We start from the raw sequence: 56,255 nt of genomic DNA, 5'->3' as shown, positions 1-56,255 counted from the left end.
CCCGCGCACGCGTCCGACGACAGCCGGCCCACGGCCCGTCGTCCGATCCCGGGCGGTCAGCGACCGTGCGCAGACCCTGACCGGCCACCCCCTTGACCCCTTCCCCTCCACCGGTGTACCGCACGGCGGCCCGACGCCGGGCCCCGCCCTCGTTCCCGTGGCCGAACACCCGGCCGTCGGGGGCCGGGCATGACTGGCGCGTGCCCGGCGGGGCATGGATCCCCGTGAACGTGTTCGACCAAGGGGGAACCGACATCGGCGCGCGGGCGGGGGCCATGGAGAGGCAGGCACGGGGAGGCGGTCAGACGGCGAGGGGAGCCGTCTCCGTGAGAACGGCGGGGGACGGCCCGCAGGAGCCCGCGGAGCGGGAGCCGGAGCCGCAACTGCACCGCAGACTCGGACGGGCGGACCTGCGGGCCGTCCCGGAGGCCCGCAGGGCCCTGCGGGAACTGCTCGGGCGGTGGGGCAGGCCCCCGGGACGCTCGGACCTCCCCGACATCGCGGAACTGCTCACCAGCGAACTGGTCACCAACGCGATCGTCCACACCGACCACGACGCGGTCCTCACGGCCACCGTCGGGCCCCGCGGACTGCGCGTGGAAGTGCGGGACTTCGTGGCCCGCAGACCCCGGGTGCGCGTACCGGTGCCCGACGAGGGCACCGGCGGGCGCGGCCTGCTCCTGGTGCAGTCCCTCGCGGACGACTGGGGGGTACGGCCGCACGAGGTGGGCAAGTCGGTCTGGTTCGAGCTCCAGGCCCGCGCGGCGTGAACGCCGAAGGGGGCGCGGCCCGCCGGCCGCGCCCCCTTCCGGTGCCGTCGCGTCAGCCGAACTGCTGCTCCAGGTCCTTGAGCTTGCGCTCCAGGGAGTCCAGGCGCGGCAGTGCCTGTGTGTCGTCCTCCGCGGTCAGGTCGACGGTCACCGGGTCAGTCCCCTGGCGCACCGGCTGAAGGGAGGGACGCGAGCGGACGGGCAGGGGATCCGGCGCTATGGCAGGCTCCGCGGAGGCCTGCGCGGAGGCGCGCTCCACCTGCACCTCGACCTGCCGGCCGCCACCGCGGCCGAAGTGCCCGCGGTGCCCGCGGCTGATCGCCTTCAGCTGCGCACGCTCCATGCGCTGCTGGTCGCGCCGCCGCTGACGGGCCTCGTCCTTCTTGCGCTTGTCGTCACGCACCTCGTCCACCGCCTCGTCCAGGCTGCGCACACCCTCCAGCAGCATCAGCGACCAGGCGCGGTAGGTCTCACGGGGAGCGCGCAGCCAGCGCACGATGCGGATCTGCGGCAGGGGACGCGGCACCAGACCCTGCTCGCGCAGGGCGGCGCGGCGGGTCTGCTTCAGCGCGCGGTCGAAGAGCACCGCCGCGGACAGGGACATGCCGGCGAAGAAGTGCGGAGCGCCCGCGTGGCCGACGCCCCTGGGCGCGTGCACCCAGTTGAACCAGGCGGCGGCGAAAGCGAACGTCCAGACCAGTATCCGGGAGCCGAGCGCGGCGTCACCGTGGCTGGCCTCGCGCACCGCGAGCACGGAGCAGAACATCGCCGCGCCGTCCAGGCCGAACGGGACGAGGTACTGCCAGCCGCCCGTCAGGCCGAGGTTCTGCTCGCCGAAGCCGACCAGGCCGTGGAAGGAGAGCGCGGCGGCGACGGCCGCGCAGCAGAACAGCAGGACGTAGGAAACAGTGCCGTAGATCGCTTCCTTGCGCCTGCGGCGTTCCTCGCTGCGCTCCCAGGAGTCGTCCGCGCTCGTGTCCTTGACCGAGGAGCGCTTGCCGCGCGCGAGCACCGCCACCGCCGCCAGCATGCCCAGCAGGAGCACGGCGCCGGGAAGCAGCCAGTTCAGCGATATGTCGGTCAGTCTCATTCGGGGGTCCCTTGCAGTGGGATAGGGCGTAACGCCCGCCATAGTGGCCCAATCCCGTCAGCCCTCAGGGGGTTTCGGGGCAAGAGGCCGCCAAGGAGGTGCAAGGGGATGCCCAGGGCGGCGTTCTGCTCGAACTGCCGCTTGAGGGGCGGGAGTTGAGTTCGAACAAGACTACCCGTACGAGTGGTTCCCGGGAAAGTTCCCGCCACGCGTGAGGAGAGTGTGAACCACCTGGAGGCGTGTGGGGGGCCTGCTGTTGTGATGATCTTACGGGACGAGGGGTGCGGTGCTGTCCGACGGTGCGTCAGCCCGCCGCGGCCAGCAGCTTGGTGACCCGGTCCGCTTCACAGGTGCGGGGGCAGGTGGCGCAGGTGTCCTCGGGGCGCAGGGTGTAGAACATGCAGCAGCTGGCCCGCTCCCGGGTGCGCAGGGGCTCGCCGCCCGGCCCGGTCAGCTCCCGGAAGGCCGGTGTGCCCACGTACGGCTTGACCGCACCCGGCAGCAGCAGTTCCAGCTCGCGCACGGCCCGCCGCTCCTCGATCTCGCCGAGCTGCTGCGCGATGTACCAGACGCCTTCGACGATCTCGTCCGTCGCCATGCCCCACAGGGCCCGGCCGCGGCGCCGCATGCGGGGTCCGAAGCCGGCGAGGAGCGGTTCCATGTGCGCGGCCACCGCCGACCGCACCTCCGCCCGCAGCGCCTCCTCGTCGGGCACGACGCGGGCGCCCGGCAGGAGGGCCGCCTCGTCACCGGGCAGGCAGGCGAAGCCGGCCGGGCGGACGGCCAGGTGCCCGAGGGGGTACCCGGCAGCGGTGCGGTCGTACGAGACGTGCGTCACGGGGTAGTACGGGACCCTGCGCTGCAGGAACCAGGGGACGGTGAACAGCAGGCAGGCGGGCCAGGCGTAGCGGTGCAGGCCGAAGCTCGCGACGACGTCGGGGCGGGCGGGCTGCCCGTAGTCCCGCTGGATCTGCTCCTCGTCCCAGGCCAGGAACGCGTCGAGCGCGGGGCCGGCCGCCGCGAGGTCGGCGGCGGCGGCCCAGCCGGCGTCCCGAGGGGTCTCGTCCCCGGCTGCCAGTTCCGTGACGGCGAGCCCCGGGAGGACCTCGGCCAGGCGGGCGTAGGCGCCGGAGACCGCCGAGCGCGGCGCGGGCATGTGATCACCGATCCGTCCGGTCGAACAGGCTTCTGAAGGTAAGCCTTACCTTACCGAAGATCGCCGGAAAGGGAACCGCGGATGTGCACGGACGGCCGGTGCGTTTATGGTGCTTGACGGACGAGTAACAACCCCGCCGTAATGACCCCAAGTACCGACACGTCACCGACACGTCCGGAGGAGGACCTTGTGAAGCAGGGCACGCAGGGCTCCGCCGGGACCGGGACGCCCCGCACGCGCCCGGCCGCAGCGGCCGGCGAGACCCGCGTGCCGCGGCAGGCCGGGGCCGTGCGCGGTGAGCACACGCACAGCGAGCCGCCCGCGCCGGGCGCCGCGCGGTCGCGACCGGTCGTGCAGCGGGCCTCGGTGCGCGGGCAGATCCTCGACGCACTGCGCGCCGCGCTCGTGGCGGGGGACCTGCGGCCCGGCGAGGTGTACTCGGCGCCCGTGCTGGGGGAGCGGTTCGGGGTTTCCGCCACACCGGTGCGCGAGGCCATGCAGCAGCTGGCCCTGGAAGGCGCCGTCGAGGTCGTGCCCAACCGGGGGTTCCGGGTGGTCGAGCGCGGGGCGCGCGAGCTGGCGGAGCTGGCCGAGGTGCGGGCGCTGATCGAGGTGCCGGTGCTGCTGCGGCTGGCGCGCACCGTGCCCGCGGAGCGCTGGGCGCAGCTGCGTCCCCTCGCCGAGGCGACGGTGCGGGCGGCGTCCTCCGGCTGCCGGGCGACCTACGCGGAGTCCGACCGGGGGTTCCACCGGGCGGTGCTCTCCCTCGCGGGCAACAGCCAGCTCGTCCAGGTCGCGGAGGACCTGCATCGCAGGGCGCAGTGGCCGCTGGTCGGGGGTGGGCCGGGACTGCGCGGGCGGGCCGACCTGGTGGCGGACGCGCACGAGCACACGGCGCTGCTGGACGCGCTCATCGCGCGGGACCTGGAGGTCGTGCGGGCGCTGGCTGGCGAGCACTTCGCGGGCGCCGCCGGCGCGGGCTGAACCGACGGGCGCCCACGGGCCCCTGCGGCTTCTTCGGCGGGCCGCGCACCGCCCCGGCCCCCGGGGGCGTGCGGACACCCCCCGGCACGTCCCCTTCCCGCGTGCGGAGGGTGCGGGGGACGTGCGGGGAGAGCGCCTCAGGCCGTCGCCGCCGGAGGCAACGGCGTCAGGTGGCGGGCCAGCCAGGTCGGGACGCCGCCGAGCAGGCGGAACAGGCGGCGGGCCTCCTCCCGCAGGCGGGACGCCTCCGGCTCGGTCTCCGTGTCGGCCAGGGACACCAGCGCGGGCGCCGTGCCCACCAGGTAGCCCAGTTCCTCCCGGATCCGCAGCGACTCCGCGAATCCGTGCCGCGCCTCCGCCAACTCGCCCTCACGCAGGGCGAGTCCGGCCATGTGCCGCCAGGTGAACGACAGCAGCAGCGGGTCGGACTGGGCCGTCGCCCCGGCGTGGGCGCGGCGGTAGGCGGCGCGTGCGGCCTGGGGCGAGCTGGTCAGGTTCTCGGCGACCAGTCCGCGGCGGAAGTCGAGCAGGGCGCGCTGCGGAGCCCCCGGAGGGACCAGTGCCGCCGCCCGGCCGAGCGCGGCCCGGGCCTCGTCGGCCCGGTCGCGCACCGCGAGCACCGTCGCCGCGTAGGCCAAGTACCCGCGTTCACAAGCGGCCGCGCCCCGCTCGTCGTCGCTGTGGGCCAGCGCCTCCGCCGTGCGCAGCGCGTCCTCGGCCTCCTCCCAGCCCTGCTCGGTGTACAGGCACCGTTCGACCAGCAGCGCCGCGCGTTGCAGCGCGGCCGCCGGGGTGGCCGGCAGCAGCAGTGCGGCCGCGTCGGCCCAGCACCCGCGCGAGCGCAACCGCCATACCGCGGTCTGGAGGGGATCGTCACCGGCGGTCGTTCCGTTACCAGACATGGCGGTATGCGCCACGTTGCCCTCCCCGAGCACGCCATCGAGCTGTTGAGTGGTGGCGGCATCTCAGCACGAATCGGCGGGCCGGGCCAAGAGGGCGGGTGAAGGATTTCACAAAGTCGTGGGACGCGGCGGCGTCCCGGGGGCGGGGCCGCGAACGCCCGTGGCTCAGCTCATCCGCAGGGCCAGGAAGAAGTCGAGCTTGTCCTCCAGCCGGGAAAGATCACGGCCCGTCAACTGCTCGATCCGGCCGACGCGGTAGCGCAGCGTGTTGACGTGCAGGTGCAGACGGGTGGCGCAACGGGTCCAGGAGCCGTCGCAGTCGAGGAAGGCCTCCAGGGTGGGGATCAGCTCGGCCCGGTGACGGCGGTCGTAGTCGCGCAGGGGGTCCAGGAGGCGGGCCGTGAAGGCGCGGCGGACGTCATCGGGGACGAACGGGAGCAGCAGGACGTGCGAGGCGAGTTCCTGGTGGCCGGCCGCGCAGACCCGGCCCGGCCGGGCGGCGGCCACCCGGCGGGCGTGCCGGGCCTCCTCCAGGGCGCCGCGCAGGCCCTCCGCCGAGTGGACGGCCGCGCTGACCCCGAGGGTGAGCCGGCCGTCGCCGTCGAGCCCGGCCGCGAGCGGCTCGCGGACCGACGCCAGGAGCGCGTCGGCGAGGACGCCGGTCTCCGACCCGTCGTGCTCCGCCGTGACGGCGGGGAGCGGGACCAGGGCGATGGCCTCCTCGCCCGAGTGGGCGACCGCGATGCGGTCGGAGGGGTCCGGCCCGGTGGACGCCGGGTCGACGAGGATCTCCTCCAGCAGGGCCTGTGCCACCGGGCCCGCCTCGCTCTCCTCGCCGTCCCAGTCGACCCGGGCCACGACCACCTGCCAGTGCGGGGCGGCGCCCAGGCCGGGCAGCAGCACCGGGGCGGCCACGCGCAGCCGGGCGGCGATCTCACCGGGGGCGGCGCCCGCCTGGACCAGCTCCAGTACCTCCTGGGCGAGGCGGCGGCGGACGGTACGGGCCGCGTCGCGGCGGTCCCGCTCGACGGCGATGAGCTGGGTGACGCCGTGCAGCAGGTCCAGGCGCTCCTCGGCCCAGTCGCCGGCATCCGCCTCCACGGCCAGCAGCCAGTCGGACAGCGCGCTCTCGCGGACGTCCCGGGCGGGCTGCGATGGACGGCCGGTGGAGCGGACGGGGAACAGGGAGAAGGTGGTGGCGCCGAGGACGACCCGGTGGGGCCCGCGGCGGCCGGTGCGGGTGGCGGTGAGGTGCTCGCCCGCGAGCCGGGCGCACACCTCGGCCGGCAGGGCGGCCCCGGCGGTCTTGGAGCCGGCGACCAGGCGGCCGGTGGGGGACAGGACCCAGGCCCGCAGGTCGAGGTCGGAGCCCAGCAGGTCCAGGACCACGTCGGGGCCGCCGCCCGCCGGGCCGGACGTCATCATCCGGCGGTGGCGGTCGACCACCGCCGCCAGGTCTCCGGCACGCTCGCCGGAGACCTGCCGCACGACGTGCTCGGTGATCGTCGCGAAGGCCACCGACTCGTGCACGGCCAGGAGCGGGAGGCGGTGCCGGGCGCACGCGGCGACCAGGTCCTCCGGGACGTCACCGAGCTCGGCCTCGCCCGCGGCGAGGGCCGTCACACCGGCCTGCACCAGGATCCGGACGAACGGCTCCGAGTCACCGGCGTCCCGGCGCCAGGCCAGGCCCGTGAGCACCAGTTCGCCGCCCGAGAGGTAGCGGCTGGGGTCGCGCAGGTCGGTGGTCATCACGCCCCGCACGGTCCGGTCCAGCTCGTCCTCGCCGCCGAGCAGCTTGAGGCCCAGCGCGTCCGTCTCCAGCAGTGCGCGCAGCCGCATTCTCGTCGCCGCCGTTCTTTGTCTCGAAAACTGTGGTGGATCTCGTCAGGCATCCTCGGGGAACGCCTGTTCGGCGGGTGGGTGAGCAGGGCTCGCCGCCTGGGAACCGTGTCCCGGTTGTGTCCCAGGTCACGCGGCTGTGTCGCGCGTTTCCACAGGAGAACGAGGAGGTTTCGGATGGCCTCCGTTCATACGAATCTACAAGATGCCCGCCGTGGCCAGCCAACTCCTTCATGGTTTCCGTGACTGACCCCGTCGGAGCACGGCCCTGTGTACTGAGGCCACTACGCGTAAACAGCACATGAACGAGCCGGGACCGCCGCACACGGATTGGCTCAATCTGAACGCCCCACGAGAAGACGAAGAAGAGAGCCGGTCATGGACTTCCTTCGCCCCGCCAGCTGGGAGGAGGCGCTCGCCGCGAAGGCCGAGCATCCCACCGCTGTGCCGATTGCGGGTGGCACCGACGTGATGGTCGAGATCAACTTCGACCACCGCCGGCCCGAGTACCTCCTCGACCTGAACCGCGTCGGCGACCTCTCCGAGTGGGAGGTCGGCGAGGAGAGCGTGCGGCTGGGTGCCTCCGTGCCCTACACGAAGATCATGGAGAATCTGCGCGCCGAGCTGCCGGGCCTCGCCCTCGCCTCGCACACCGTCGCCTCCCCGCAGATCCGCAACCGCGGCGGCGTCGGCGGCAACCTCGGCACCGCCTCCCCGGCGGGCGACGCCCACCCCGCCCTGCTGGCCGCGGGCGCCGAGGTGGAGGTCGCGTCGGTGCGCGGCACCCGCCTCATCCCGATCGACGCGTTCTACAAGGGCGTGAAGCGCAACGCGCTGGAGCCGGACGAGCTGATCCGCGCGGTGCACGTGAAGAAGGCGGACGGGCCGCAGCAGTTCTCCAAGGTCGGCACCCGCAACGCCATGGTCATCGCCGTGTGCGCCTTCGGGCTCGCGCTGCACCCGGCGACCCGGACCGTGCGCACCGGCATCGGCTCCGCCGCGCCGACCCCCGTGCGGGCCAAGGCCGCCGAGGAGTTCCTGAACGCCGCGCTGGAGGAGGGCGGCTTCTGGGACAACGGCAAGATCATCACCCCGTCGGTCGCCAAGCAGTTCGCGGACCTGTGCTCCGCCGCCTGCAACCCGATCGACGACGTCCGGGGCACCGCGAGCTACCGCCGCCACGCGGTCGGCGTCATGGCCCGCCGCACGCTGACCTGGACCTGGGAGTCCTACCGCGGCGACCGCCGCCTCACCGAGGGAGCTGCGTGATGCGTGTCAACTTCACGGTCAACGGCCGTCCGCAGGAGGCCGACGACGTGTGGGAGGGCGAGTCCCTGCTGTACGTCCTGAGGGAGCGGCTCGGTCTGCCGGGCTCGAAGAACGCCTGCGAGCAGGGCGAGTGCGGTTCGTGCACGGTCCGCCTGGACGGCGTCCCGGTGTGCTCGTGCCTGGTCGCCGCCGGGCAGGCCGAGGGCCGCGAGGTCGTCACCGTCGAGGGCCTGGCCGACCACGCCAGGCGGCGCGCCGAGGGCGGCTGCGCCTCCGGAGCCTGCGGTACGTCGCTCCAGGACGCCCAGGGGTGGCAGGCCAAGGGCACCGACTCGCAGACCGGCGAGGGCACCGGACTCTCCCCGATCCAGCAGGCGTTCATCGACGCCGGCGCCGTCCAGTGCGGCTTCTGCACCCCCGGGCTGCTGGTCGCCGCCGACGAGATGCTGGAGCGCAACCCCAACCCGACCGACGCGGACATCCGCGAGGCGCTGTCGGGCAACCTGTGCCGCTGCACCGGCTACGAGAAGATCATGGACGCGGTCCGCCTCGCGGCCGCCCGGCAGTCGGAGGCGGTCTGATCGTGTCATCCCCCAGCGGAACCCCCACGAAGATCACCCAGGGCACCCCGACCAAGGGCGGCATCGGCGAGTCCACGCTGCGCCCGGACGGCATCCTCAAGGTCACCGGCGAATTCGCGTACTCGTCCGACATGTGGCACGAGGACATGCTCTGGGGCCAGATCCTGCGCTCCACCGTGGCCCACGCCGAGATCGTCTCGATCGACACCGCCGAGGCCCTGGCCACCCCCGGTGTGTACGCCGTGCTGACGTACGACGACCTGCCGACCGACGTGAGGAACTACGGCCTGGAGATCCAGGACACCCCGGTCCTCGCCCACGGCAAGGTCCGCCACCACGGCGAGCCGGTCGCCCTCGTCGCCGCCGACCACCCGGAGACCGCCCGCCGGGCCGCCGCGAAGATCAAGGTGGAGTACCGGGAGCTGCCCGTCGTCACCGACGAGGCCTCGGCCACCGCTCCGGACGCGATCCTCGTCCACGAGGACCGCGACGACCACCACGCCGGTCACGTCCCGCACCCGAACATCGTGCACCGCCAGCCGATCGTGCGCGGGAACGTGGAGGAGGCCCGCGGCCGGGCCGACGTGATCGTCGAGGGCGAGTACACCTTCGGCATGCAGGACCAGGCCTTCCTCGGCCCCGAGTCCGGCCTCGCCGTGCCGGAGGAGGACGGCGGCGTCCACCTCTACATCGCCACCCAGTGGCTGCACAGCGACCTGCGCCAGATGGCGCCCGTGCTCGGCCTGCCCGAGGACAAGGTACGCATGACGCTGTCCGGCGTCGGCGGCGCCTTCGGCGGCCGCGAGGACCTGTCGATGCAGATCCACGCCTGCCTGCTCGCCCTGCGCACCGGCAAGCCCGTCAAGATCGTCTACAACCGCTTCGAGTCCTTCTTCGGGCACGTCCACCGCCATCCCGCCAAGCTGTACTACGAGCACGGGGCCACCAAGGACGGCAAGCTCACCCACATGAAGTGCCGGATCGTCCTGGACGGCGGCGCCTACGCCTCCGCCTCCCCGGCGGTCGTCGGCAACGCCTCCTCCCTGTCCGTCGGCCCCTACGTCATCGACGACGTGGACATCGAGGCCATCGCCCTCTACACCAACAACCCGCCCTGCGGCGCCATGCGCGGCTTCGGCGCGGTCCAGGCGTGCTTCGCCTACGAGGCGCAGATGGACAAGCTCGCGGCGAAGCTCGGCATGGACCCGGTGGAGTTCCGCCGGCTCAACGCCATGGAGCAGGGCACGCTGATGCCCACCGGCCAGCCGGTCGACTCCCCGGCCCCCGTCGCCGAACTGCTGCGCCGCGTCAAGGCGATGCCGATGCCGCCGGAGCGCCAGTGGGAGTCCAGCGAGGGCGCCGACGTACGGCAGCTGCCGGGCGGCCTGTCCAACACCACGCACGGCGAGGGCGTCGTGCGCGGGGTCGGCTACGCCGTCGGCATCAAGAACGTCGGCTTCTCCGAAGGGTTCGACGACTACTCCACCGCCAAGGTCCGCATGGAGGTGATCGCCGGGGAGCCCGTCGCCACCGTGCACACCGCCATGGCGGAGGTCGGCCAGGGCGGTGTCACCGTCCACGCGCAGATCGCCCGCACCGAGCTGGGCGTCACCCAGGTGACCATCCATCCGGCCGACACCCAGGTGGGCAGCGCCGGTTCGACGTCCGCCTCCCGGCAGACGTACGTGACCGGCGGCGCGGTGAAGAACTCCTGCGAACTCGTCCGCGAGAAGGTGCTGGAGATCGGCCGCCGCAGGTTCGGCTCCTACCACCCCGCCTGGGCGACGGCCGAACTGGTCCTGGAGGGCGGCAAGGTCGTCACCGACGGCGGCGAGGTCCTCGCCGACCTGGTGGACGTCCTGGAGGGCGAGACCGTCGAGGTCGAGGCGGAGTGGCGGCACCGGCCGACCGAGCCGTTCGACCTGCGCACCGGGCAGGGCAACGGGCACGTGCAGTACTCGTTCGCCGCCCACCGCGCCGTCGTCGAGGTCGACACCGAACTCGGCCTGGTGAAGGTCGTCGAGCTGGCCTGCGCCCAGGACGTCGGCAAGGCGCTCAACCCGCTGTCGGTGATCGGCCAGATCCAGGGCGGCACCACACAGGGCCTGGGTGTGGCGGTGATGGAGGAGATCGTCGTCGACCCGAAGACGGCGAAGGTCAAGAACCCCTCCTTCACCGACTACCTGATCCCGACGATCCTCGACACGCCGACCATCCCGGTCGACGTGCTCGAACTCGCCGACGACCACGCCCCGTACGGGCTGCGGGGCATCGGCGAGGCGCCCACCCTGTCGTCGACCCCGGCCGTGCTCGCGGCGATCCGCGCGGCGACCGGGGTGGAGCTGAACAGGACGCCGGTCCGCCCCGAGCACCTGACCGGCACCGCGTGAGAGCTCTCCGGGCGGCGCACCGGAACGTCACACTTCCGCGCCGCCCGGAGGACCGGGCACCACACCGCTCGCGGTCCCCGGAAACCGACTGATCGTTCGTCTCGGGCCGTCCCCCGGGTCGTGCGGCCGAAGCACCTTCCCAAATCCCGCACGTCGTCCCGACGAGCCGCGGGTGCCCCTTTGAACCTTGGGAGTAGGCCCACATGACCCAGCAGTCAGTAGAGCCGAGGACCACAGCCGACGACGCGGGCGAAGGCACCCGCGTCCCGGCCGGGCGGTCCTGGCTCGACCGGTACTTCCACATATCCCACAGAGGGTCCACGGTCGCCCGCGAAGTGCGCGGCGGCATCACGACCTTCATGGCGATGGCGTACATCCTCCTGCTCAACCCCGTGATCCTGTCCGGCAAGGACGCGGCCGGGGGCACCCTCGGGCAGCAGGCGCTGATCACCGCGACCGCGTTCGCGGCGGCCCTCACCACCCTGCTGATGGGCTTCGTCGGCAAGGTGCCGCTCGCCCTCGCCGCCGGCCTGTCCGTCTCCGGGGTCCTCGCCTCGCAGGTCGCGCCCGAGATGACCTGGCCGCAGGCGATGGGCATGTGCGTGATGTACGGCGTCGTCATCATGCTGCTGGTCGTCACCGGCCTGCGCGAGATGATCATGAACGCGATCCCGCTCGCGCTCAAGCACGGCATCACCATGGGCATCGGCCTGTTCATCGCCCTCATCGGCTTCTACAAGTCCGGCTTCGTGCACCAGGGCGAGGCCACCCCCGTCACGCTCGGCCCGGCGGGCGAACTCGCCGGCTGGCCGGTCCTGCTCTTCGCCGGCACCCTGCTGCTGATCTTCATGCTCCAGGCCCGGCACATCCCGGGCGCCATCCTCATCGGCATCGTCGGCGGCACGGTCGTCGCGGCGGTGCTGAACGCCGCGGGCGTCATCGACCCCAAGCAGTGGGCGGCCGGCGCCCCCGAACTGCACGGCAGCGCCGTGTCCATGCCCGACTTCTCGCTCTTCGGCGAGGTGGAGTTCGGCGGCTGGGGCCAGGTCGGCGCGATGACCGTCGGCATGATCGTCTTCACCCTGGTGCTCGCCGGGTTCTTCGACGCCATGGCGACCATCATCGGCGTCGGCACGGAGGCCAGGCTCGCCGACGACAAGGGCCGCATGCCGGGCCTGTCCAAGGCCCTGTTCATCGACGGCGCCGGCGGTGCGATCGGCGGCGTGTCGGGCGGCTCCGGCCAGACGGTGTTCATCGAGTCGGCGACGGGGGTCGGCGAGGGCGCGCGCACGGGTCTCGCCTCCGTGGTCACCGGGCTCTTCTTCGCGGCCTGCCTGTTCTTCACCCCGCTCACCGCGATCGTGCCGCAGGAGGTCGCCTCCGCCGCCCTGGTCGTCATCGGCGCGATGATGCTGATGAACGCCCGCCACGTGGACTGGGCCGACCGGGCCACCGCCGTCCCGGTGTTCCTGACGGTCGTGCTGATGCCGTTCACCTACACCATCACCACCGGTGTCGCCGCGGGCGTCATCTCCTACGCCGCCATCAAGACCGCCCAGGGCAAGTGGCGCGAGATCGGCGCCTTCATGTGGATCCTCACGGCGGTGTTCCTCGTCTACTTCGCCCTCAACCCGATCGAGAGCTGGCTGGGCGCCCACTGACGCCCACCGCACCGCCCCGACGCAGCAGCACCAAGGAGACCGAGACAGATGCTGGACATCGCCGAAGAACTGAACCGGTGGGTCGAGCAGGGCCGTGACTTCGCCGTGGCGACCGTGGTGGCCGTCGGCGGCAGCGCGCCCCGGCAGCCCGGTGCCGCGCTCGCGGTGGACGCCGACGGCACGGCCATCGGCTCGGTCTCCGGGGGCTGCGTGGAGGGCGCGGTCTACGAGCTGTGCGAACAGGCGCTGCGGGACGGCGAGACCGTCCTGGAGCGGTTCGGCTACAGCGACGACGACGCCTTCGCCGTGGGCCTGACCTGCGGCGGCGTCATCGACGTCCTGGTCACCCCGGTGCGGGCCGCCGATCCGGTCCGGCCGGTGGTCGCGGCCGCGCTCACCGCCGCCGCCGCAGGGGAGGCGGCGGCGGTGGCGCGGATCGTCTCCGGTCCGCGCGCACTGACGGGCCGGGCCCTGCTCGTCCGCCCCGACGGTTCCACCGACGGCGGTTTCGGTGCCCATCCGGAGCTGGACCGCACCGTCGCCGCCGAGGCGGCCGCCTTCCTGGACGCCGGCCGCACCGGCACCCTGGAGATCGGCGAGCAGGGCTCGCGCTGCGGGGCACCGCTCACGGTCCTGGTCGAGTCCTCGGTCCCCGCGCCGCGCATGATCGTGTTCGGTGCGATCGACTTCGCCTCCGCCCTGGTCCGCGTCGGCACGTTCCTCGGCTACCACGTCACGGTGTGCGACGCGCGGCCCGTCTTCGCCACCCGGGCCCGGTTCCCCGAGGCCGACGAGATCGTCGTCGACTGGCCCCACCGCTATCTGGAGGGCACGGAGGTCGACGCCCGCACGGTGCTGTGCGTCCTGACCCACGACGCCAAGTTCGACGTGCCCCTGCTGAAGCTGGCACTGCGCCTGCCGGTGGCGTACGTCGGCGCCATGGGCTCCCGGCGCACCCACCTGGAACGCAATGCCCGCCTGCGTGAGGTCGGCGTCACCGACCTCGAGCTGAGCCGCCTGCACTCACCGATCGGGCTGGACCTCGGCGCCCGTACGCCCGAGGAGACGGCACTGTCGATCGCCGCGGAGATCGTCGCCGGGCGGCGCGGCGGCAGCGGCGTCCCGCTGACCGGGGCGCACACGCCGATCCACCGCACCCCGCAGTCGGGGACGGCGGGCCGCATCGGCTCGGTGGCCTGACACCCCGGCGCCGGCCCGTCCTCGCGTCGTCAGGGCAGCCGGAGCAGGTGGTTCACGGTCCGCCCGAAGACCTGACGCGCGGAACGCCGCAGTACGCCGTCGAGGAGCGACGGCACGAACCGGACGCGGATCTCCTCGCGCCACACCACCCGCGTGCGCCCGCCGGGCCCCGGCCGCACCTCCAGCTCGGCCCAACCGAGCACCACCCGGCCCCGCTTGACCAGCCGGCACCTGCCGGGGCCGCCGTCCACGGGAGGTTCCCACACCGTGACCTCCATCGGGTCGTCGAAGCCCAGCGGCCCGACGCCCGAGCGGGCCACGACACGCGTGCCAAGGCGCGTCGGTCCCGGCGGTACCGCCCGGACCACGGTCAGCGGCACGGTCGCACCGTGCCGCTCCCAGCGTGTGATCCGCCGCCACGCCTCATCGAGGGGAAGCGGCACCGTGCGCTCGACCAGGAAGTTCGCCACACCCCGATCGTAGGGAACCGGCGCCGTCCACCGTCCCGGTCGCGTCCCCTTCACCCGGCCGGCTCAGACACCGGCCGCCCGGGTCCGGTCGCTCGTCACCGGTACACCTCCCCGGGCTCGGCCCTGCCCGGGGCCAGCAGGTGGGGGACCGTCACGAACACGTAGCCCCGCTCCTTCAGGGCGTCGACGATCCCCGGTACGGCCGGCACCGTGCCGTCGTAGATGTCGTGGAGCAGGATGATGCCGTCGCGGGACGACTGGGCGAGGACGCGCCGCGTGATCAGGGCCGGGTCGGTCGTCGTGTAGTCCTTCGCCGTCACGGTCCACAGCACCTCGGACAGGCCGAGTTCGCGGCTGATCCCGTGCACGGTGCCGTTCGTGCGGCCCTGCGGCGGACGCATCAGGGTCGGGCGCCGGCCGGTGAGGCGCTCTATCTCCTCGTTGGGGCGGCGCAGCTCCTCGCGTATCTCCTCGGGGCTCAACTCGGTCAGTATCTTGTGGTCCCAGGTGTGGCTGGCCACCTCGTGGCCCTCGTCGGCCATCCGCCGCACCAGCTCCGGGTACCTCTCGATGTGCCGCTCGCCCAGGAGGAAGAAGGTCGCCGGGACCTGCTTCTCCTTCAGGATGTCCAGCAGCCGGGCCGAGTGCTCGCTCGGTCCGGCGTCGAAGGTCAGGGCGATGCACGTGACCTCGCGGCAGTCCGCGACGCCCAGGCGGGCCGCCTCGGTGCCGGCGCCCCGGGCGCGGACGGTGCTGGGAGCGGTGGGGCCGGGCCCGGAGCAGCCGGTCAGGGCCACGGCGAGAGCCGCGGTCACCGTGAGCGTCCCGAACCGCCGCAACGCGGTCCCCGTTTTCTTCGTCTTCTTGGTCGGAGAAGGCATGCGCGGACTATACCTGCCGTGTATACATCGGATGTATAGCGCCTGTGCGCACCCGATGGCCGACTGCGCGGGCGTATCCCCGGGCCGCACGGCAGGCTGCTGGCATGACACCGGACACGGCAGCGGTACCGACGCGACCCCGTCTCCTCGTCCTGCGCGCCCTCGGCCTCGGCGACCTTCTCGCCGGCGTTCCCGCCCTGCGCGCCCTGCGGCGGGCCCACCCGGACCACGAACTGGTGCTGGCGGCGCCCGCCGGGCTGGCGCCGGTCGCGGAGGCGACGGGGGCCGTGGACCGGTTGCTGCCCGCCTCCGCGCCGGGGCGCGAGGTGCCGCGCTCGCTCGACTGGAGCGGCCCCCCACCGGACATCGCCGTCGACCTGCACGGCAACGGGCCGCTCAGCCACCGGCTGCTGGCCGACCTGCGCCCGGCCGAGCTGCTCGCCTTCGCCCACCCGGACACGCCGGAGATCGACGGACCGCCCTGGTACGCCGAGGAACACGAACGCGACCGCTGGTGCCGGCTGCTGCGCTGGTACGGGGTCGAGGCCGACCCGCGCGACCTGCGTCTGCCCCCACCGCACAGCGCCTCCCCGGCGCCCGGCGCGGCCGTCCTGCATCCCGGTGCCGGATCGCCGGCCCGCTGCTGGCCCGTCGAGCGCTACGCGGCCGTCGCGGCCGGGCTGCGCGCCCGGGGCCTGCGGGTGGTCGTCACCGGGGGCGCCGACGAGGGCGACCTCGTGGCACGGCTCGCCAAGCAGGCGGACCTCGCCGACACGGACGTGTTCGGCGGCGGCCTGCCCTTCGGCCGGCTGTCCGCCCTCGTCGCCGCCGCGTCCTGCGTGATCAGCGGCGACACCGGTATCGCCCACCTCGCCGTCGCCCACGGCACGCCGTCCGTCACCCTGTTCGGGCCGGTCGCGCCCAGCCGCTGGGGCCCGCCGCCCGACCCCCGCCACCGCGCCCTCTGGTACGGCCCGCAGGGCGACCCGCACGGCCGCCGTCCCGACCCCGCCCTGCTGCGCATCACACCCGACGACGTGCTGCGGGCCCACGGCGACCTGCCCGGAATCCCGACAGCGTGAAAGGGCACCCGGCCACGATGAACGTCCAGCACCCCCAGGCGTGCCGGGTCGGCGTCGTCATCGCGACGCGCAACCGCTCCGCGGCCCTCGCCGAGAGCCTCGGCCACCTCCTCGCCCTCCCGGAGCGGCCCCCCGTCCTCGTCGTGGACAACGCCTCCACCGACGACACACGCACGATGCTCGCCCGCGACTTCCCCGAGGTGCGCCTGCTGGCCCTGCCGCTCAACCACGGGGCCCTCGCCCGCACCCACGGCGCCCGGCTCCTGGACACCCCGTACGTCGCCTTCAGCGACGACGACTCCTGGTGGGCGCCCGGCGCGCTGAGCCGGGCGGCACAGCTGATGGACGCGCACCCGCGGCTCGGACTGATCGCCGCCCGCACGCTCGTGGGCCCCGCCGCACACCCCGACCCGCTCAACGAGGTCCTCGCGGGCTCGCCCCTCGGCCCGGCCGCCGACCTGCCGGGCACCCAGGTCCTGGGCTTCCTCGCCTGCGCCTCCGTGGTCCGCCGCACCGCCTACCTCGACGCGGGCGGCTTCCACCGGCTGCTGTTCTTCGGCGGCGAGGAGACCCTGCTCGCCTACGACCTGGCCGCCCGCGGCTGGGGCGTCACCCACTGCCCGGACATCGTCGCCCACCACCATCCGGCGACCGGGCCCCGCACCGGCCGCCCGGTCGTCCAGCGCCGCAACGAGGTCCTCACCGCCTGGCTGCGCCGCCCGGTGCCGTACGCGCTCGCCCGCACCCGCGCCCTCGCCGCCGAGGCCCGCCGCGACGAGCACGCCCGGCAGGCCCTGCGCGCCACGCTCGTCCGGCTGCCGGCCGCCCTGCGCGAACGCCGGCCCCTGCCCCCGCACGTCGAGCGGGCCGCGCGCCTGCTGGAGGAAGAGGCCGCATGAGCGACCCCCGCACGACCGTCGTCGTCATCACCCACAACCGGCGCCGCGAACTGCTGCGCACCCTGGACCACCTCGCCCGGCTGCCCGAACGTCCGGCGGTGATCGTCACCGACAACGGCTCCACCGACGGCACCGCCGAGGCCGTGGCCCGCCACCACCCGCAGGTACGGCTGCTGAGGCCGGGCCGCAACCTCGGCGCCGTCGGCCGCAACCTCGCCATCCGGCAGGTCGACACGCCGTACGTCGCCTTCTGCGACGACGACTCCTGGTGGGCCCCGGGCGCCCTGGCCGGCGCCGCGGACCTGCTCGACCGGCACCCGGGCCTCGGCACGGTCACGGCCCGTATCGTCGTCGAGCCGGACGGCGTCGACGACCCCATCGTCGAGGAGCTGCGCCATTCACCCGTCCCCGGGCCGCCGTGGCTGCCCGGACCGGCCCTCGGCTCGTTCCTGGCCGCCGCGACCGTGCTGCGCACCGACGCCTTCCGGGCCGCCGGCGGCTTCCACCCGCGGCTGTGGCTGGGCGGCGAGGAGGAGCTGCTCGCCGCGGACCTGGCGGCCGCGGGATGGTGGCTGACCTACGCCGACCATCTGACGGTGCACCACCACCCCTCGGTGGCACGGGACGCCACCCTGCGCCGCACCCACGGCATCCGCAACACCCTGTGGTTCACCTGGCTGCGCCGGCCGGCCGGTCCCGCCCTGCGCCGGACCGTGAACCTGGCCCGCACGGTCCCGCGGGACGTGGCCTCGCTGCGCGCCTTCGCCGAGGCCGCCGCCGCCCTGCCCTGGGTGCTGCGCGAACGCCGGGTCCTGCCCCATGAGGTCGAGTCCCGTCTGCGCCTGCTGGAGCCCGCCCAGCGCGCCTCCAAGGCCCGGCGTTACACCGGCTGAACCCGCACCGGCGGGGTGCGGGTCCCGGCGTCGCAGGGCGCGGGGCCGGTCAGCCGCCGCACCAGCGGCACATGAGCCGGAACGCGGCGAACAGCGTCAGCGGCCACAGCGCGGCGAAGGCCCAGATCACGCCCGGTTCGGAGGTGGCGATGCCGGCCACCATGAGGGTCACCGACACCACCAGCGACAGCAGGACGGTCCACCCGCGGGGGCGGTAGGAGCCGACACGGGCCAGGATCCGGGTGGGGTCCGGGCGGCGGTCCAGCCGCCCGGTGCGCATCCGGCGGTCCAGGCGGCGGTCGCGGCGCAGGACGCGTTCCATCTCGTCGAGGATGCGCTGCTCGTTCTCGGGAAGTCGGCCGATGGACACGCGCTCTCTCCTTCCGGACGGCCGGACCGCCGCCTCCCGGGAACGTGCCGCGGGAACGTGCGGGCGGGGGACGTGCGACGGGGGACGTGCGACGGGGGACGTGCGACGGGGGACGTACAGCGGGTGCCCCGGGAGTCCCGGGAGCTAACCGGGTACGGGCCGGGCCAGTGCCTCGACGAGCCGGTCCGCGCTGTCCGGGGCGGCGCCCTCCCGGAAGCCGTCACGGGCCTGCCGTGCGGCCACCCGGCCGCCGGTCAGGCACCAGTCCCACCACCGGTCCAACTGCCGTACGTCCAGCCGCTCGGCGGGCACCAGCGCGGGCCAGCCGCAGGCCCGGGCCTGCGCGGTGAGTTTGGCCCCGCCCTCCACCGGGTCCACGGCCAGCACCGGTGTGCCGACCCGCAGGGCGATGACCAGCCCGTGCAGCCGGTCGGTGACGACCAGGTCCAGGCGGGCCAGGACGGACTGCAGTTGGGCGGGCGTCGCGCTCAGGTGCCAGTCGTGGGTGTCCAGCCGGGTCTCCAGTTCCAGCCGGGCGCAGTCCTTGGCGGCCAGCCAGCGCGTCACCTCCTGGGCGACCTGGCCGTGCCGCCGCAACGCCCCGTACTCGTGCTGGCCGTGGGTGAGGATCACGCCGACCACCGGCCGCGCCGGCACCTGCGGGGCGCGGGCCGCCAGGTCCTCCACCGGCTCGCGGTCCGGCGCGTCCCGGGGCAGCACCCGGTGGAAGCCGGTCACCGCCGGGCTGTCCGGGTCGATGACCGAGGTGCCCACCGCGATGCGCACGCAGTGCGCGAACCGCCGGTGCAACCGCTCCACCTGCGGCCCGTGCAGCGGACCGCAGACGAACACCAGGTGCGTGTAGTCGGCGGTCCGCAACCGGTCGAGATGCAACGCCTCCGGCCGGAAACCCGGGCTCCAGGCGATGTCGTAGGGGATGCCCGTGCCCCGCAGGACGTCCTCCACCCGGCGCAGGGCGAGGACGTCCCCGGCGGTCGCCTCCCCGTCGGGGAAGCTGAACCACCCGGTCAGCAGCACTCTGCGCGGCCGCCCGCCGTGGTGTGTCTGCACACGCCCTGAGTGCCCCGCCCGGCACGAGAACATTCAGGGCAAAAGGACGCCCGCCGTACGCTGGACACATGGCCCCCCTGTCACGGCGGACGCCGGTCTCCCTCACGGTCCGGCCGTCGGCGCCCTCCCAGGCTCCCCTGGTCGGGGCGATGGGGTACGCCGAGGGCCGTTTCCCGCACGCCGCCGAACTGGCCCTGCCGACGGGCGGGGCGCAACTCCTGGTGAACCTCGACCGGGACGTCCTCACCCGCACGCCGCTGCACGGCGCCGGACGCACCGCCGAAGGCGCGGCCGTGCAGGGGCCGTGCACCGGGCCGGCCGTGATCGACCCGGCGCAGCAGCGCGCCGTCGTCTGGGTGGCGTTCCGCCCGGCGGGACTGAGCCCCCTCCTGCCCGTCCCCGTCTGCGAGGTGCGCGACGAACTGGCCGGGCTCGGCGCACTGTGGGGCGGCGACGGCGCGGTGCTGCGCGAGCGGCTGCTGGAGGCCGGGGCCGCCGGTGGCCCGCGCGCCGTGCTGCGCACGCTGGAGACGGCCCTGCTGGAGCGGGCCGGGAACCCTCCGGCGCCCGACCCGGCGATCCGCCGCGCCGCGTTCCTGCTCGACCGGGGCACGCCCGTGGCCGAGGTCGCCGACCGGCTCGGCTGGACCGCGAGGCGACTGACCCGCCGATGCGCCGGGCAGCTCGGCATCCCGCCCAAGCGGTACGCGCGCGTACGGCGCTTCCAGCGGTTGCTGCGGCGCGTCAACGCCGGGCAGGGGCCGCCGGACTGGGCCGCGCTCGCCGCGGACTGCGGCTACCACGACCAGGCCCACCTGATCCACGAGTTCCGCGCACTGGCCGGCATCACCCCGGGCGCCTACACACCGCGCTCGCCGGGGGAGGGCAACCACGTACCGCTCCCCGGGTGAGACGCCCGGGGCGCGGCCGTTTCCTACAATCCACGGCCCCCGCGCGCACGTCACGGTGAAGGCATGACGAACGCAGGCGGCAAGCCCGCCCTCACCAGGCTCTACGCCCGGCTCGTGGTCTCCGACGGGCCGCGGGCCGTCGACTTCTACCGCACCGCGCTCGGCGCCGAGGAGATCGAGCGGTACACCGGCCCCGGGGGCCGGATCGTGCACGCCATGCTGCGGCTCGGCGACGCGGTGATCGCCGTCAAGGACGCCGGCGACGGCGACCCGGCGCCGCCCGATCTCGGCGGCACTCCGGTGATCATGGCCCTCGACGTGTCCGACGCCGACGCCGTCGCCGACGCCATGCTGCGCGCCGGGGCGAGCGTCGTGCACCCCGTGGCCGACCAGCACTACGGGCAGCGCGGCGGACGCCTGGCCGACCCGTTCGGGCACCAGTGGATGATCTCCCAGCCGATCGAGGACCTCACGCCGGAACAGATCCAGCGGCGCACGGACGAGTTGTTCCCGGACTGAGGCGGCGCCGTCCCGGGCGGCGGTCAGGTGCGGCCCCGGCGGTCAGGTGCGGCCCGCGACCGGCTCCTCGGCCGGGGCCTGCGCCTCCGCCTTGCCGCCCGGATGGCGCAGGGCGCACAGGAAGGCGAGGCCCAGGGCGACGGCCATGCCGTAGAACACCCACTGGTTGGCCTCCGCGAAGTCCATGCGGATCGCGGACATCGCGTCCCGGGTCGCCTCGGCGCCGGGACCGGAGCCCGTGGGCGGCCGGGCGTCGCCGTTGCCGGTGACCGACTCGGTGACGTCACGCGCCGCGCTCTCGGCCGCCCCGGCGGGCACGCCCCGGGACTCGAGGGTGCCCGTCACGTTGTCGGTCGTGACGTGCGTCAGGATCGTGCCGTAGACCGCCATGCCCACGCTGGCCGCGAAGTTGCGCACCGTCTGGGTGATGCCGGTGACCTCGCCGTAGGAGGTGCCGATGGCCCGGTTCACCGCGTCCGTCGACGCCGGCGCCAGGATGAAGCCGACACCGGCCCCGGCGAGGGCCGCGTAGAGCCACTGGTCGTGCATGCTCAGGTCGGTGAGCTCGCCCGCCCACAGCGCGAACCCGACGGCACCCACCACCCCGCCCAGTTTCAGGGCCGGCCGGGCGCCGCGTGTGTCGAGGATCCGGCCGCCCCACTGGGAGGCGATCGCGAAGCCCACGAAGAAGTACAGCAGGAACAGCGCCGCCTGGTTCGGCGAGGCGCTCAGCGACACCTGCGCGTAGACGGAGGCGAAGAAGAACAGCGGGACGAACGCGAGCATGGCGAAGAACAGCACCAGCGCGTCCACGCTGAACGCCTTGTCGCGGAAGACCCGCAGGTCGATCAGCGGGTGCTCCACCCCGCGTTCGTAGCGGACGAACCCGGCCAGTACCGCAAGGCCCCCCACGATGCACACCCACGTCGCCCAGCCGTCCCAGCCCCAGGAGAACGCCTGCTGGAAGCCGAGGACGCTCAGGCCCATGCCGACCGCGATGAGGACGGCACCCGGCACGTCCAGCGTGCCGGACCGCCGCCGGTCGGGTACGTGCGCCAGGACCGTGAGCACCAGCGCCACGATCGCGACCGGGACGTTGACCCAGAACACCGCCCGCCACGTCCAGTTGGTCAGCCAGCCGCCCAGGAGCGGACCGATCGCCGTCAGCGCACCGGTGACACCGAAGAACAGGGCCAGGGCGCGGCCGCGCCGCTCGACCGGGAACACCGCCACCACCACGGCCAGGGCGGCGGGGAACAGCAGCGCCGCCCCCAGGCCCTGCGTCGCCCGGAAGGCGATCAGCCAGGCCTGCGCCGCGTCACCCTCGGGGACGCAGCCGCACAGCACCGACGAGACGACGAACACCAGCGTGCCGATGACGACGACCCGGCGCGGCCCGTACAGGTCCGCGAGCCGCCCCCCGAGCGCGAAGAACGCCGCGAGGGCCAGCAGGTAGGCGTTGACCACCCACTGCATCCCGGAGGACGACAGTCCCAGTTCGCGCACGATGTCCGGAGCCGCGATCGACACGATGGTCTGGTCGATGAAGGTCATGGCGACGGCGAACATCATCGCCGCCAGCGCCAGCGTCTGCTGCGGCGCGCTTCGGGAAGGGGACGCGCTCCCGCGCCCCGGGCGCACGTTGCTCACCCGCTCAGTCTGCGCCCGCCGGAAACGTGCCGCATCACGGGACAACTGCCGCCTCCGACGCCACGGCAATACCGCCGAACGGACCTTCCGGCAACCCCCCGGTCGTGTGAGGACGGCCTCCCCGGCCATGTGACCGTGGTCCGCCACGGATACCGCGTCGACCGTGCAGGATGCGGGCACCAAGAGGGCAGACGGACAGACGAGGAGAGGCAGACGATGGTTCCAGCGGAAGCTGAACCCCAGAGGATCGGCATCCCGGCCGAATCCGCTGCGGGCGAGACCAGGGTGGCGGCCACGCCGGCCACCGTGGGCAGACTCGTCGCGCTCGGGTACGACGTGGTGGTCGAGCCGGGAGCGGGAGCCCCGTCCCGCTTCTCCGACACCGCCTACGAGGAGGCGGGGGCGAGCCTCGGCGACCCGTGGCAGGCGGAGATCGTGCTCAAGGTCAACGGCCCCTCCCGCGAGGAGATCGTCCGGCTGCGCGACGGGGCGACCCTGGTCGCGCTGATCAGCCCCGCGCTCAACCCGGAGCTGGTCGACGAACTGGCCCGGCGGCCCGTCACCGTGCTCGCCATGGACGCCGTGCCGCGCATCTCGCGCGCCCAGTCCCTGGACGTCCTCAGCTCGATGGCCAACATCGCGGGCTACCGGGCCGTGGTCGAGGCGGCGCACGCCTTCGGCCGGTTCTTCACCGGCCAGGTGACCGCCGCCGGCAAGGTGCCGCCCGCCAAGGTCCTGGTGGCCGGCGCCGGAGTCGCCGGCCTCGCGGCGATCGGCGCCGCCCGCAGCCTGGGCGCGGTGGTCCGCGCCACCGACCCCCGGCCCGAGGTCGCCGAGCAGGTCCGCTCGCTGGGCGGGGAGTTCCTCGCCGTCTCGACCGAGCAGGAGGTGAGCGCCGACGGCTACGCCCGGGCCACCTCGGAGGACTACGACCGGCTCGCCGCGCAGCTGTACGCCGAGCAGGCCGCCGACGTCGACATCATCATCACCACCGCCCTCATCCCGGGCCGCCCGGCGCCGCGGCTGATCACCGCCGAGGACGTCGCGCGCATGAAGCCCGGCAGCGTCATCGTGGACATGGCCGCCGCCCAGGGCGGCAACGTCGAGGGCACGGTCGCCGGCAAGGCCGTCGTCACCGACAACGACGTGACGATCATCGGCTACACCGACCTGCCCGGCCGGCTCCCCGCCCAGGCCTCGCAGCTGTACGGCACCAACCTCGTCAACCTGATGAAGCTGCTCACGCCGGGCAAGGACGGCCGTCTGGTCCTCGACTTCGACGACGTGGTGCAGCGTTCGATGACCGTGGTCCGCGACGGCGAGAAGACCTGGCCGCCGCCCCCGGTGCAGGTGTCCGCCGCGCCGGCCCCGGCCGCCGCGAAGGACGCCGCGCCGCCCGCCCCCGAGGCGCCGGCGAAGCCCGCCCGGCCCGCGTGGGCCTCCTACGCCCTCGTCGCCACCGGCGCGCTAGCGCTGTTCCTCGTGACGGCCTTCTCCCCGAGTGAACTCCTCGGCCACTTCACGGTGTTCGTCCTGGCGATCGTCATCGGCTTCTACGTCATCGGCAACGTGCACCACGCGCTGCACACCCCGCTGATGTCGGTCACCAACGCCATCTCCGGGATCGTCGTGGTCGGCGCGCTGCTGCAGATCGGGCAGGGGGACACGGCCGTCACCGTGCTGTCGTTCGCCGCGATCCTGCTGGCGAGCATCAACATCTTCGGCGGATTCGCCGTCACCCGCCGCATGCTCGGCATGTTCTCGAAGGGCTGATCAGGGATGACCACAGACACGGCCGCACAGGCCGCCTACGTCGTCGCGGCGCTGCTGTTCATCCTCAGCCTCGCCGGGCTCTCCCAGCACCGGACCTCGCGTTCGGGAGTCGTCTGGGGCATCGCGGGCATGGCCGTCGCGCTCGCCGCGACCGTCGGTCTCGCCTCGCGCAGCATCACGGCCACCGGGCTGGTGCTGATCGTCGTCGCCACGGCGGTCGGCGCGGGCATCGGCCTGTGGCGGGCCCGGGTCGTCGAGATGACCGGCATGCCCGAGCTGATCGCCATCATGCACAGCCTCGTCGGCCTCGCCGCCACGTTCGTCGGCTGGAACGGCTACCTCGACGTCGACGCCGAGCTGTCCGGCTCGCTGCTGGGCATCCACCACGCCGAGGTGTTCATCGGGGTGTTCATCGGCGCCGTCACCTTCACCGGCTCCGTCGTCGCCTACCTGAAGCTCTCGGCGCGCATCGCCTCCCGTCCGCTCACCCTGCCGGGCAAGCACGTGCTGAACATCGGCGCTCTGGCCGCCTTCGTGGGGCTGACCATCGCGTTCGTGGCACGTCCGCACATGGGCCTGCTCATCGCGGTCACCGTGATCGCCCTGGCTCTCGGCGCGCACCTGGTCGCCTCCATCGGCGGCGGCGACATGCCGGTGGTGGTCTCCATGCTGAACAGCTACTCGGGCTGGGCGGCGGCCGCCTCGGGCTTCCTGCTCGCCAACAACCTGCTCATCGTCACCGGCGCGCTGGTCGGCTCCTCCGGTGCCTACCTGTCGTACATCATGTGCAAGGCGATGAACCGGTCCTTCATCTCCGTCATCGCCGGCGGCTTCGGCACCCCGGCCGCGGCGGCCGAGGAGGGCGAGCAGGGCGAGCACCGGGAGATCAGCGCCGAGGAGACCGCGGAACTCCTCGGCAACGCCACCTCGGTCATCATCACGCCGGGCTACGGCATGGCCGTCGCCCAGGCGCAGTACCCGGTGGCCGAACTGGCGCGCAAGCTGCGCGAGCGGGGCGTCGAGGTGCGCTTCGGCATCCACCCGGTCGCCGGCCGGCTGCCCGGGCACATGAACGTGCTGCTCGCCGAGGCCAACGTGCCCTACGACATCGTCCTGGAGATGGACGAGATCAACGACGACTTCGCCGCCACGTCGGTCGTCCTGGTCATCGGTGCCAACGACACGGTCAACCCGGCCGCCACCGACAACCCGTCCAGCCCCATCGCGGGCATGCCGGTGCTGCACGTGTGGGAGGCGTCGAACGTGGTCGTCTTCAAGCGGTCCATGGCCGCCGGCTACGCGGGCGTGCAGAACCCGCTGTTCTTCCGCGAGAACACCCAGATGCTCTTCGGCGACGCCAAGCAGCGGGTCGAGGACATCCTGCGCGGCCTGGACACCCTGGACGCCCCGGCGCGCCAGATGGCCGGGACGACCGGCTGACCACCCGCGTCCCCGGGGACGCGGACACACGACGCTGTTCGGCCCCGGCCGGTGTCCTCACCGGCCGGGGCCGACGCGTTCGAGCGGCGGGCCGCCGTGCCCACGTCGGGAACCCGGCCGAAGTCAGGGGGCGGAGCGGCGACCGGTGCGTTCGCGCCCCCGGGTGTGCCGTGCCGCGAGGGCGCGGGCCGTGCGGGCGGCCTGCGCCTCGACGCGGTCCCGGCTGTTCCAGGTCCCGGGCAGCATGTCCTGCTGCTGGAACAGGGCGAGACCGTGGGCCGCGGCGGCGACCTGGACGAGGAGCTCGAACGCCGAGTCCTGGTCGGGGGCGAGCCGGCCGGTGACGGGCATCAGATCCTCGTGGAGGCCGCTGCCCGCCCGGGCCAGTTCGGGATGGCGGCTCTTGTCGATGCCGGCCAGGAAGGTGATGTCGAACAGGGCCCGCTCCTCCGCCGCGAAGCGCACATAGGCGGTGGCGAACGCCGCCAGTTGTTCGACCGGGTCCGCGTGCGCGGCGAGGGCGATGCGGTAGCGGCGCCGCTGCTCCTGGTACCCCTGGAGGGCGAGTGAGGCCAGCAGGGCCTCCCGGTCGGCGAAGTGCTTGTAGGGGGCGGACACGCTCACGCCGGCGCGGCGGCAGGCCTCGGCCAGCGTGAATCCGTGCGGGCCGCGCTCGCCGACCAGGGCGAGAGCGGCCTGCTCCAGCGCGTTGCGGAGGTCGCCGTGATGGGTGCCGGTGGGACGCCGTTTGACTGCCATGCCCGGAAGGTTAACACTATTAACCACAAGGTGAATGTCATTCACCACGGTGCGGCCCGTCGGGCAGAGCCCTTCGGGGGAACCGCGCCCCGCGCGACCTCCGGAGGAAACCCATGCCCCGCTCATCCGCCGCACGCTGGACGGCCGACGACATCCCGGACCAGCAGGGCCGTATCGCAGTGATCACCGGTGCCAACACCGGCATCGGCTTCGAGGTGGCCAAGGCGCTCGCCCGCCGCGGCGCGTCCCTGGTCCTGGCCGTTCGCGACACCGACAGGGGAAAGCGCGCCGCGGACTCGCTCGCCGCGCTCGCCCCCGCGGCGGCCGTGCGCGTGCAGCACCTGGACCTCGGTTCCCTCGCCTCGGTCCGCGCCGCGGCCGCGGAGCTGCGCGCCACGAGCCCCCGCATCGATCTGCTGATCAACAACGCGGGCGTGATGTACACCCCGCAGCAGACGACGGCCGACGGCTTCGAGCTGCAGTTCGGCACCAACCACCTGGGGCACTTCGCCCTGACCGGGCTCCTGCTGGACCTGCTTCCCGCCTCGCCCGCCGCGCGTGTCGTGACCGTCAGCAGCGCCGGCCACCGCATGGGCGGACCGATCGACCTCGACGACCTCGCCCGGCGGGAGCGCCCCTACGATCGCACCGCCGCGTACGGACACTCCAAGCTGGCCAACCTGATGTTCACGTACGCACTGCAGCGGAAGCTGCCCGCGGGCGGGCCTCTCGCGGTCGCGGCCCATCCCGGAGGCGCCGACACCACCGGCTCGCGCACCGCGATGTCCCACTCCTCCGCCCTCACTCGCGCGGCCTTCTCGGTGATCCGGCCGCTGCTGCTGCAGTCACCGGAGATGGGCGCCCTGCCGGTCCTGCGCGCCGCGACCGACCCGAGCGTCAGGGGAGGCGAGTACTACGGTCCGCGCGGATTCCAGCAGAGCAAGGGCCACCCCGTACCGGTCCGCTCCAGCCCGCAGTCCTACGACGTGGCCCTGCAGCAGCGTCTGTGGGCGCTGTCCGAGGAGCTGACCGAGGTGAGGTTCGGAGTCTGACGGACGGGCCGCGAGGAGAAGAGCCGGCCCGGTGCGCGCGAGGGCCGGCCCGACGATGTCGGACCGGCCCTCGGTGGTGGTGGGGCGCTGCGGTCAGTCCGTGCCGGACTCCATCGCCGCGCGGTCCAGCCAGGCGTCCTCCTCGGAAACCTCGCCGCGGGAGGCGATGGCCTCGGCGCCGCCCTGCGGCAGCTCCGGCATGGTGCCGATCAGCCCGGTCGCGGCGGCCTGGGAGGCGCCGACGGTGGGGCTGCCGGTGCCGATCAGGCCGATCCCGGCGTACTGCTCCAGCTTGGCGCGCGAGTCGGCGATGTCCAGGTTGCGCATGGTGAGCTGGCCGATCCGGTCCACCGGGCCGAACGCGGAGTCCTCGGTGCGCTCCATGGACAGCTTGTCCGGGTGGTAGCTGAACGCGGGGCCGGTGGTGTCGAGGATCGAGTAGTCCTCGCCGCGCCGCAGTCGCAGGGTCACCTCACCGGTGACGGCGGCGCCGACCCAGCGCTGCAGCGACTCGCGGATCATCAGCGCCTGCGGGTCCAGCCAGCGGCCCTCGTACATCAGCCGGCCGAGGCGCCGGCCCTCGGTGTGGTACTGGGCGAGGGTGTCCTCGTTGTGGATGGCGTTGACCAGCCGCTCGTACGCGGCGTGCAGCAGGGCCATGCCGGGGGCCTCGTAGATGCCGCGGCTCTTGGCCTCGATGATCCGGTTCTCGATCTGGTCGGACATGCCGAGGCCGTGCCGGCCGCCGATGGCGTTGGCCTCCATGACCAGGTCGACGGCGGAGGCGAACTCCTTGCCGTTGATCGACACCGGGCGTCCCTGGTCGAAGCCGATCGTCACGTCCTCGGTGGCGATCTCGACCTCGGGGTCCCAGAACTTCACGCCCATGATGGGCTCGACCGTCTCGATGCCGGTGTCCAGGTGCTCCAGGGTCTTGGCCTCGTGGGTGGCACCCCAGATGTTGGCGTCGGTGGAGTACGCCTTCTCCGTGCTGTCGCGATAGGGCAGGCCGTGGGCGAGCAGCCACTCCGACATCTCCTTGCGGCCGCCCAGTTCGGTCACGAACGCCGCGTCCAGCCAGGGCTTGTAGATCCTGAGGTGCGGGTTGGCGAGCAGGCCGTAGCGGTAGAACCGCTCGATGTCGTTGCCCTTGAAGGTCGAGCCGTCGCCCCAGATCTGGACGTCGTCCTCCAGCATCGCCCGCACCAGGAGCGTGCCGGTGACGGCCCGGCCCAGCGGGGTGGTGTTGAAGTAGGCCCGCCCGCCCGAGCGGATGTGGAACGCGCCGCAGGTCAGCGCGGCCAGGCCCTCCTCGACCAGCGCGGCCCGGCAGTCGACCAGACGTGCGATCTCGGCCCCGTAGGTCCGGGCGCGGCCGGGCACCGAGGCGATGTCGGGCTCGTCGTACTGGCCGATGTCGGCGGTGTAGGTGCACGGGACGGCGCCCTTGTCGCGCATCCACGCGACCGCGACGGAGGTGTCGAGACCGCCCGAGAAGGCGATGCCGACGCGCTCGCCGGCGGGCAGGGAGGTGAGGACCTTGGACATAGAAAGAGTATGTATCACTTTGCATAGTCATGCAAGCCGGGCGTGTGGAACCCGTCCTCCGCGCCGGTTGCGCTCAGGAGATGCCCGCTCCGGAACCGCCGAGCGCGCCCAGGATCCGCTCGGCCGCCAGGGTCGGGGTCAGCTCGCCCTCCCGGACCTGCTGCTCCAGGGCCGGCGCCACGGACCGCACCGCCGGATCGGCATGGAGGCGGCCGAGGAGTTCGTCGCGGACCATGGTCCAGGTCCAGTCGACCTGCTGGTCGCGGCGCTTGGCGGTGAGCCGGCCCGTGGAGTCCAGCAGCGTGCGGTGCTGCTCCAGGCGCTCCCACACCGCGTCCAGCCCCGTCGACTCGCGGGCGCTGCAGTGCAGTACGGGAGGCGTCCAGAACGCGTCCTTGCCGTGCATCAGCCGCAGGGCGCCCGCCAGTTCCCGCGCGGCGGCCCGGGCGTCCCGCTCGTGCGGGCCGTCCGCCTTGTTGACGGCGATCACGTCGGCCAGCTCCAGCACGCCCTTCTTGATGCCCTGGAGCTGGTCGCCGGTGCGGGCGAGGGTGAGCAGCAGGAAGGTGTCGACCATGTTCGCCACGGCCGTCTCCGACTGGCCGACGCCGACCGTCTCGACGAGGACCACGTCGTAACCCGCCGCCTCCATCACGACGATCGACTCTCGGGTGGCCTTGGCCACCCCGCCGAGCGTGCCCGCGGTGGGGGAGGGGCGCACGAACGCCGCCGGATCCACCGCGAGGCGCTCCATGCGGGTCTTGTCGCCCAGGATGGAGCCGCCCGTGCGGCTGGAGGACGGGTCGACGGCCAGGACCGCCACCCGGTGCCCGAGCGAGGTCAACAGCGTGCCGAACGCGTCGATGAACGTCGACTTGCCCACCCCGGGCACCCCGCTGATCCCGATGCGCCGGGCCCGGCCGCTGTGCGGCAGCAGCGCCGTCAGCAACTCCTGGGCCAGCGCGCGGTGTTGCGGCCGGGTCGACTCGACGAGCGTGATCGCGCGGGCGACGATCGCCCGCTTGCCGTCGAGCACGCCCTTCACATACGCGTCGACATCGATCACAGGTCGTGCCCGAGGTCGTCCGACAGCCGCTTCACCAGGTCGTACGCCGCGTCCGGGATCACCGTCCCGGGCGGGAAGACGGCCGCCGCTCCCATCTCCAGCAGCGTCGGCACGTCCTGCGGCGGGATCACGCCGCCGACCACGACCATGATGTCCTCCCGGCCCTCCTCGGCCAGCGCCTCGCGCAGCGCCGGGACGAGGGTGAGGTGACCGGCCGCCAGCGACGAGACACCGACGATGTGCACGTCCGCCTCGACCGCCTGCCGGGCCACCTCGGCCGGCGTCTGGAACAGCGGGCCGACGTCCACGTCGAAGCCGAGGTCGGCGAAGGCGGTGGCGATCACCTTCTGGCCGCGGTCGTGGCCGTCCTGGCCCATCTTGGCCACCAGGATGCGCGGGCGGCGCCCCTCGGCCTCCTCGAAGGCGGACACCAGGGTGCGGGTGCGGTCCACGCCCGGGGACTCTCCCGTCTCGTTGCGGTACACACCGGTGATCGTACGGATCTGGCTCGCGTGCCGGCCGTACACCTTCTCCAGGGCGTCGGAGATCTCCCCGACCGTGGCCTTGGCGCGGGCCGCGTGCACGGCCAGCTCCAGCAGGTTGCCCTCGCCCGCGGCGGCCCGGGTCAGCGCGTCGAGCGCGTCCCGGCAGGCCGTCTCGTCCCGCTCCGCGCGCAGCCGCCTGAGCTTCTCGATCTGCTGGGCCCGCACGGAGGAGTTGTCGACCTTCAGGACCTCGATCTGCTCGTCGGTCTCCACCCGGTACTTGTTGACGCCGATGACCGGCTGGCGGCCCGAGTCGATCCGGGCCTGGGTGCGGGCCGCGGCCTCCTCGATGCGCAGCTTGGGGATGCCCGCGTCGATGGCCTTGGCCATGCCGCCCGCGGCCTCGACCTCCTGGATGTGCTGCCAGGCCCGCCGCGCCAGGTCGTACGTCAGCTTCTCGACGTACGCGCTGCCGCCCCACGGGTCGATGACCCGGGTGGTGCCGGACTCCTGCTGCAGCAGCAACTGGGTGTTGCGGGCGATGCGCGCCGAGAAGTCGGTCGGCAGGGCGAGCGCCTCGTCCAGGGCGTTGGTGTGCAGCGACTGCGTGTGGCCCTGCGTGGCCGCCATCGCCTCGACGCAGGTACGCGTGACGTTGTTGAACACGTCCTGCGCGGTCAGCGACCAGCCCGAGGTCTGCGAATGCGTGCGCAGGGACAGCGACTTGGCATTCTGCGGGTCGAACTGCTTCACCAGCTTCGCCCACAGCAGCCGCGCCGCCCGCAGCTTGGCGACCTCCATGAAGAAGTTCATGCCGATCGCCCAGAAGAACGACAGCCGGGGCGCGAACGCGTCCACGTCCAGGCCCGCTTCACGGCCCGCCCGGATGTACTCCACGCCGTCCGCGAGCGTGTACGCCAGCTCCAGGTCGGCCGTCGCACCGGCCTCCTGGATGTGGTAGCCGGAGATGGAGATGGAGTTGTAGCGCGGCATCCGCTGCGAGGTGAAGGCGAAGATGTCGGAGATGATCCGCATCGACGGCTTCGGCGGATAGATGTAGGTGTTGCGGACCATGAACTCCTTGAGGATGTCGTTCTGGATGGTCCCCGCCAGCTTCTCCGGCGGCACGCCCTGCTCCTCGGCGGCGACGATGTACAGCGCCAGCACGGGCAGCACCGCGCCGTTCATCGTCATCGACACCGTCATCCGGTCCAGCGGAATGCCGTCGAACAACTGCCGCATGTCGAGGATCGAGTCGATGGCCACGCCCGCCATGCCGACGTCACCCGTCACGCGCGGGTGATCGCTGTCGTACCCCCGGTGCGTGGGCAGGTCGAAGGCGACCGACAGGCCCTTCTGCCCGGCCGCGAGGTTGCGCCGGTAGAAGGCGTTGGACTCCTCGGCGGTGGAGAAACCGGCGTACTGGCGGATCGTCCAGGGCTGGTTGACGTACATCGTCGGGTACGGGCCGCGCAGGTACGGCGCCGCCCCCGGGTACGTCTCCAGGAAGTCCAGGCCCTCCAGGTCACGGCCCGTGTACAGCGGCTTGACCGTGATGCCCTCGGGAGTCTCCCACAGCAGGTCGTCCCCGCCGGAGGCGTTCTTCACCGCCGCGCGCCACTCGTCGGGGCTGCCGTCGGCGGCCGGGGTGCCCAGCTCGATCCCGGAGAAGTCGGGGATGCCATGGGGGGCGGTCATCGGGCAACTCCCATGCGGTCGAGGGTCGCGGACAGCACGGCCACGGCGTCGCAGCCCGCGAAGACGTAATCGTCGACACCCGGGTGCTCCCCGGGCCGTCCGGCGAGGAACACGCGCGAGGCGCCCGCCTTCCTCAGCTCCGCGGCCCGGTCCGCCGCCTGCTCCGCGTACAGGGCGTCACTGGAGCACAGCACGGCCTCGCTCGCGCCGCTGTCCGCGAACGCGCCGTCGACGACCGGCTCGATGCCGCCCGCCTGGAAGAGGTTCGAGGCGAAGGTGAGGCGCGCGGTGTGGGCGGCGGCCGGACCGAGCGCGGCGAGGTAGATCCGCGGCCGGGAGCCGGTCGCGGCCAGGTGCGCGTCCGAGCGGGCCCGCAGCGCCTCGAAGGCCTCGTCGCGGCGCACCCGCGGCAGCCCGCCGGACGGCCGCTCGGGGGCGCTGTCGCGCACCACCGGCTTCTCCGCCAGGAACGGGAACTCGCTGACGCCGGTGACGGGTTCACGCCGCTTGGCCAGCTTCGCGCTCCGCGCCCGCCACGTCTCGGCGAGGTCCCGCTCCACGTCCCCGGAGCGCAGCGCGGCCGCCATGCCGCCCAGCCGCTCGATCCGCTGGAAGAACTCCCAGCCCGCGTGGGCGAGTTCGTCCGTGAGCCGCTCCACGTACCAGGAGCCGCCCGCCGGGTCGATCACCCGGGCCAGGTGGGACTCCTCGATGAGGATCGTCGAGGTGTTGCGGGCGATGCGGCGCGCGAACGCGTCCGGCAGGCCCAGGGCGTGGTCGAAGGGCAGCACGGTCACCGCGTCGGCACCGCCCGCGCCCGCGGCCAGCGTGGCGATGGTGGTGCGCAGCATGTTCACCCACGGGTCGCGGCGCGTCATCATCACCGGCGAGGTGACGACGTGCTGCGCCTGCGCCCCGGCGCGCGGCGCCCCGCACACCTCGGCCACCCGCGCCCACAGCCGGCGCGCCGCCCGCAGCTTGGCGATGGTGAGGAACTGGTCGGCGGTCGCAGCGTACCGGAACTCCAGTTGCCCGCAGGCCTGTTCGACACTCAGTCCGGCCCCGGTCAGCTCCCGCAGGTACGCGACCGCCGTGGCCAGCGAGGCGCCCAGCTCCTGCCCGGCCGAACCGCCGGCCTCGTGGTACGGCAGCGCGTCCACGGTCAGCGCCCGCAGTCCCGGGTAACGCTCGGCGCACAGCCGCGCGAGGTCCGCCGCAGGCGCCGCGTCGTCCCGCTGCCCGGTCCGTGCCTCGTGGCCCAGCGGATCGACGCCCAGGTTGCCGCGCGCCGCGTCCGGGGCGACGCCCCGCTCCTCGTACAGCCGCAGCAACTCCCGCGCCGCGGGCCCGCACTCGCGTCCCGCGTCGAGCACGACGGGGGCCAGATCGAGGTGGACGCCGTCGAGGACCCGGCCGAGCTCCGGCACGGCGATGCCGCCGGCTCCGACGGCCAGCCACAGCGAGGTGACGCCGTTCTCCAGGTCCGCGAGCAGCGCGTCACGGTCGGCCACCGTGTGCCGCTGCCGCACGTCCCAGCCGCCGACCGTGCTGCCCTCGGCACGCCCGCCCCGTACGAAGGGGGCGAACCCGGGCAGGCCCGGCTCGGGGGCGGCGTCGCGGGCGGTGTACAGGGGACGGGTGCGCAACCCGTCCTCCAGGGCGGTGGACAGGGCTTCCTCGGCCTCGGCGCCCTCGACGTCCTTGCCCGACTTGCGCAGCACACCCGCCACCAGGCGCTGCCACTGCTCGTGGGGCACGTCAGGGAACTCGCCGGCCAGCTCAAGCCCGTCGTCAGGCAGGACCGTCATGCTCGGATGCTAGGCCACGGACACGAACGTGCAGCAGAGGGGACGGCTGTGACCTTCCCCTCGCCCTGCCTGTGACCCCGCTCTCCCCGCTCGCCCCGTGGTCACGGGGCCGCCGGGGGGCGCGGCCCATGGCGGGCGGAAAGGCGGTGCCGCCGCCCGGAGCGGGGGTACCCGGTGCGCCGCGGAGCCGGGCACGACAACGCCGGTCCGGCCGGATGTGAGGAGGGTACGGGATGCGACTGCGCGATCACGTGGTGGTGGTGACCGGGGCGTCGAGCGGGATCGGCCGGGCCACGGCCGAGGCCTTCGCCCGCAAGGGCTGCGCCGTGGTGCTGGCCGCCCGGCGTGAGGAGGCACTGCGGGCGGCGGCCCGGGAGTGCGAGAGGCACAAGGGGGCCAGGACCCTCGTGGTGCCGACCGACACGACCGACCCGAAGGCCGTCGAGGACCTGGCCCGGCGCGCGGTGGACGAGTTCGGCCGGATCGACGTCTGGGTCAACAACGCCGCCGTCAACGCCTTCGGCCGGTTCGAGGACGTGCCCCTGGAGGACTTCCGCCGGGTCCTGGACGTCAACGTCATGGGGTACGTCCACGGAGCCCGGGCGGCCCTGCCGGTGATGCGGGAGCAGGGCAGCGGCACGCTGATCAACATCTCGTCGATCGTCGGGGTCGTCGCCCAGCCGTACAGCCACCCCTACGGCATGTCCAAGCACGCCGTACGGGCCCTCGGCGCGAGTCTGCGGCAGCAGTTGCGGCTCGAAGGGGTCAAGGGCATCGACGTGTGCACGGTGCTGCCCGCGACCATCGACACCCCGCACTTCCAGCAGGCGGCCAACCACACCGGGCGCAAGGTGGTGGCCATGCCGCCCGTCTACAGCCCCGAGCGGGTCGCCCGGGAGGTCGTGGCCCTGGTGCGCCACCCGCGCCGCGAGGTCGTGGTCGGGCCGGCGGGCCGCGCCCTGGTCCGTCAGTCCCGGATGACACCGGCGCTCGCGGAGCGGGCGATGGCCCGGCAGACCCACAAAGGCCACCTCGACCACGACGAACAAGCCCCCGCGTCCCACGGCGCCCTGCACGTCCCGGACCCCGGTGAGGGAGCGGTGCACGGCGGCTGGGGCGGCCGCAGCCGCACGGCGCTGCGCCGGGTGGCCGTGGCGGCCGCGCTGACGGGGGCGGTGGTGACGGCCGGACGGCGATGGTCCCGCGCCTGACGGGAAGGGTCCGGCAGGGAGCAGGAAGGCCCGCCCGGGTGAGGGGCGGGCCTTCCTGCCGTTCGTTCAGGCCGTGGGCACCGGCGCCGCCCGTCCGGCGGGCACCGGGACCCGGACGGACTCCATGACGAAGCCGCTGCGGATCCGCGCGGGCAGACGGTTCAGCGGGATCCTCAGGTCCTGCTCGGGGACGTCGTACTCCAGCCCGGCCAGGCGGGGTGCGAGGGCCGCCAGCAGGGCGATCGTGATGTCCTCGCCGGGGCAGCGGTGGCCGGTGGCCGGGTCGCCGCCGCCCTGGGGGATCAGTTCGTCCCGGGCGGGCGGGTGCCCGAGGAAGCGTCGCGGCGCGAAGGCGTAGGGCTCCTCCCAGACTTCGGGGTCGTGGTTCTGCCCGTACAGGTCGAGCAGGACCATCGCGCCCTGCGGGATCGGCTCGCCGTGCCAGTCCAGGTCCGCGACGGCCCGGCCGCCGACGAACGGCGCGAAGGGGTAGAAGCGCCGCAGTTCGTGGGCGAAGGCCACGGCGTAGGCCGGGTCGCCGCCGCGCAGCTCCTCGCGGACGTCCGGGCGGCGCAGCGCGTGCCCGGCGTAGGCGATGAACCAGCACACCGCGACGGTGGGGCGGACGACGTTGAGCAGTTCGACCGCGGCGGTGTGCGCATCGAGGAGCCGTCCGTCGGCGTCGCGGTGCCGGGCCACCACGTCCAGGACGGACCCGTCCGCGGCCGCCGCCCCACCGGCGCGCACGTCCTCGACCAGAGCGCCCAGCCGGTCCTCCAGGCGGGCGCGGGCCCGGCGGGCACGCCAGTGGCGGGGCCCCGCCGTGGCGAAACCGTCGACCAGCGACACCAGGTCCGCCGCCACCGCGTCGCCGTCCTCGAGCGGGATCCCGGCCCAGCGGAACACGCCCCGGGTGAGCACCCGGCTCGCCTCGTCGAACAGCACGATCCGGCGGCCGGGCCAGGAGCGCACCGTCTCGTCCCAGTCCGCGGCGACGGCGTCCACGACCCCGGCGACCGCCTGCGGCCCGGTGAGCAGGGACAGGAACATCCCCTTGCGGCCGCGGTGCCGCGGCCCGTCCAGCGTGTGCACGGCCCCGTGCCCGAACAGTGTGCTCAGCACCGGGCCGGGCAGTGCCGAGCCGCGCTCGACGTGCCGCTCGTCGTAGAAGAAGCGCACCGCCTGCGGGCCGTACAGGGCCACGGCGTGCTGACCCATGAGGCGGGCGCGCACCAGCGGGGCGTCGGTGCGGCGCCTGCGGTCGGGCAGCCAGGTGTACCCCTTGGCCAGCAGGGCGAGCGAGCTGTCGGCGAGTGGTGGGCGGCGACTGGGATCCATGGCGCGGCGAGTGCCCGCCCGCCGCCCCCGGAAACGCGGCCGGGAAACGGGGCGATTGCACGGCGTGACGGGGGTACTCGCCGCGCACCGGGCGCTCGACGTGACGCGCCCCCCACGCCGGAAGGCCACCGCCATGAGCTCACGCACCCAGCCGACGACCGGTGCCCGCACCCCCGTCCAGACGGCGGCACTGCTGGTGGGAGCAGTGTTCCTGCTGGTCGGCATCCTGGGCTTCATACCGGGGATCACCACCGACTACGACTCGATGAAGTTCGCCTCGCACGACTCCGGTGCCGAACTGCTCGGCATCTTCCAGATCTCCATCCTGCACAACCTGGTCCACCTCGCCTTCGGCGTGGCCGGCCTGGCCATGTCCCGCAGCGCCTCGGCCGCCCGCACCTACCTGCTGGCCGGCGGCGCCATCTACCTCGTCCTGTGGCTGTACGGCCTGATCATCGGCCATGACAGCGCCGCCAACTTCGTCCCGCTGAACACCGCCGACGACTGGCTGCACTTCTTCCTGGGCATCGGCATGATCGCCCTGGGTGCCCTCCTCACCCGCCGCACCGCCACCGGCACCCGGAGGATGTGATCCGCGATGGCGAAAGGCAAAGCACTGCTGGCGGCCGCCGCCGGACTGACCGCCGGCGCCGTCATCGCCTGGCAGCGCACGACGGCCGGCCCCTCCGACGCCTCCGCCGGTGAACGCTGGCTGACCGTCACGGTCAACGTCGACCCCGCGGAGCTCCAGGCCGAGAAGCTGCCCGCACCCCTGCGGGAGTACGGCGACCGCATCGAGACCCGCATCACCCCCGCCCCCGGTGACCGGGGCACCGAACTCGCGGTCCGCCTGAGGGACGCCCCGTCGCCGGCCGCGCACTCGCTGCCCGCCCGGCTCGCCGGACAGGATCCCGACCAGGACCTGCGCCGCGCCCTGCGGGACGCCAAGTCACTGCTGGAGGTGGGCGAGGTGATGGAACCCGACTCGCCCCCGACCACCCACGACACCCCCGGCGGGAAGCTCGTCGGGCTGCTGAGCCGCCGCGCCGGCGGGGAGGGAGTGCTGTGAAGGCCCTGTGCTGGGAAGGCGTCAACAAGCTCTCCGTCGAGCAGGTGCCCGATCCCGCCCTGCGCAACGACCACGACGTGATCGTCAAGCTCATCGCGGGTACCACGTGCGGCTCCGATCTGCACCTCATCGGCGGCTACATCCCCTTCATGCGGGCCGGTGACGTGATCGGCCACGAGTTCATCGGCGAGGTCGTCGAGGTCGGTGCCGCCGTACGCAAGCACACGGTGGGCGACCGGGTGGTGGTCTGCTCCTTCATCGGCTGCGGCCGCTGCTGGTACTGCACCCACGACCTGTGGTCCCTGTGCGACAACACCAACACCAACCCCGGCATCGGGCAGGCCCTCTTCGGCGCCGACACCGGCGGCATCTTCGGCTACTCGCACGCCATGGGCGGACTGCGCGGCAGCCACGCCGAGTACGTCCGGGTGCCGTTCGCCGACCACGGTGCCTTCTCCGTCCCGGAGGGCGTCGACGACGCCAGCGCCCTGTTCGTGTCGGACTCGGTGCCGACCGGCTGGATGGGCGCCGACCTCGGAGGCGTCAAGCCCGGTGACGTCGTCGCCGTGTGGGGCTGCGGGGCGGTCGGCCAGATGGCGGCCCGCGCCGCGATCCTGCTGGGCGCGGAGCGGGTCATCTCCATCGACCGCATCCCCGAACGGCTGGAGATGACCGAACGCCACATCGGCAGCGAGGTCATCGACTACACCGCCACCGACGTCGGCGCCGAACTGCGCGAACGCACCGGCGGCCGCGGACCCGACGTGTGCATCGAGGCGGTCGGCATGGAGGCCCACAGCGACGGCCCCGCGCACCTGTACGACCAGGTGAAGCAGCAGCTGCGCCTGCAGACCGACCGTCCCACCGCCGTACGCCAGGCCATCCACGCCTGCCGCAAGGGCGGCACCGTCTTCGTGCTCGGCGTCTTCGGCGGCGCCGTCGACAAGTTCCCCCTGGGCGCGGTGATCAACAAGGGCCTGACGATCCGGGGCGCCCAGCAGCACGGCCAGCGCTACATCCCGATGCTGCTGGACCGGCTGGCGGCCGGGGAGCTGAGCACCTCACACCTGGCGACCCACACCGTCTCCCTGGACGAGGCACCCCGGGCGTACGAGATGTTCAAGGACAAGGACGACGGCTGCGTCCGCGCGGTCATCCGGCCGGGCGGCTGACGTGGGCCACCGCCGTCCCCGGCTCCGTTTGCCGTCCCGGTCGGTGGGGACCCGGCCGGGCATGACCACCATGCGACGCCGCCTGCTGCGGCAGAACCGGATGCTGTGGCTGCTGGACCGCCTGGAGCGCGAGTCCGGGGCCGACGCGGTGATCGACACGCTCCGCAAGGGCGTGCGGGCCCTGCCGCTGGGACGCGGCCGCGACCTGCTGCACGGCCGGTGGATGGGGCACCCCGTGCACCCGCTGATGGTGCAGGTGCCGATCGGGAGCTGGCTGTCGGCGGCGGTACTGGACCTGCGTCCCGGCCGCTCCCGCGAGGCGCGGCTGCTGATCGGCGTCGGGCTCGGGGCCGCGGCCCCGGCGGCCCTGGCCGGCTGGGTCGACTGGGCTGAGCTGCACCGCCAGCAGCAGCGCGTAGGCCTCGTGCACGCCCTGTCCAACATCACGGCCGTCGGGCTGTACGCGACCTCGCTCGCCTGCCGCGCCAAGGGCCGGGAGACGGCGGGCCGGGCCTACGGCTTCCTGGGGCTGACGGCGGTCGGCCTCGGCGGCATGCTGGGCGGCCACATGGCCTACCGGCAGGCCTCCGGCGCCAACCACGCCGAGGAGGTCCCGCACGTCGTCTCCGAGGGCTGGCACGCCGTCGGCACCGTCGACGAGTTCCCGGCCGGCGAGCCGGTGCGGCGCACGGTGGACGACGTGCCGGTGCTGGTCGTGCGCGAGACCGGCGGGCAGATCCACGCCCTGGCCGAACGGTGCAGCCACCTGGCCGGCCCCCTCTCCGAGGGCACCGTCGCCGACGGCTGCGTGCGCTGCCCCTGGCACGGCAGCGTCTTCCGTCTCTCCGACGGCTGGAACGTCCGCGGCCCCGCCACCGCCCCGCAACCCTCCTTCGAGACCCGGATCACCGACAACCGGGTCGAGGTGCGCCTGCGCCATCAGAACGGCGGCCGGCACACCGCACCGAACCACGCCCTCACCGGACAAGGAAAGCGCAGCTCGAACAGGTAATGAACATGAACATGACATCCGTGGCGGAGAGCCGCCCGGCACAGAAGCTGCGTGGACTGCTCCGCCGCACCGAACGGGGCTACTCCGACGGCCACGACCGGCCGCTGGGCGGATACGCCGCCGCCATGACGGGGTTCGCGGTGTTCACCACGGCCTGGGCCACCGCGGTACGGCTGCGCGGCCGTCCCGTGCCGGTGCGTCCCGAGCCGTGGGACGTCGCCCTGACCGCGGTCGCGACCTTCCGTCTGAGCCGCCTGCTCAGCAAGGCATCGGTGACCAGCCCCCTGCGGGCCCCCTTCACCCGGTACGTCGGCCCGCAGGGCCCGGCCGAACTGGAGGAGGAGGCGCAGCCCGACGGCCGCCACACGGTCGGCGAGCTGGCGACCTGCCCGTTCTGCATGAGCGTCTGGGTGGCCTCGGCCCTCACGGCCGGTCAGCTGCTCTGGCCCCGGGCGACCCGCACGGCCATGGGCACGCTGACGGCCCTCGCCGGAGCCGACACGCTGCAGCTGGCGTACGGCGCGCTGGTGGGGAAGACGACGGGAGACTGAACGGCACCGCCGAGGCCGCCGGTCCGGCGGGCGGCTGACGGCGCGGGTCCGCGCAGGGACGAGAACGCGCCGTCAGCCGGGATCGGACGACGGCGGCATGCCACCGGCCGCCCCCGGCTGACGGCGGGCCCGCCGCCCGGCCCGACCCGCGCCCGCCAGGGCACCGCCCGGCGAGTCGGCGCTCGGTCGGCCCGCGAGCCCGCGGTCCGGCGCGGTCTGCGGCCCAGTCCGCACTCCGGCCGGTGGCCGAGGTCGCGCCCGGCCGGGGCCTGTGCCCCCCAGACCACCGCCCGCCGACGGCCCAGGCCGCGCCCGGCGAGTCGGCGCTCGGCCGCAGCCCGGCGCGGCCTGAGGCCCCAGTCCGGCCGATGGCCCAGGTCGAGCCCGGCCGGGCCGCGCCCACTAGTAGCCCGCTGCTCGGCCGACGGCTCACACCGCGCCCTACGGGCCCGCGCCCGCCAGGCCACTGCCCGCCGACGGCCCAGGCCGCGCCCGGCCTGTCGGCGCTCGGTCGCCCGCAGCCGGGTGGGTCCGCGCTCGGCCGCTCGCCAGATCACCGCCGACCGACGGCCCAGACCGTCCCCGCCTGCCCGCCGCCCGGCCGACGGGCCGGACCACGCCCTACGGGCCCGCGCCGCCTGCCCGCCGCCCGGCCGACGGCCCAGACCGCCGCCCGGTACCCGGTGAGCGCCGCCCGGCCGGCCCGCTCCCGGCCGGGCGGCGCTCACCGGGTACCGGGCGATGGTGTCATCTCGCGCCGCGAGCGGGGCAGGACGATTCGAGCCCGGCCGGTCGGTCAGGGCAGCTCGCGGCGGGATCCGCGGCCCACCCGGGAGCCGCGGTACGCGGCACGGCGGGTGGCTGCCAGGGCGGCGCCCGGCGCGAACGCGCGCACGCTGTGGCGGTAGGGGTCGAAGTCGAGGGTGTCCTCCCCCTCCACGGGCAGTACGTCCCGCACCGTGAGCACCGCGAACCGCCGCCAGGACCGGTCGTCCCTCTCCGCGCACAGGTCGTAGACCAGCGGCCCGGCGGCCAGCGCGGCGGCCATCCCCTCCGGATCACCGGGCACCGGCGCCTGCCGGGTCCGGCGGGGGAAGGCGGCCAGGAGACACGAGCGGCCGGCCACCCGGTACGGCAGCAGGCTGGAGTACGGGCCGCGCAGCGCGTCGGCGCGCGGCAGCGGCAGATGCCGGCCGGCCCGGCCGCGGCCGCTGCTGGTCATCAGCAGGTCCAAAGTCCGGTCCGGACCGTCGGCGTCCGCCACCCGGACGGCGAGGCCCAGCCCGTCCGGCAGCCGCCGCGGCAGGCCGCCCGCGCGCGAGAGCCGGACCTGCGCCGCCAGCCGCCTCGGCGTGTCCAGCCACGGCACGCCCCACGGCCCGCGACCGTCGTCCAGCACCTCCAGCTCGCCCGTGCAGGTGAGCCCCTGGGGATGCAGGGCCGGCGCACGGCGCAGCCGGGCCAGCGCACGGAATCCGGCCTCGACCACGGCGACCGGCCGGGACGCGGAGGCCGCCGGGCTCGCGGCCCCACGGACCGGCCCCGTGAATCTGTCGCGCGCGCTCACGACCCGGACTCCCCGCCCTCGCGACGGGAGGATGTGCTGGGAGTGCCCTGGCGGCCCTTGGGGGAGAGGTGCTCCTCCGAGCCGGTGGGCACGCGGTGCAGCAGCCCGTCCTCCAGCTCGCCGTACTGGCCGGTCCGCTCCAGGGGCGGGGAGTAGGCGTGGATGGTGACGGTCGGGCCCGCTCCCGGCTCCCGGCGCATGCGGTGGATGAAGGTCTCGTCGAAGCAGAAGCCCTCTCCGGCCGGCACCCGGTCACCGATCGGCCGCTCCCCGAGCCGCAGGTGCTCGTGGCGGATCGCGCCGCGCGCCACGTGCACGGCCCCCGCCGAGCGGTCGTGGTCGTGGTAGCCGGTGTCATGCCCGTCGTCCGTCCACTCCAGGACCCACACGCCCACGTGCTCGTCGAGGAAGACCTCCGCGTAGCCGCGGTCGTCGGTGGGGTGTTCCAGCAGGTCGGTCCACACCTCCTCCTTCCCGGCGACGGCCGCGGCGAGCTTCTGCAGTTCCTGACCGTCCAGCGGGCGGCCGGGCGGGGTGAAGGGCAGCCGTGCGTTCATCGTCCGTGCCTCCCGGACCTCGCGCCCCGGGCCGCGGGGGTGCCCCGCAGCCAGGCGGCGATCCAGGCCGCCTCCATCGCGGCGTCCAGGAGGTACGTCGGCCGCAGCCGCCTCTTGGGGACGTACACCAGATCGACGGCCAGCAGGGTGACGGCGGTGACGAGGCCGACGCGCCGGGCGTGCCGGGGACCCTCGGCGTCGGCGGCGGCGGCCAGTTGCGTGAGGCCGGCGCCCGCCAGCAGCCCGCCCGTGGTCATCTGCAGCCACTCGTCGGTCTTCGGCCCGAAGACCCACTCGAAGCTGCGCAGGTGCACCAGCGGCCACAGGCCGCCCACGAGGTTGAAAGCACCGTGCGCGGCGGCGATCGTCGCCGTCGGCACGGGCAGCGGGCTTCTGCCCATGGGGCCTCCCTTCACCGGGACCGCCCGGGTACCCGTGGCGCGCGCCGCTACCCCGGCCTCAGGCGGCGCTCTCGGCGCGGCGGCGACCCGGCCGGGCCAGGGCGTCGACCAACTGGTCACGCGTCATCCTCGACCGGCCCTCGATGCCCTGCTCGCTGGCCCGCTCGTACAGCTCGCTCTTGCTGAGCCGCCGCAGTTCGCTGCGGCTCGTCCCCCGCCCGCGGTCCCTCGGCGGCCGCGCCCGCTGCGGCCGCGAGCCCCCGGACGCGGCCCCGCCGGAGTCCTTCCCGGCGGCTTCGGAGCGCCGGGACACCGACCGCGCGGACGCACCCCGCCCGGAATCCTTCCCCGACCCCGACCCCGGCCCCGACCGGGACCCGGACCGGCCGGACCCCGATCGTGACGCGGACCCGGACTGCGGCCGCCGCGATCCGGACCGCTTCCCGCCACCGGACGCGCCGGCCTGGGCGAGGCTGCTCTCCAGCACCGCCATCAGGTCGACGACGTCGGTGGCCTCGGGCGGACCCTCGGCCACGGCGACCTCCTGTCCCTTGGCCTTCGCCTTCACCAGTTCGCGGACCTTCTCCTGGTACGTGTCGTGGTAGCGCCGCGGCTCCCACGGACCGCTCAGGGCGTCCACCAGCCGCAGCGCCATGTCCAGCTCCTTGCCGCGCCCGGCCCGGCGGGAGGGCAGCTCGGGCAGCTCCGTGCCCGGGTCACGGACCTCGTCGGCCCAGTGCAGCGTCTGCAGCACCAGGAGCTTCTCCTCGGCCCGCAGCGCCGTCAGGTACTGCTTGTTCCGCATGACGAACGTGGCCACGCCCGCCTTGCCGGTCTTCTCCAGCGCCGCGCGCAGCAACTCGTAGACCTTGAGGTACTCCTCGCCGCGCGGGGCGACGTAGTAGGTGCGGGCGAAGTACACCGGCTCGATCCGGTCCAGGTCGACGAAGTCGGAGATCTCGATGGTCTTGGACCGGCCGGGCGCGATCTCGTCCAGCTCGTCCGGCTCGACGATCACGTACTCGCCCTCTCCCACCTCGTAGCCCTTGACGATGTCGGCGGTGGAGACCTCCTCGCCGGTGCGCTCGTTGACGCGCCGGTTGCGGATGCGGTCCCCTGTGCCGCGCTGGAGCTGGTGGAAGTGGACGGTGTGGTCCTCGGTCGCCGTGAACAACCCGACCGGCACCGTGACCAGGCCGAAGGTGATCACGCCTGTCCAGATCGCCCGAGCCATGGCGGTGCTCCGTCCCGTCCGTCCCCGGCGTGCCCGTCCGCCGCGGTGTCCCCTCCACGCTCGCACCGTGCGGGGCGCCCCGCCCGCCGGGCGGCCGGCGGGAGACCCGAACGGCGTCCCTCGGAGCCGGTCACGGCGCTGGGAGATCACCCACCGGCTCTCCGCCGTCGCGGACAGGACCTGTCCGCGACCCTCGCTACCGTGCCCCCATGACGCACACCAAGCGGAGCGGCACGGCCCCCGTCCTCGGCACGCGCGCCCTCAACCGGGCCACGCTCGACCGCCAGCTCCTGCTGCGCCCCGCGCGGATGTCCGCCGCCGACGCCGTGGAGCACCTGGTCGGCCTCCAGGCGCAGAACGTCAAGCCGCCCTACTACGCGCTCGCCGCCCGCCTGGACGGTTTCGCCCCCGCGGCGCTGTCCCGGCTGATGGCCGATCGCACGGCCGTCCGGATCGTCACCATGCGCTCCACCATCCACACCCACACCGCGGACGACTGCCTCCTGCTGCGCCCCCTGGTACAGCCCGCCCGCGACCGCGAACTGGTCACCTTCCGCAAGGGCCTGGCCGGCGTCGACCTGGACCGGCTCACCGCCCTGGCCCGCGACCTCGTCGAGGCCGAGCCCCGCACCATGGCCCAGCTGCGCGAGGCCCTGCGGCAGCAGTGGCCCGACGCCGACCCCCAGGCACTGGCCGTCGCCGCCCGGTGCCGGCTTCCGCTGGTGCAGGTGACCCCGCGCGGGCTGTGGGAGCGCGGCGGCCAGGTCCGCCTGACCACCGCCGAGCACTGGCTCGGCCGTGCCGCCGAACCGGCCCCCGCACCCGACGAGGTCGTCCTGCGCTACCTCGCCGCCTTCGGCCCGGCCTCCGTGAAGGACATGCAGACCTGGGCCGGGCTGACCCGGCTGCGCGAGGCGTTCGAGCGGCTGCGCCCCGGGCTCGCCACCTTCCGGGACGACAGCGGCACCGAGCTGTTCGACCTCCCGGACGCGCCCCGGCCCGATCCGGACACCCCGGCACCGCCGCGCTTCCTGCCCGAGTTCGACAACCTGCTGCTCTCGCACGCCGACCGCACCCGGGTCGTCCCGCCCGAGCACCGGGGCCGCTCCTGGCAGGGGAACGTCGCCCACCGCACGCTGCTCGTCGACGGATTCCTCGCCGGCCTGTGGCGGCTGGAGGAGGACGCCCTGGTGATCGAGCCGTTCGGCCGGCTCACCCGCGCCGCGCGGGACGAGGTCGTCGCCGAGGGGGAGCGGATGCTGCGGACCCTGCACCCGGGGGTCTCGTACGACATCCGCTTCGGTGCGGTGAGGACCTGAGCCGGGTGGCGCCGAGGGCCCCGGGCCGTCGGCGTCTTCGCACGGACAGGCGGACGCGGGCATGGAGAGGGGGCGTTGCGGGCCGCTCGTGGAGGCCCGCAACGCCCCCTGGTATCGCACCTGAGGATTGCTCAGGGAGTCCGGTCAGGCCACGAACCGCGTGGTTCTCGTGGTGGTGCCGACGATCGGCTGGGCGCGGCGGCGGCCATGGGCGCGGGGAACAGCGCGGTCGTGGCGGCGGCGGTCGCCGCGGCGACGGCGGCCGCCTTCCTGGCGGCGTCGAGCCCGAACATGGGTCTCCTCGTGGAGTTGCCGGTGGGGGGTCGCGCGGGTGGCGGTGCACGGTGACCCTCACGTCGCTGTTCGGATCTCCGTGTGCCCGGCGAGCGGCACGCCCCCAAGCTAGGCCCGGCGCGGCGGACCCCCCAATGAGGGAACCCCCTAAGGGAGTTGGGGCAGGGAAAACCCTCGGTCCGGCCGCTCAAACCCAGGTCGGGCGGCTGGGCCCGGCGGCCGGCTCAGGTCGTGCGGCGGCCCGCGGCCAGCCGGACGATGTCCACCCGGGAGCGTATCCCCAGCTTGCGGTAGACCCGGGTCAGGGTCGCCTCCACCGTCTTGACGCTGATGAACAGCCGGGCCGCGATCTCCCGGTTGGTCGCCCCCTCCATCACCAGCGAGGCCACCTGGCGCTCCATCGAGGCGAGCCCCTCCAGCGCGTCGAGCGCGACGGGCGGCACCGCGGCGGCCGGTGCCGCCGGCGCGGTGGCTCCGGCCGTGGCGGCCGCGTCGACCTGCCGCAGCCAGGGCAGCGCCCGGCAGCGCCGGAACAGCCGCGCCGCCTCGTCGTAGGGCGCCGGAGCCTGGGCGGCGGACGCCGCGCCGCGCGAGGAGGCCGTCCGGTCCCGCAGGCGGGCCAGCGCGAAGGCGGCCCGGGCCTCCTCCAGGCCGTACCCGAGCCGGCCCAGCCGGTCCTGCACGGACGTCAGCCGCACGAGTGCGCCCTCGTGGTCGCCCCGCGCGGCGCGCACCAGCGCCTCGGCCCGGTCCAGCACGGCCAGCACGCTCTGCCGGCCCAGCCGCATCGCGTGCACCCGGGTGCTGTCGATGAGGTCCTGGGCCTCGCCCGGTTCGCCGATGCGCACCAGCGCCTCGGCGAGGTCGCCGTGCCAGCGGCCGCGTCCGGGGTCGTTGATGCCGAGGCCCTGCTCCAGCTCGCGCACCCGGCGCAGCGAACGCACGGCCGCCGCCGGGTCCCCGGCCACCAACTGGGCGTAGCCCAGCGCCGCCAGGGCCCGCGACAGGTACATCTGGTCGCCGTCGACCTCGGCGTGGTCGGCGGCCTCGCGGGCGAGGGCCAGCGCCCGGTCGACGTCCCCGGCCGAGGCCTCCGCGAGGGAGGCGAGCATCGCCGAGGCGCCCTCGCCGATCCCGGAGTCCCGGGCCAGGCGCAGGCTCTCGCGCGCGAGGTCGAGGGCCCGGCCGCAGTGCCCGGAGCGCAGTTCGGTGTCGGCGAGGAAACGCAGGAAGTGCACCTCGCTCTCGACCATGCCGCGCCGGCGCACCTCGCGCAGCAGCGCGGTGATCGTGGCCCGCGCCTCCGGCAGCTGGTCGCTCATGATCAGCCAGCGGAACCTGGCCGAGCCGGCGCCGTTGTGATGGCACGCCACGTACGGGTCCTGCGGCTCCTTCAGCGCCCGCTTCACCGTCGCCGGGGCGTCCGGGTGGCCCATCAGGGTCTCGGTGGACGCCTGGAAGGACAGCGCCATCAGCTCGGTGCGCCGATCCCCGCCCCGGGCCGCCAGCTCCGCCGCGTGCGCGGCCTCCTGCCGGGCCTCGGCGAAGTCGCCCTCCACGACCAGCCCGCGCCAGGCCAGCTGGTAGTGGACCAGCGCCAGCAGGCCCGGATCGTCGCCCGCGTCGGCCAGGACCTGCGGGAAGACGGCGTCGACCTCGCCCAGGGCCTGCCCGGCCGCCTCGATGACGACCATCCAGGCCCGGACCCGCTCCGCCGGCACGGTGGCACGCGTCAGCACGTCACGGGCGATGTCCCGGGCGAGATCGGCCTCGCCCGCGGTGATCGCGTCCTCGGCGGCCAGCAGCCGCCGCTCGTCCGGCCCCGGGGCGCTGTCCGCCGGGGTGTGCCGGGCCGCGAGCAGCCCGAGCGAGGCCGCCACGGACGGCGCACCGCGGTCCCGGGCCAGGGCGGCGGCCTCGGCGAGCCGGGCCGCGACCTCGGGGTCGGTGCCGGTGGTCGCCAGGGCCAGGTGCCGGGCCCGCTCGATCGGATCGGAGGCGGCCGTGGACAGCGCCGCGTGCACCGCCCGCCGTTCCCGCGCCGGCGCCTCCGCGTACAGCGCGGCCGAGATCAGCGGGTGCGCGAACCGCAGCGCCGGCGCCTCGGAGTCCGTGACCAGCAGACCCAGGGCCGCGGCCCGGGCCGTCTCCGCCTCGGCGTGCTCCCGGCCGGCCGCGTGCAGCAGCGCCAGCGTGGGACGGGCGCCGGCGCTGGCCACCAGCAGGGTCCGGCGGGCCTCGTCCGACAGCATCTCCAGCCGGCTCAGCACCAGCGCCCGCAGTGAGGTCGGCACCGGCAGGGGCTCACCGGGCCGCGGACGTGCCGGGCTCTCGGCCAGGGCACGGCCCAGCTCCAGGGCGAACAGGGGGTTGCCGCCGCTGGTGCGGTGGATGTCGCGGATCGTCGAGCGGGACAGCGGGGTGTAGCCGCGGTGGTCCAGCAGTGCCGAGACCTGGGTGCGGGTGAGCGGGCCCAGCCGGACGGCGAGCGTGTCCGGCGGGGACGCGCGCAGGTGGCGGTCGTACTCCTCGCCCTCGGTGCGCACCGCGCACAGCATCTGCACCGGCGTGTCCCCGAGGCGGCGGGCGGCGAAGCCGAGCAGTTCCGCGCTGGCGGCGTCCAGCCACTGCAGGTCGTCGGCCACCACGAGCACCGGCCCCCTGGCGGCCAGCGCCCGCAGCGCCGACAGCACGGCGAGCCGCAGCGCCAGTCCGTCCCGCTGGAGCGTGGACTCGCCCCGGCCGGTCAGCGCCGACTCCAGGGCGGTGCGCTGGGCGGCGGGCAGGGCCCCGGAGACGTCGTCCAGGACGAGACCGAACAGATCGGCCAGGGCCAGGAAGGGCAGATGGGATTCCGACTCGGTCGCCGAGCAGCGCAACACCGTGCGGTCCGGACCGGCGTAATCCGCGGCCAGTGCCCGCAGGATGGTCGACTTTCCAATTCCGGCCGGACCGTGCAGCAGCACACTGCCCCCCCGGCCGAGCTGCTCACGGGCCGACGTGAACAGATCCTCCCGGCCGATGACCAGGTCGGGGCGGCTCCGGGAAGGCTCCTGGAAGTCCCGTCGTACGGTCACCGCGGCCCTCCCTGTGTCGTGTCCTGGCCAATATTAGGCAACAGCTCTTTGAATTTCGGAGGGACGGTGTGGTGAGGGAAATAACAAGCGGGTACGGGCGGCGAATTCACCGGCCCGCGATTGCCCCGGAACACGGCGCCGTCTCCGGCGCGGCGCCGTCGTCCGGCCGCACGGTCCGGGCCCGGGGCGGAGCACCACCAACCTACGGCAACCAGCCCGCCCGGCGCGCGGCCACCACGGCCTCGCCCCGGGTGCGGGCCCGCAGCTTGCGCATGGCCGACCGCAGGTACGCCTTGACGGTCTCGGGCGTCACGCCCAGGCGCTGGGCGGCGACCGCGTTCGTGGCGCCCGCGGCGACACACGCCAGCACGTCCACCTCGCGCGGGGCGAGCCGCACCCGGGCCGAGGGGCCGGGACCGGCGCTGTCGGCGGCCAGCAGCGCGCACGCCCGCAGCAGCTCGGCCCGCAACCGCGGGTCGGCGATCCGCGGGGCCAGCGCCCGCAGGGCCGCGTGCGCCTCCCGCACCTGCTCCCGGCCCGCGCCCGTCCCGGCCCCGGCGACGAGCGTGCGGGCCTCGTCCCGCACCGCCAGCGCCCGCTCCGCGTCCCGCGCCGCCTCGACGGCCGCGTCCAGCATCCGCCCGCCCAGCGGCAGCGCCGTGCGCAGCGCCCCGTACAGCACCCCGCGCACCCGGTGTCCCACGACCAGCGGCACGGCCAGCACCGAGCGCAGACCCTCCGCGGCCACCGGGGCGTCGTACTCGTGGCTGATCCGGCGGGAGACCGAGTAGTCCGTCACCACGCACGGCCGGGACAGCGCCACCGCCTTGCCGCCCAGCCCGTTCCCGGACGTCACCACCAGCGAACGCAGGGCGTCGGTCGCCGTGCCGCTCAGCTCGCTGATGCGCATCCCGGAGCCCGCCTCCAGCAGCCCGCCGAAAGCGACCGGCAGGCCCGTGCCGCGCCGCAGCCGCAGCAGCGCGTCGCGAATCTCGACCGCCTCGGACACGTCTGCCGTCACCCTGCTCGCCCCTTCGTTCCGGCTCCGGTGCGGCCCCACCCCCCGTTCGGGGGTAGTGAGACCCGCATCACGGATTACACGATGGCTCGCAGCCGCCCGGCAATGGTCCGGCACCGAGGAGGACGCATGACATCGGCGACGGAGGAGTTCCGCAGCGCGCGGGACTTCCTGCTGGAACACCGCGAGGACTACGCCACGGCCTACGAGGGCTTCCGCTGGCCCCGGCCCGAGTACTTCAACTGGGCCCTCGACTGGTTCGACGAGATCGCCGGCGGCAACGCCCGCACCGCCCTGCACATCGTCGAGGAGGACGGCCGCGAGACGCAGCTGTCCTTCGGGGAGATGTCCGTGCGCTCGTCCCAGTTCGCCACCTGGCTGCGCGCCCGGGGCGTGCGCGCCGAGGACCGCGTCCTCGTCATGCTCGGCAACCAGGCCGAACTGTGGATCACCGCGCTCGCCGCGATGAAGCTGCGCGCGGTGGTCATCCCGGCCACCCCGCTGCTCGGCCCGGCCGACCTGCGCGACCGGGTGGCACGCGGCCGGGTCCGGCACGTCATCGCCCGGACCGAGGACGCCGCGAAGTTCGCCGAGGTCCCCGGCGACTACTCGCGCATCGCCGCAGGCCCCGCCGGTTCCGTGCCGGCCGGGTGGGTACCGCTGGACGACGCCTACGGCGCCTCGGCCGACTTCACGCCCGACGGCCCGACCCGGTCCGACGACCCCCTGATGCTCTACTTCACCTCCGGCACCACCGCCCGGCCCAAACTCGTCGAGCACACCCACACGTCGTACCCGGTCGGCCATCTGGCGACCATGTACTGGATCGGCCTGAAGCCGGGCGACGTGCACCTGAACATCTCCTCGCCGGGCTGGGCCAAGCACGCCTGGTCCAACCTCTTCGCCCCGTGGAACGCCGAGGCGACCGTCTTCCTGCACAACTACACGCGCTTCGACGCCGCCCGCCTCATGACCGAGATGGACCGGGCGGGCGTCACCACCTTCTGCGCCCCGCCCACCGTCTGGCGCATGCTCATCCAGAGCGACCTCGGCCGGCTGCGCACCCCGCCCCGCGAGGCCGTCGCCGCCGGCGAGCCGCTCAACCCGGAGGTCGTCGAGCAGGTCCGCCGCGCCTGGGGCGTCACCGTCCGGGACGGCTTCGGGCAGACCGAGACCGCCGTCCAGGTCGCCAACAGCCCCGGTCAGCCGCTCAAGACCGGCTCGATGGGCCGTCCCAGCCCCGGGTACCGCGTCGAGCTCCTCGACCCGGTCTCCGGCGCGCCGGGCGCCACGGAGGGGGAGATCGCCCTCGACCTGTCGCAGCGCCCCGTCGGCCTGATGACCGGCTACCACGGCGACGCCGACCGGACGGCCGAGGCGATGGCCGGCGGCTACTACCGCACCGGTGACGTGGCGTCCCGGGACGAGGAGGGGTACCTCACCTACGTCGGGCGCAGCGACGACGTGTTCAAGGCCTCCGACTACAAGATCAGCCCGTTCGAGCTGGAGAGCGCGCTGCTGGAGCACGAGGCGGTGGCCGAGGCGGCGGTCGTCCCCGCCCCGGACGAACTGCGGCTCGCCGTCCCCAAGGCCTACGTCGTGCTCGCGGAGGGCTGGCAGCCCGGCCCGGACACGGCCAAGGTCCTCTTCGAGCACTCCCGCGAGACCCTCGCCCCCTACAAGCGCATCCGCCGCCTGGAGTTCGGCGAGCTGCCCAAGACCGTCTCCGGCAAGATCCGCCGGATCGCACTGCGCGAGGCCACGGCGGCCGGCTCGGACGCCGAGTACCGCGAGGAGGACTTCCGGTGAACTCCTACAGCCACGGCACCAGCGGCACCGCCCTGCTCGGCGACACCATCGGGGCGAACCTGGACCGGGCGGTCGCCGCCTGGCCCGAGCGCGAGGCGCTGGTGGACGTGCCGTCCGGCCGGCGCTGGACCTACGCGCAGTTCGGCGCCGCCGTGCGGGAGCTGGCGTCGGCCCTGCTGGCGTCCGGCGTCACCAAAGGCGACCGGGTGGGTGTCTGGGCGGTCAACTGCCCCGAGTGGGTGCTCGTCCAGTACGCCACCGCCCGCCTCGGCGCGATCATGGTGAACATCAACCCGGCGTACCGCACCCACGAGGTCGAGTACGTGCTGAAGCAGGCCGGGGTCTCGATGCTCTTCGCCTCCCTCAGCCACAAGACCAGCGACTACCGGGCGATGGTCCAGGAGGTGCGGGGCCGCTGCCCGGAGCTGCGCGAGGTCGTGTACTTCGACGACCCCGGCTGGGACGCGCTCCTCGCCCGGGCGGGCGCCGACCCGGTCCTGGAGGATCTGTCCTGCGACGACCCCATCAACATCCAGTACACGTCGGGCACGACGGGGTTCCCCAAGGGCGCGACCCTCTCCCACCACAACATCCTCAACAACGGCTTCTTCGTGGGGGAACTGCTCGCCTACTCCGAGCAGGACCGGATCTGCATCCCGGTGCCCTTCTACCACTGCTTCGGCATGGTCATGGGCAATCTGGCCGCCACCTCGCACGGCGCCTGCATGGTGATCCCCGCCCCCTCCTTCGACCCGGAGGCCACCCTGGAGGCGGTCCAGCGGGAGCGCTGCACCTCCCTCTACGGCGTCCCGACGATGTTCATCGCCGAGCTGAACCTGCCCGGCTTCGCCTCCTACGACCTCTCCTCGCTGCGCACCGGCATCATGGCGGGCTCGCCCTGCCCGGTGGAGGTGATGAAGCGGGTGGTCGCCGAGATGCACATGGCGGAAGTCTCCATCTGCTACGGCATGACCGAGACGTCCCCGGTGTCGCTGCAGACGCGGCGGGACGACGACCTGGAGCACCGCACCGGCACGGTCGGCCGGGTCCTGCCCCACCTCGAGGTCAAGGTCGTCGACCCGGCGACCGGGGTGACGCGACCCCGGGGCAGCGCGGGGGAGCTGTGCACCCGCGGTTACAGCGTGATGCTCGGCTACTGGAACGAGCCGGAGAAGACCGCCGAGTCCGTCGACGCGGGGCGCTGGATGCACACCGGGGACCTGGCCGTCATGCGCGAGGACGGCTACGTGGAGATCGTCGGCCGCATCAAGGACATGATCATCCGCGGCGGGGAGAACGTCTACCCGCGCGAGATCGAGGAGTTCCTCTACGCGCACCCCAAGATCAGGGACGTCCAGGTCGTGGGCGTCCCGCACCCGCACTACGGCGAGGAGGTCCTGGCCTGCGTCATCGCCCGCGACCCGGACGACGCGCCGACCCTGGAGGAGCTGCGCGCCTTCTGTGCGGGGCGGCTCGCGCACTACAAGGTCCCGAGCCGGCTGCAGATCCTGGACTCCTTCCCCATGACGGTGTCCGGAAAGGTGCGGAAGGTGGAACTGCGCGAGCGCTACACCGTCTGAACGACCACGAGGGCGTTCGGTCGTGCGGGGCCGGGGGCCCGTAAGATCGACGCCCTTGGGGGTGACACATGGTCAAGCGGCGGCCCGGTACGACGCCCACGCTGGAGCAGGTGGCCGCGCTCGCCGGCGTCGGACGGGGCACGGTCTCCCGCGTCGTCAACAACGAGGCGGGAGTCCGGGAGTCCACCCGCCGAGCCGTGCAGCGGGCCATCGCCGAACTCGGCTACGTGCCCAACCTGGCGGCGCGGTCGCTGGCGGGGCGACGGGCCGACGCGGTGGCGCTGGTCATGACGGAACGCGACTGGCGGCTGTTCGGCGAGCCGTTCTTCTCCGAGACGGTCACCGCCGTCGGCGACGCGCTCGCCGAGACCTCCGTGCAACTGCTGCTCACCCTGGTGCGCACCGACGCCGAGCGGCAGCGGTTCGTCGAGTACGCGCGCGGCGGCCGGGTCGACGGTGTGCTGCTGATGTCGGTGCGCGCCGGGGACCGGCTGCCCGACATGCTCGCCGACGCGGGCCTGCCCACCGTGCTGCTGGGCCGCCGCTCCGGCGACGAGCAGATCACCTACGTCGACGCGGACAACGTGGGCGGCGCCCGCGAGGCGGTGGCACACCTGCTGCGCGGCGGCCGCAGGTCGATCGGTGCGATCACCGGGCCCCTGGACATGTACGTCGCCCGCTGCCGCCTGCGCGGCTACCGGCAGGCCCTGGAGGAGGCGGGGCTGCCCGCGCCCGCCTCCCGGACCGTCGAGGGCGACTTCACGGAGGCGAGCGGACGCCGGGCGATGGCCGAGCTCCTGGAGCGCCACCCGGACGTGGACGCGGTCCTCGCCGCCTCCGACACCATGGCCTCCGGAGCCCTGGCCGTGCTGCGCGCGGCGGGGCGCCGGGTGCCCGACGACGTGGCGGTCATCGGCTTCGACGACTTCGAGCTCGCCCGGCACACCGACCCGCCCCTGACCACCGTCCGGCAGCCGCTGGAGGAGATCGGCCGAACGATGGTGCGGCTGCTGCTGGAGGAGATGGAGCAGCCGGAAGTGGCGTGGCGGCACGTGATCCTGCGGACGCAGCTGGTGGTCCGCGAGTCGGCGTGAGGCCGTCCGGGAGCGCTCCCAACTCCTGTGTCCGGCCGACCCGTTGGTCGGGGTGACCGACGCGCCTCGCTGACCTGCCGCTTCGAGATACGTTCGACGGATTCCCGTCTAACGGGTTGTCAGGGGCAGCGGACGGCTCCTACAGTCGCGACCGAAACCGGTGAGGTGGGAGCGCTCCCATCAGTGGGGAGGTGGGAGCGCTCCCGATCCCCCCTGCCGCAGCACCCTCTGTCAACCCGGTTCCCCCGCAGAGAGGCCCCCCGCATGCGATCGTCACCGCACCGCCTCCGCACCGTCCGCGCCCTGTTCGGCGCGCTGCTCACCACGCTCGCCACCGTCGCGGCGCTCCTCGCCGCCACCGCGCCCGCCCGGGCGGACACGGTCGTCTGCGAGCAGTTCGGATCCACCGTGATCCAGGGCCGCTACGTCGTCCAGAACAACCGCTGGGGCACCAGCGCCCCGCAGTGCGTCACCGCGACCGACACCGGCTTCCGGCTCACCCAGGCCGACGGCTCCGTGCCCACCAACGGCGCGCCGAAGTCGTACCCGTCGGTCTTCAACGGCTGCCACTACACCAACTGTTCGCCCGGTACCAGCCTGCCGGCGCAGCTCAGCACCATCTCCAGCGCCCCCAGCAGCATCTCCTACGGCTACGTCTCCGGCGCGGTGTACAACGCCTCGTACGACATCTGGCTGGACCCGACGCCCCGCACCGACGGCGTCAACCGCACCGAGATCATGATCTGGTTCAACCGGGTCGGCCCGATCCAGCCGATCGGCTCCCAGGTCGGCACCGCCTCCGTCAGCGGGCGCAGCTGGGAGGTGTGGACCGGCAGCAACGGGTCCAACGACGTGATCTCCTTCGTCGCCCCCTCGGCGATCTCGAGCTGGAGCTTCGACGTCATGGACTTCGTCGACCAGGCCGTGGCCCGGGGTCTGGCACAGAGCAACTGGTACCTGACCAGCGTCCAGGCCGGCTTCGAGCCCTGGCAGAACGGCGCCGGGCTCGCCGTGAACTCCTTCTCCTCCACCGTCAACACCGGTGGCGGCGGCGACCCGGGCGGCCCCGGAGGCCCGGCGACGGCCTGCCAGGTGACGTACGGGACCAGCGTCTGGCAGGGCGGCTTCACCGCCGACGTGACCGTGAAGAACACCGGTTCGGCCCCGGTCGACGGATGGCGGCTCGGCTTCACCCTGCCGTCCGGGCAGCGGGTCACGGGCGCCTGGAACGCGTCCTTGTCCGGCAGCTCCGGCGCGGTCACGGCGAGCCCCGCCGCGCACAACGCGCGGATCGCGGCCGGCGGGAGCCAGAGCTTCGGCTTCCAGGGCACGTACAGCGGCACCTTCGCCAAGCCGGCCGGCTTCACCCTGAATGGCACGGCCTGCTCCGTCGCCTGACCCGCGGCGCACCGACCCGCTCCGGGCTCCGCCCTGCGCCGAACGGGCGGACCCCGGAGCGTTCCACCCGGCCCTGGCGGCCGTCGCCCGGGCCGCACCACGGGCCGCCGGCCCTCCCCGTCCGGCGGCCCCGGTCCGCCTCGCCCCGTCCCGGGCGGTCGCACGACCGGGCCGCCCGCGGTCCCACTCGCGTCGGCCCGCTCGAGACTCGCCCCACCGCCCCACCGCCCCACCGGCCCACCGGCCCACCGCCCCACCGGCCCACCGGCCCACCGGCCCACCGGCCCACCGGCCCACCGGCCCACCGGCCCACCGGCCCACCGGCCCACCGGCCCAC

Annotated in this window: 47 protein-coding genes; 26 read left to right on the top strand and 21 right to left on the bottom strand. The window is 74.0% G+C overall.

Translation table 11 applies throughout. The features are described 5' to 3' along the window. Positions 1-275: 275 nt before the first annotated feature. Positions 276-770 carry an ATP-binding protein gene (locus Q5694_RS21175; RefSeq protein ID WP_333934959.1) on the top strand — a complete coding sequence of 165 codons (495 nt, stop codon included), beginning with the start codon at positions 276-278 and terminating at the stop codon, positions 768-770. A gap of 52 nt (positions 771-822) precedes the next feature. On the opposite strand, the gene Q5694_RS21170 is transcribed toward Q5694_RS21175, so the two are convergent. Both Q5694_RS21170 and Q5694_RS21165 read right to left on the bottom strand, forming a co-directional pair. After that, a complete protein-coding gene (locus tag Q5694_RS21170; RefSeq protein ID WP_333934767.1) occupies positions 823-1,860 on the bottom strand; it encodes a DUF2637 domain-containing protein in 1,038 nt (345 codons plus the stop codon). Positions 1,861-2,164: 304 nt separating this feature from the next. After that, the gene (locus tag Q5694_RS21165; RefSeq protein ID WP_333934766.1) at positions 2,165-3,016 is read right to left on the bottom strand and encodes a (2Fe-2S)-binding protein; all 852 of its coding nucleotides are present in this window, start codon (positions 3,014-3,016) and stop codon (positions 2,165-2,167) included. A 189-nt stretch (positions 3,017-3,205) separates the two neighbouring features. Here Q5694_RS21165 and Q5694_RS21160 point away from each other — a divergent pair, with 189 nt between their 5' ends. Continuing rightward, a complete protein-coding gene (locus Q5694_RS21160; protein ID WP_333934765.1) occupies positions 3,206-4,000 on the top strand; it encodes a GntR family transcriptional regulator in 795 nt (264 codons plus the stop codon). 137 nt (positions 4,001-4,137) lie between these two features. Here Q5694_RS21160 and Q5694_RS21155 read toward each other — a convergent pair whose 3' ends face one another. Both Q5694_RS21155 and Q5694_RS21150 read right to left on the bottom strand, forming a co-directional pair. Next, complete coding sequence (locus Q5694_RS21155) at positions 4,138-4,902, bottom strand: hypothetical protein (RefSeq protein WP_333934764.1); 765 nt, start codon at positions 4,900-4,902, stop codon at positions 4,138-4,140. A gap of 165 nt (positions 4,903-5,067) precedes the next feature. Then, the gene (locus Q5694_RS21150) at positions 5,068-6,741 is read right to left on the bottom strand and encodes a PucR family transcriptional regulator (RefSeq protein ID WP_333934763.1); all 1,674 of its coding nucleotides are present in this window, start codon (positions 6,739-6,741) and stop codon (positions 5,068-5,070) included. A 378-nt stretch (positions 6,742-7,119) separates the two neighbouring features. On the opposite strand from Q5694_RS21150, the gene Q5694_RS21145 reads away from it, so the two are divergent. The 5 genes from Q5694_RS21145 to Q5694_RS21125 all read left to right on the top strand — a co-directional run bounded on the left by Q5694_RS21145 (position 7,120) and on the right by Q5694_RS21125 (position 13,842). Beyond that, the gene (locus Q5694_RS21145; RefSeq protein ID WP_333934762.1) at positions 7,120-8,010 is read left to right on the top strand and encodes an FAD binding domain-containing protein; all 891 of its coding nucleotides are present in this window, start codon (positions 7,120-7,122) and stop codon (positions 8,008-8,010) included. Further along, positions 8,010-8,591, top strand: a complete 582-nt coding sequence (locus Q5694_RS21140; protein ID WP_333934761.1) for a (2Fe-2S)-binding protein — start codon at positions 8,010-8,012, stop codon at positions 8,589-8,591. The genes Q5694_RS21145 and Q5694_RS21140 overlap by 1 nt, the downstream gene beginning before the upstream one ends. Positions 8,592-8,593: 2 nt before the next feature. Next, entirely contained in the window at positions 8,594-10,981 is a 2,388-nt protein-coding gene (locus Q5694_RS21135) for a xanthine dehydrogenase family protein molybdopterin-binding subunit (protein WP_333934760.1), read from the top strand. Positions 10,982-11,184: 203 nt separating this feature from the next. Beyond that, positions 11,185-12,642: an NCS2 family permease gene (locus tag Q5694_RS21130; protein WP_333934759.1), complete on the top strand. Its 1,458-nt coding sequence runs from the start codon at positions 11,185-11,187 to the stop codon at positions 12,640-12,642. Between the two features lie 48 nt (positions 12,643-12,690). Then, positions 12,691-13,842 (top strand): XdhC family protein, encoded by a 1,152-nt coding sequence (locus Q5694_RS21125; RefSeq protein WP_333934758.1) that lies wholly within the window; start codon positions 12,691-12,693, stop codon positions 13,840-13,842. Between the two features lie 29 nt (positions 13,843-13,871). On the opposite strand, the gene Q5694_RS21120 is transcribed toward Q5694_RS21125, so the two are convergent. Both Q5694_RS21120 and Q5694_RS21115 read right to left on the bottom strand, forming a co-directional pair. Beyond that, complete coding sequence (locus tag Q5694_RS21120; RefSeq protein WP_333934757.1) at positions 13,872-14,312, bottom strand: SRPBCC family protein; 441 nt, start codon at positions 14,310-14,312, stop codon at positions 13,872-13,874. Between the two features lie 95 nt (positions 14,313-14,407). Further along, entirely contained in the window at positions 14,408-15,193 is a 786-nt protein-coding gene (locus Q5694_RS21115; protein ID WP_333934756.1) for a polysaccharide deacetylase family protein, read from the bottom strand. Positions 15,194-15,297: 104 nt separating this feature from the next. Here Q5694_RS21115 and Q5694_RS21110 point away from each other — a divergent pair, with 104 nt between their 5' ends. The 3 genes from Q5694_RS21110 to Q5694_RS21100 are packed head-to-tail and all read left to right on the top strand — an operon-like array spanning position 15,298 to position 18,067. Then, entirely contained in the window at positions 15,298-16,275 is a 978-nt protein-coding gene (locus Q5694_RS21110; protein WP_333934755.1) for a glycosyltransferase family 9 protein, read from the top strand. A gap of 17 nt (positions 16,276-16,292) precedes the next feature. Next, on the top strand, positions 16,293-17,174 hold the full coding sequence (locus Q5694_RS21105) for a glycosyltransferase family 2 protein (RefSeq protein WP_333934754.1): 882 nt from the start codon (positions 16,293-16,295) through the stop codon (positions 17,172-17,174). Next, positions 17,171-18,067 (top strand): glycosyltransferase family 2 protein, encoded by an 897-nt coding sequence (locus tag Q5694_RS21100; RefSeq protein WP_333934753.1) that lies wholly within the window; start codon positions 17,171-17,173, stop codon positions 18,065-18,067. Before Q5694_RS21105 ends, Q5694_RS21100 begins: the two co-directional genes overlap by 4 nt. Before the next feature lie 49 nt (positions 18,068-18,116). Here Q5694_RS21100 and Q5694_RS21095 read toward each other — a convergent pair whose 3' ends face one another. Both Q5694_RS21095 and Q5694_RS21090 read right to left on the bottom strand, forming a co-directional pair. Further along, positions 18,117-18,437, bottom strand: a complete 321-nt coding sequence (locus tag Q5694_RS21095) for a DUF3040 domain-containing protein (protein ID WP_333934752.1) — start codon at positions 18,435-18,437, stop codon at positions 18,117-18,119. Positions 18,438-18,581: 144 nt separating this feature from the next. Beyond that, entirely contained in the window at positions 18,582-19,541 is a 960-nt protein-coding gene (locus tag Q5694_RS21090) for a polysaccharide pyruvyl transferase family protein (protein ID WP_333934751.1), read from the bottom strand. 35 nt (positions 19,542-19,576) lie between these two features. Here Q5694_RS21090 and Q5694_RS21085 point away from each other — a divergent pair, with 35 nt between their 5' ends. Together Q5694_RS21085 and Q5694_RS21080 are read left to right on the top strand one after the other, a co-directional pair. Beyond that, a complete protein-coding gene (locus Q5694_RS21085) occupies positions 19,577-20,419 on the top strand; it encodes a helix-turn-helix domain-containing protein (RefSeq protein WP_333934750.1) in 843 nt (280 codons plus the stop codon). A gap of 63 nt (positions 20,420-20,482) precedes the next feature. Next, the gene (locus Q5694_RS21080; RefSeq protein WP_333934749.1) at positions 20,483-20,938 is read left to right on the top strand and encodes a VOC family protein; all 456 of its coding nucleotides are present in this window, start codon (positions 20,483-20,485) and stop codon (positions 20,936-20,938) included. A 42-nt stretch (positions 20,939-20,980) separates the two neighbouring features. Here Q5694_RS21080 and Q5694_RS21075 read toward each other — a convergent pair whose 3' ends face one another. Then, entirely contained in the window at positions 20,981-22,510 is a 1,530-nt protein-coding gene (locus Q5694_RS21075) for an MFS transporter (RefSeq protein ID WP_333934958.1), read from the bottom strand. A 294-nt stretch (positions 22,511-22,804) separates the two neighbouring features. Here Q5694_RS21075 and Q5694_RS21070 point away from each other — a divergent pair, with 294 nt between their 5' ends. Both Q5694_RS21070 and pntB read left to right on the top strand, forming a co-directional pair. Then, on the top strand, positions 22,805-24,361 hold the full coding sequence (locus Q5694_RS21070; RefSeq protein ID WP_333934748.1) for a Re/Si-specific NAD(P)(+) transhydrogenase subunit alpha: 1,557 nt from the start codon (positions 22,805-22,807) through the stop codon (positions 24,359-24,361). 6 nt (positions 24,362-24,367) lie between these two features. Continuing rightward, positions 24,368-25,801 (top strand): Re/Si-specific NAD(P)(+) transhydrogenase subunit beta, encoded by a 1,434-nt coding sequence (gene pntB / locus Q5694_RS21065; protein ID WP_333934747.1) that lies wholly within the window; start codon positions 24,368-24,370, stop codon positions 25,799-25,801. A 123-nt stretch (positions 25,802-25,924) separates the two neighbouring features. Here the strand turns inward: pntB and Q5694_RS21060 are convergent, their stop codons facing one another. Then, positions 25,925-26,560 carry a TetR/AcrR family transcriptional regulator gene (locus Q5694_RS21060; RefSeq protein ID WP_333934746.1) on the bottom strand — a complete coding sequence of 212 codons (636 nt, stop codon included), beginning with the start codon at positions 26,558-26,560 and terminating at the stop codon, positions 25,925-25,927. 113 nt (positions 26,561-26,673) lie between these two features. On the opposite strand from Q5694_RS21060, the gene Q5694_RS21055 reads away from it, so the two are divergent. After that, entirely contained in the window at positions 26,674-27,612 is a 939-nt protein-coding gene (locus tag Q5694_RS21055) for an oxidoreductase (protein ID WP_333934745.1), read from the top strand. Between the two features lie 93 nt (positions 27,613-27,705). Here the strand turns inward: Q5694_RS21055 and argG are convergent, their stop codons facing one another. The 4 genes from argG to Q5694_RS21035 form a co-directional block, all read right to left on the bottom strand. Further along, the gene (argG, locus tag Q5694_RS21050) at positions 27,706-29,160 is read right to left on the bottom strand and encodes an argininosuccinate synthase (protein WP_333934744.1); all 1,455 of its coding nucleotides are present in this window, start codon (positions 29,158-29,160) and stop codon (positions 27,706-27,708) included. Between the two features lie 73 nt (positions 29,161-29,233). Then, positions 29,234-30,226 carry a methylmalonyl Co-A mutase-associated GTPase MeaB gene (meaB, locus tag Q5694_RS21045; RefSeq protein ID WP_333934743.1) on the bottom strand — a complete coding sequence of 331 codons (993 nt, stop codon included), beginning with the start codon at positions 30,224-30,226 and terminating at the stop codon, positions 29,234-29,236. Further along, the gene (scpA, locus tag Q5694_RS21040) at positions 30,223-32,409 is read right to left on the bottom strand and encodes a methylmalonyl-CoA mutase (protein WP_333934742.1); all 2,187 of its coding nucleotides are present in this window, start codon (positions 32,407-32,409) and stop codon (positions 30,223-30,225) included. Before scpA ends, meaB begins: the two co-directional genes overlap by 4 nt. After that, positions 32,406-34,217 carry a methylmalonyl-CoA mutase family protein gene (locus tag Q5694_RS21035; RefSeq protein ID WP_333934741.1) on the bottom strand — a complete coding sequence of 604 codons (1,812 nt, stop codon included), beginning with the start codon at positions 34,215-34,217 and terminating at the stop codon, positions 32,406-32,408. The genes scpA and Q5694_RS21035 overlap by 4 nt, the downstream gene beginning before the upstream one ends. A gap of 233 nt (positions 34,218-34,450) precedes the next feature. On the opposite strand from Q5694_RS21035, the gene Q5694_RS21030 reads away from it, so the two are divergent. Further along, positions 34,451-35,428, top strand: coding sequence for an SDR family oxidoreductase (locus Q5694_RS21030; protein WP_333934740.1), 978 nt, complete (start codon positions 34,451-34,453; stop codon positions 35,426-35,428). Positions 35,429-35,494: 66 nt separating this feature from the next. Here Q5694_RS21030 and Q5694_RS21025 read toward each other — a convergent pair whose 3' ends face one another. Beyond that, positions 35,495-36,766, bottom strand: a complete 1,272-nt coding sequence (locus Q5694_RS21025; protein WP_333934739.1) for a cytochrome P450 — start codon at positions 36,764-36,766, stop codon at positions 35,495-35,497. 133 nt (positions 36,767-36,899) lie between these two features. On the opposite strand from Q5694_RS21025, the gene Q5694_RS21020 reads away from it, so the two are divergent. The 5 genes from Q5694_RS21020 (at position 36,900) to Q5694_RS21000 (ending at position 40,570) form a co-directional block, all read left to right on the top strand. Then, on the top strand, positions 36,900-37,358 hold the full coding sequence (locus tag Q5694_RS21020) for a DUF4383 domain-containing protein (protein WP_333934738.1): 459 nt from the start codon (positions 36,900-36,902) through the stop codon (positions 37,356-37,358). Positions 37,359-37,364: 6 nt separating this feature from the next. After that, on the top strand, positions 37,365-37,835 hold the full coding sequence (locus Q5694_RS21015; RefSeq protein WP_333934737.1) for a hypothetical protein: 471 nt from the start codon (positions 37,365-37,367) through the stop codon (positions 37,833-37,835). Beyond that, positions 37,832-39,007: a zinc-dependent alcohol dehydrogenase gene (locus Q5694_RS21010; protein ID WP_333934736.1), complete on the top strand. Its 1,176-nt coding sequence runs from the start codon at positions 37,832-37,834 to the stop codon at positions 39,005-39,007. The genes Q5694_RS21015 and Q5694_RS21010 overlap by 4 nt, the downstream gene beginning before the upstream one ends. 61 nt (positions 39,008-39,068) lie before the next feature. Further along, a complete protein-coding gene (locus Q5694_RS21005; protein ID WP_443040912.1) occupies positions 39,069-40,019 on the top strand; it encodes a Rieske 2Fe-2S domain-containing protein in 951 nt (316 codons plus the stop codon). A gap of 11 nt (positions 40,020-40,030) precedes the next feature. Beyond that, positions 40,031-40,570, top strand: a complete 540-nt coding sequence (locus Q5694_RS21000) for a DUF1360 domain-containing protein (protein WP_333934956.1) — start codon at positions 40,031-40,033, stop codon at positions 40,568-40,570. A gap of 796 nt (positions 40,571-41,366) precedes the next feature. Here the strand turns inward: Q5694_RS21000 and Q5694_RS20995 are convergent. From Q5694_RS20995 to ku, 4 genes are read right to left on the bottom strand one after another with little or no spacing between them, the layout of a single operon-like run. After that, positions 41,367-42,137 (bottom strand): phosphodiesterase, encoded by a 771-nt coding sequence (locus tag Q5694_RS20995; RefSeq protein ID WP_333934735.1) that lies wholly within the window; start codon positions 42,135-42,137, stop codon positions 41,367-41,369. Next, a complete protein-coding gene (locus tag Q5694_RS20990; protein WP_333934734.1) occupies positions 42,134-42,694 on the bottom strand; it encodes a cysteine dioxygenase in 561 nt (186 codons plus the stop codon). Before Q5694_RS20990 ends, Q5694_RS20995 begins: the two co-directional genes overlap by 4 nt. Beyond that, positions 42,691-43,095 carry a hypothetical protein gene (locus tag Q5694_RS20985; protein WP_333934733.1) on the bottom strand — a complete coding sequence of 135 codons (405 nt, stop codon included), beginning with the start codon at positions 43,093-43,095 and terminating at the stop codon, positions 42,691-42,693. Before Q5694_RS20985 ends, Q5694_RS20990 begins: the two co-directional genes overlap by 4 nt. 58 nt (positions 43,096-43,153) lie before the next feature. Beyond that, positions 43,154-44,329 carry a non-homologous end joining protein Ku gene (ku, locus tag Q5694_RS20980; protein ID WP_333934731.1) on the bottom strand — a complete coding sequence of 392 codons (1,176 nt, stop codon included), beginning with the start codon at positions 44,327-44,329 and terminating at the stop codon, positions 43,154-43,156. Positions 44,330-44,538: 209 nt separating this feature from the next. On the opposite strand from ku, the gene Q5694_RS20975 reads away from it, so the two are divergent. Continuing rightward, complete coding sequence (locus Q5694_RS20975) at positions 44,539-45,648, top strand: winged helix DNA-binding domain-containing protein (protein WP_333934730.1); 1,110 nt, start codon at positions 44,539-44,541, stop codon at positions 45,646-45,648. A gap of 518 nt (positions 45,649-46,166) precedes the next feature. On the opposite strand, the gene Q5694_RS20970 is transcribed toward Q5694_RS20975, so the two are convergent. Together Q5694_RS20970 and Q5694_RS20965 are read right to left on the bottom strand one after the other, a co-directional pair. Further along, complete coding sequence (locus tag Q5694_RS20970; RefSeq protein ID WP_333934729.1) at positions 46,167-49,019, bottom strand: helix-turn-helix transcriptional regulator; 2,853 nt, start codon at positions 49,017-49,019, stop codon at positions 46,167-46,169. 202 nt (positions 49,020-49,221) lie between these two features. Then, the gene (locus tag Q5694_RS20965; RefSeq protein WP_333934728.1) at positions 49,222-50,040 is read right to left on the bottom strand and encodes a LuxR C-terminal-related transcriptional regulator; all 819 of its coding nucleotides are present in this window, start codon (positions 50,038-50,040) and stop codon (positions 49,222-49,224) included. Positions 50,041-50,166: 126 nt separating this feature from the next. Between Q5694_RS20965 and Q5694_RS20960 the strand changes: the two genes are divergently transcribed. From Q5694_RS20960 to Q5694_RS20945, 4 genes are all read left to right on the top strand, one after another. Then, positions 50,167-51,846, top strand: coding sequence for an AMP-binding protein (locus Q5694_RS20960; protein ID WP_333934727.1), 1,680 nt, complete (start codon positions 50,167-50,169; stop codon positions 51,844-51,846). Continuing rightward, complete coding sequence (locus Q5694_RS20955; RefSeq protein WP_333934726.1) at positions 51,843-53,426, top strand: AMP-binding protein; 1,584 nt, start codon at positions 51,843-51,845, stop codon at positions 53,424-53,426. Before Q5694_RS20960 ends, Q5694_RS20955 begins: the two co-directional genes overlap by 4 nt. 68 nt (positions 53,427-53,494) lie before the next feature. Further along, entirely contained in the window at positions 53,495-54,520 is a 1,026-nt protein-coding gene (locus tag Q5694_RS20950; RefSeq protein ID WP_333934725.1) for a LacI family DNA-binding transcriptional regulator, read from the top strand. Positions 54,521-54,784: 264 nt separating this feature from the next. Beyond that, positions 54,785-55,918, top strand: coding sequence for a GH12 family glycosyl hydrolase domain-containing protein (locus Q5694_RS20945; protein WP_333934724.1), 1,134 nt, complete (start codon positions 54,785-54,787; stop codon positions 55,916-55,918). Positions 55,919-56,255: the final 337 nt, after the last annotated feature.

The sequence above is a fragment of the Streptomyces sp. AHA2 genome, from assembly GCF_036857595.1.
Taxonomy (GTDB): Bacteria; Actinomycetota; Actinomycetes; order Streptomycetales; family Streptomycetaceae; genus Streptomyces.
This window is presented reverse-complemented; position numbering and strand designations above follow the sequence as displayed.

What these genes read in the sequence shown, in the direction of transcription:
- Q5694_RS21175 (WP_333934959.1), top strand. Translation starts at nt 276, where the DNA reads ATGGAGAGGCAGGCACGGGGAGGCGGTCAGACGGCGAGGGGAGCCGTC.
- Q5694_RS21170 (WP_333934767.1), bottom strand. Translation starts at nt 1,860, where the DNA reads ATGAGACTGACCGACATATCGCTGAACTGGCTGCTTCCCGGCGCCGTG.
- Q5694_RS21165 (WP_333934766.1), bottom strand. Translation starts at nt 3,016, where the DNA reads ATGCCCGCGCCGCGCTCGGCGGTCTCCGGCGCCTACGCCCGCCTGGCC.
- Q5694_RS21155 (WP_333934764.1), bottom strand. Translation starts at nt 4,902, where the DNA reads ATGTCTGGTAACGGAACGACCGCCGGTGACGATCCCCTCCAGACCGCG.
- Q5694_RS21150 (WP_333934763.1), bottom strand. Translation starts at nt 6,741, where the DNA reads ATGCGGCTGCGCGCACTGCTGGAGACGGACGCGCTGGGCCTCAAGCTG.
- Q5694_RS21145 (WP_333934762.1), top strand. Translation starts at nt 7,120, where the DNA reads ATGGACTTCCTTCGCCCCGCCAGCTGGGAGGAGGCGCTCGCCGCGAAG.
- Q5694_RS21140 (WP_333934761.1), top strand. Translation starts at nt 8,010, where the DNA reads ATGCGTGTCAACTTCACGGTCAACGGCCGTCCGCAGGAGGCCGACGAC.
- Q5694_RS21130 (WP_333934759.1), top strand. Translation starts at nt 11,185, where the DNA reads ATGACCCAGCAGTCAGTAGAGCCGAGGACCACAGCCGACGACGCGGGC.
- Q5694_RS21125 (WP_333934758.1), top strand. Translation starts at nt 12,691, where the DNA reads ATGCTGGACATCGCCGAAGAACTGAACCGGTGGGTCGAGCAGGGCCGT.
- Q5694_RS21115 (WP_333934756.1), bottom strand. Translation starts at nt 15,193, where the DNA reads ATGCCTTCTCCGACCAAGAAGACGAAGAAAACGGGGACCGCGTTGCGG.
- Q5694_RS21110 (WP_333934755.1), top strand. Translation starts at nt 15,298, where the DNA reads ATGACACCGGACACGGCAGCGGTACCGACGCGACCCCGTCTCCTCGTC.
- Q5694_RS21105 (WP_333934754.1), top strand. Translation starts at nt 16,293, where the DNA reads ATGAACGTCCAGCACCCCCAGGCGTGCCGGGTCGGCGTCGTCATCGCG.
- Q5694_RS21100 (WP_333934753.1), top strand. Translation starts at nt 17,171, where the DNA reads ATGAGCGACCCCCGCACGACCGTCGTCGTCATCACCCACAACCGGCGC.
- Q5694_RS21090 (WP_333934751.1), bottom strand. Translation starts at nt 19,541, where the DNA reads ATGTTCTCGTGCCGGGCGGGGCACTCAGGGCGTGTGCAGACACACCAC.
- Q5694_RS21085 (WP_333934750.1), top strand. Translation starts at nt 19,577, where the DNA reads ATGGCCCCCCTGTCACGGCGGACGCCGGTCTCCCTCACGGTCCGGCCG.
- Q5694_RS21080 (WP_333934749.1), top strand. Translation starts at nt 20,483, where the DNA reads ATGACGAACGCAGGCGGCAAGCCCGCCCTCACCAGGCTCTACGCCCGG.
- Q5694_RS21075 (WP_333934958.1), bottom strand. Translation starts at nt 22,510, where the DNA reads ATGATGTTCGCCGTCGCCATGACCTTCATCGACCAGACCATCGTGTCG.
- Q5694_RS21070 (WP_333934748.1), top strand. Translation starts at nt 22,805, where the DNA reads ATGGTTCCAGCGGAAGCTGAACCCCAGAGGATCGGCATCCCGGCCGAA.
- pntB (WP_333934747.1), top strand. Translation starts at nt 24,368, where the DNA reads ATGACCACAGACACGGCCGCACAGGCCGCCTACGTCGTCGCGGCGCTG.
- Q5694_RS21060 (WP_333934746.1), bottom strand. Translation starts at nt 26,560, where the DNA reads ATGGCAGTCAAACGGCGTCCCACCGGCACCCATCACGGCGACCTCCGC.
- Q5694_RS21055 (WP_333934745.1), top strand. Translation starts at nt 26,674, where the DNA reads ATGCCCCGCTCATCCGCCGCACGCTGGACGGCCGACGACATCCCGGAC.
- argG (WP_333934744.1), bottom strand. Translation starts at nt 29,160, where the DNA reads ATGTCCAAGGTCCTCACCTCCCTGCCCGCCGGCGAGCGCGTCGGCATC.
- scpA (WP_333934742.1), bottom strand. Translation starts at nt 32,409, where the DNA reads ATGACCGCCCCCCATGGCATCCCCGACTTCTCCGGGATCGAGCTGGGC.
- Q5694_RS21035 (WP_333934741.1), bottom strand. Translation starts at nt 34,217, where the DNA reads ATGACGGTCCTGCCTGACGACGGGCTTGAGCTGGCCGGCGAGTTCCCT.
- Q5694_RS21030 (WP_333934740.1), top strand. Translation starts at nt 34,451, where the DNA reads ATGCGACTGCGCGATCACGTGGTGGTGGTGACCGGGGCGTCGAGCGGG.
- Q5694_RS21025 (WP_333934739.1), bottom strand. Translation starts at nt 36,766, where the DNA reads ATGGATCCCAGTCGCCGCCCACCACTCGCCGACAGCTCGCTCGCCCTG.
- Q5694_RS21020 (WP_333934738.1), top strand. Translation starts at nt 36,900, where the DNA reads ATGAGCTCACGCACCCAGCCGACGACCGGTGCCCGCACCCCCGTCCAG.
- Q5694_RS21015 (WP_333934737.1), top strand. Translation starts at nt 37,365, where the DNA reads ATGGCGAAAGGCAAAGCACTGCTGGCGGCCGCCGCCGGACTGACCGCC.
- Q5694_RS21005 (WP_443040912.1), top strand. Translation starts at nt 39,069, where the DNA reads ATGACCACCATGCGACGCCGCCTGCTGCGGCAGAACCGGATGCTGTGG.
- Q5694_RS21000 (WP_333934956.1), top strand. Translation starts at nt 40,031, where the DNA reads ATGACATCCGTGGCGGAGAGCCGCCCGGCACAGAAGCTGCGTGGACTG.
- Q5694_RS20990 (WP_333934734.1), bottom strand. Translation starts at nt 42,694, where the DNA reads ATGAACGCACGGCTGCCCTTCACCCCGCCCGGCCGCCCGCTGGACGGT.
- Q5694_RS20985 (WP_333934733.1), bottom strand. Translation starts at nt 43,095, where the DNA reads ATGGGCAGAAGCCCGCTGCCCGTGCCGACGGCGACGATCGCCGCCGCG.
- ku (WP_333934731.1), bottom strand. Translation starts at nt 44,329, where the DNA reads ATGGCTCGGGCGATCTGGACAGGCGTGATCACCTTCGGCCTGGTCACG.
- Q5694_RS20975 (WP_333934730.1), top strand. Translation starts at nt 44,539, where the DNA reads ATGACGCACACCAAGCGGAGCGGCACGGCCCCCGTCCTCGGCACGCGC.
- Q5694_RS20960 (WP_333934727.1), top strand. Translation starts at nt 50,167, where the DNA reads ATGACATCGGCGACGGAGGAGTTCCGCAGCGCGCGGGACTTCCTGCTG.
- Q5694_RS20950 (WP_333934725.1), top strand. Translation starts at nt 53,495, where the DNA reads ATGGTCAAGCGGCGGCCCGGTACGACGCCCACGCTGGAGCAGGTGGCC.
- Q5694_RS20945 (WP_333934724.1), top strand. Translation starts at nt 54,785, where the DNA reads ATGCGATCGTCACCGCACCGCCTCCGCACCGTCCGCGCCCTGTTCGGC.